Below are 55762 nucleotides of genomic sequence, written 5' to 3'. Positions count from 1 at the left end.
GTCGATGACGCCGTCGCCCATCACCGCGCTGTTGGCCGTTTTGGCCGCGGTGATGAGCGCGTTGCAACCGTTGTCGCTCGCGGTGATCAGGCCGCAGCTTGCCGTGCCTTTGGTCTTGTCGTACTGACGCGGGTCGCGCGAGGCGTACAGCGTGACGCCGCTGTCAATCCAGAGCGTGACGCCGCTCGGCAGGTTGAGCGGGCCTGAGAGAAACGCGTTCGCGCCGCCGGGGCCCGCGACCAGATGCACGGCCTTGTTGGTGGCGATGCCCGTGCTGGCGGCGTTGGTGCAACTGGTGAGCGCGGCCTGGAGGCGCGACGTGTCGGGCGCGGTGTCGGCGGCGTCGGCGCTGTCGGGCAGCAGGCCGTTGGGCTGGGCGGTGAGGTTGGCGTTCAGCGTTGCGCAGACCTGGCTGGCGGCGGGCAGTGTGGGTTCGGGCGGCAGTGCGCTGTCCGCGGTCGTCGTGCCGACCTGGAAGCCGGCGGCAGTGGGCGTCGCTGGCGTGGTGCTACCCGTTGCGTCGCTGGCGGGCGTGGCGGGCGTACCGGATGCAGGCGTTGCAGCCGCGTCGCTTGCAGCGGGCGAACTATCCGCGCTCTGGCTCGCCGATGCGGCCACGGACGCTGACGTGCTGTTTTCGACGTTGCCGTTGCTGCCGTTACTGGACGCTGATGGCCCCGCGCCGCCGCACGCGGTAAGCGCGAGCGCCGCGCTCATGGCGCACATCACGCCAGGCAGCGTCGATGCGATTCGCGGGCGCGGCGCATCGGCGCGTTCAGGAAAACCAGGGGCGTTGCCGGAGGAGGGGATTGCCATGTGTGATCTCGTCGGAGAGCGTGGGGAGTGCGGGGAAGCGCGGAGATCGGCAAGCCACTCATCTGACAATGCGCTTGCTGCCGCCAGGTTGTCTTACAACGGTGCGTAGTGTAAGGATCCGACGAAGCGACATCACACCTGGTAGATGCCCTGAGATTTTTTCAGGATGACTGAGGAAAAATTGCGCCGTTATGCGCGATGGCAATGCTGGGTGCTCGCAATCGATGAGGCGATCAGGCGGTATGGCTTGCCTGGCATCAATGCATGCGTGCGTTGATGACGGGATATTCTGCTGCACTCATGACTCAGCGCAACGTGAATTGAATCTGGCGCAAATGCTGGCAGCGATGCGGGACAGCGTTTAGCGCGACAGCGCCAATAACGAATTCGCCCAGATCAACTCGACGCCGCATCGCGTCTTTCTTTGATCGAGCACAAACCCCGAAAAACGGCCCGTCGCGCTGGAGGGGCGCGCGACGGGCCAAACCGGCGCCGTACAGGGGCGGCGCCGTCCGAGGGAAGGGAACGCCCAAGCGCTCAGAGGTGGCAGACGCCGTCCACATAGGCCTTGCGCCAGCGGACGATGCTCACGCGCTCGAACAGGTCGGCGTGCGAGAACGGGTCTTGGGCGATGAACGCTTCGGCGGCTTCGCGCGTCTCGACATCGACGATATAGATGCCGCCGCCCGCACTCGATCCATCGTCGTTGAGCTTGGCGCCGCAGGCGAGCAGCAGCGTCTTGTGCTGCGCGAGAAAGTCCAGATGCAGGTCGCGTTCGCGCGCGCGCACGTGAGCATGATCGGGCTTGTCGAATGTCTCGATGAGAAACGGCATCGTGTGGTTCCGGCTAATCGTTCGGGCTTCGGTTCGGCTTTTTTTCGGCGTTTTTTCGGCGTTCAGTTCGGTGCGATCGCCGAAGGATGCTGTGCAAGCGGCGTCACGCTGATCTTCATGAACGGAAACAGCGGCAGCGCGGACAGCAGCGTGTGCAGCTCGTCATTCGATTCCACGTCGAACACGCTGTAATTGGCGTATTCGCCCGCGACGCGCCACAGATGACGCCATTTGCCTTCGTGCTGAAGCCGCTGCGAGAAGGCCTTTTCTTCGGCCTTGAGTTTGTCGGCGTACGCGGCGTCGGTGCCGTGCGGAATCTGCACCTGCATGTGCACGAGATACAGCATGGTTAATCTCCGATGAATAAGAATGTCAGAAAGCGCGCAGGCCGCGCTGCTTTAGCCCCAAACGAGAATCGCGACCGAATAGACAATGCCGATCCAGAACATCATGATGACCGTATAGCCCATGATGTCCTTGAGTTTGAGCTTCGAAAGCGCGAGCGCGGGCAGGATCCAGAACGGCTGGACGAGATCGTTCCACGCATTGCCCAGCATCACGGCCGTCGACGTATGGCCCACCGATGCGCCAATCGTTTTCGCCGCCTCGATCATGAACGGCCCCTGAATGACCCAATGGCCGCCGCCCGAAGGCGCGAAGAAGTTGATGACGAACGAGCTGATCAAGCCCCAGAACGGCAGCGTGGCGGGCGTGGCGACTTTCACGAATGCTTCGGATAGCGTATTGACCAGACCCGACGATGCCATGATCGCCATGATGCCCGCGTAGAACGGGTACTGAAGAATGATGCCGCTGATCGTGCGAATGCCTTCGTTGAGCTTCTCCACATAACGGATCGGCGTGCCGAGCAGCAGGATGCCGAGAAACAGAATAAAGAAGTTGATGAGGTTCAGGTCGATCGAGCCGCCCTGCACGAAATGCAGCGCCACATAGCCCATGCCGATTGCGCCGATCACGTAGCTCAACACGCGGCTGTTGTTCAGGCGGTTGGCGAGCGTCTTGCCTTCGTCGATATCGAGCGCGGGCACGGCCTTGGGCGCTTCTTCCAGCGCGCGGTCGATTTCCTTCACGGACTGGCCCGCCTTCGGATGCAGCCACGCATTGAGCAGCGGCAGCGTCACGATGGTCACGAGGCTCGTCATCAGCATGGTGGGCGAGAAAATCGTTTCGGAGAGCGGAATGACGCCCATCTGGGCTTCGAGCGGATGGCCCTTGGTCGAGATCAGCACTGGGATGCTGGCGGACAGGCCCAGCCCGTACAGCGTAAAGCCGCTATAGGCCGACGCAATGATGAGCGGGTAGTGCACGCCCTTGACGCGCAGCGCGAGCTTGCGCGCGACGATCCCGCCCACCACGAGGCCGAAGCCCCAGTTCAGGTAGCTGCCGATGCCGCCCACCAACGTCGCGACGATGATGGCCATGCGCGGCGAGTCGACGTGCGAGACAAGGCGGTTGAGGAAGCGGTCGGTGAGCGGCGCGGTGGCGAGCACATAGCCCATCGCGAGAATCACCGCCATCTGCGTCGTGAACGCGAGCAGCGCCCAGAAGCCCTTGCCCCAGCTCGTGGTGAGCGCGGTGACGGTCTGGCCTTGCACGATGACGGCGAGCGCCATCGTGAGCAGGGTGAGGCCGATCGCGAAGACGAAGGGATCGGGCAGATACCGGCGCATCAGCTCGGTAAAGAAGGCAGTGACTCGCTGCATGGTTGTGTCTCTTTCAGGTATTAATAGTTCTTGGGTCTCTCTCGCATCGCGGCGAGCGGGCTAGTTCTTGTGTGATTCAGTCATCTGTTTTCAAGCTGCTTTTGCGGTGCCGTGCGAGCTGCATCAGTTGCCGGTCGCGCCACGCGACGCGCGCGTCCCAGTGTTCGATTGGCAGGGCCGCGCGCCGTGCGGCTTCCACCTGGGCGACGAGGTCGGGCGTCCACGGGTCGTGCTGGCCGCGCTCGGCGCCCATGCGTTCGTAAGATGGCCCCATCTTCTGTGCATGCGAGGCAATGCCGCCGCGCGTGTTCAGGTCGACGGTCTCGAATGGCCCGATTACCGACCAGCGCGGCGCGAGGCCTTCGCGCATGACGGTGTCGATATCGTCCACGGACGCCACGCCGTCGCGCACGAGGCAATACGCTTCGCGCAGCACCGCGCCTTGCAGGCGGTTGAAAATGAAGCCGGCCACTTCCTTCTTCACGCGCACGGGCATGAGCCCCGCTTCGCCGTAGAGCGCGATGGCGCGCGTGGTCGCGGCAGCGGACGTGAAGGGCGCGGGCACGATCTCGACCACGGGCACCAGATAGGGCGGATTGCCCGGGTGCGCAACGATGCAGCGCGCGTGGCCCGGCAGGCTTGCATCGACGAATTCCGTTACCGCGAGAAACGACGATGCGCTCGCGAGGATCGCCTGCGGCGGAGTACATTTATCCAGTTGCACGAACAGTTCGCGCTTGAGTTCGACGCGCTCGGGCGCGCACTCCTGCACGAGATCGGCGTCTTGCGCGGCGGCTTCGAGCGTCTCGACGATCTCCACGCGCGCGGCGATCTGTGCGGCGCTTTCGTCGATCAGCGCGAAGCGCGTGAGATCGGCCAGACGCAGCGCGATCTCATCGGGCGCGGCCGCGCGACGTTGCGCATCGGGATCGAACAGGCGCACGCGCCAGCCAGCGCGCGCGAATACGATCGCAAAGGCCACGCCGATGCTGCCCGCTCCGACGATGCCCGCACGCCGCCATGCAGTGTCCGCCATCGTCAGACTCCCGCGACGCCGACCGTCATGCCGCCGCACACATACAGCACCTGGCCGGTGACAAAGCCGCTACGGGCGTCGAGCAGATACGCAGCCGCGTGCGCAATATCGTCGGGCGTGCCCACGCGCTTGACCGGCACGGCGTCGATGATCGCCTGGGTGCGTGGCGCACCGGGCGGATTGGCGCGATCGAACAGTTCCGTACGGATCGGGCCGGGGCCGATGGCGTTCGCGGTGATGCCGTGGACGCCCAGCTCCAGCGCCCACACGCGCGTCATGCCGATCAGCGCGGCCTTGGTCGCCGCATACGCGGTGCGCAGTTCCTTGCCGAGCGCCGCGCGCGACGACATGTTGACGATGCGCCCGAAGCCCGCCGCCTTCATGCCCGGCAGCAGCGCCTGCATGCACTGCTGCGCACAGCGCACGTTGAGCGACCACGCGAGTTCGAGTTCTTCTAGCGTCTGATGCTCTGCATCGTTGGGCACGACGATGCCCACGTTGTTGATGAGGCGCGTGATCGGGCCGCCTTCGAGTGCACGTTCGAGCGCGGCTGCGGTGGCCTGCGTATCGGTGAGATCGGCGAGTAGGCCGTTGCCCACACGGTCGATCACGACCGCCTCGTAGCCATCCGCCTCGCAGCGTGCCGCGCACGCCGCGCCTATGCCGGCAGCGCCGCCGGTGATCAAAACTCGTTCTTTAGCCATGTCGTGGACGCGATAAGTTGCTTGATCTAGTGCCGAAAAGGAAGGATTGCTTATTGAATTGGCGCCATATCGGGATCGAACGGACGACGACCTCAGGCGGAAATCAAATCAAACTGTCGCAACCGGCGTGACCGGCGAGCCCATTGCGCCCGGCAGCCGCAGCGGCGGCGCGGTGAGCATGAAGCGCGAGCGCCCATGCTCGCGCAGCCAGATCGCCAGATCGTGCAGATACCAAAGCTCGCCCAGTGGCAGGCCCAGCTTGAACAGACAGTGATGATGCAGCGGCATCAACGGATGCTCGCCCGCTGTCGCGGGTTGGCGTGCGGGATATCGTTCGACCGCGTAGTTGTCGGCGGCCAGCGCGGCAATGCCCGAGTCGCTGATCCATTGCAGCAGGCGGTCGTCGCGGCCATCGAGCGCGCCGCAATGGCTCGCGAGCACCGCCTCGTCCGGCTGCTTGTTCATCTCCAGCACCATCTCGGCGAAACCGGTGCGTATCACCAGCATGTCGCCGCGCTCGACGTCCACGCTGTCCGCGTCCATCACGCGCATCAGGTCGTCATAGCCGATGGTGCGGAACTCGCGCCCAAAATGCGCCGCGAAATCGATCAGTACGCCGCGGCCCTGCATGCCCTTGACGGCCAGGTTCTCGATGCCGAGCACGTCCGCGTGGCTGTGCTCGCCGCCGCATGCATGGGGTGCGAAGCCGTTTTCCGCGCGATATTCCATCGGGCCGACGATGTCCCGGTGCGCGCGATAGCCGTTGTAATAGACGCTTTCCGCCTGGCCGTCGCCATCGGCGTCGAAACGTGCGCCGACGTGCGCCAGCGCATCCCATTGCGTCGAATACTGGAGCGAGAGCAGCACCTGGTCGTCGCTCACGACGTCGGTCGCCGAAGGCTCGTTGCGCGCGAACGGAAAGTTCACATAGGGCAGGCCGTCGCGAAAGGTCGGCCGCAGCACGGGAGGATGGCGGCGCACGTTGAGCTTGCTCTCGCCGGGGAAGTCGAGCGGCAGCGAGAGCGTGAAGCTCAGCCCCGCACGGATCTCCTGGGCGCCCTTGAGCACCTGCTCCGCGCCAATCAGGTTCGGGCGGCCCAACTGATCGTCGGGGCCGAAGTCGCCCCAGTTCGAGCCATCCGGCCGGTTCTTCCAACGCATGCTGTCTTCCTCCACATCTTGTTGCGGCGCTGTTTTTACGCGCGTCCTGCAATGCTTATCGCTTTCGATCGCTTCGCTCGCATCAAGTCGCGAGCAGCGACGGCGGTATCTGCGCGTACACGTCGAGCAGCGCCTGCACGGCTTGCGGCTCGTTTCTCAGCAGACGCGCCTTGGGCGCGCCGATGACGAGCGCGAACGCTTCGCCGTGAATCAGGAAACCGCGCGACAGACCGGCAACATCCTCGACGCTTTCGCCGGTCGAACGATGCCAGCCGTCGACCACGCCTTGCTCGATCTCGCGTTCGAACCTGGCGCGGTCGAGCACCGAGCCATCGGCCGCAAGCGGCAACGGCTGGTTGCTGTCGAGAAACTTGCGACGTCCCTCGGCACCCAGCGCGCCCAGCAGCGCCTTGCCCGCGGCGCTCGCGATCGACATGAAGCCGCCCGGTTCGTCGCTGTAGCGGATCTTCTGGCGCGACTGCACCACGTCGAGATAGACCACGCGATTGCCCGCGAGCGTTGCCAGCCCGGCTGTCTCGCCGGTCGCGTCGCGCAGTGCATGGAGCAGCGGCTGGAACATCAGCGTGAGCGGATCCTCGCTGCAAATGTCGCGCGCGACGTGCAGCAGGCGCTGCGTGGGGTAATAGCCCGCCTTCACGCCCGGTGCGTACAGGTAGCCCTTGGCCACCATCGTTTGCAGAAGGGCATGACAGCTCGAAAGCGGGATCTCGGTTCGACGCGCAATTTCGCTGTAGATCATCGGTTGCCGCACTTCGGCAAAGAGGTTGATCACATCGAAGACGCGGACAGCAGTTTTCACATCCATGACAGCATTATCGGCATGCCGATAGTGTTCTGACAATATGCTTACGGGTAAACACCTAAAATGCGTCAGGAGGGCTGCTAGCGGTGGCGTCGTCACCCGGGCCTGGCGAAGCCGCTGATCCGGGTCTCGTCGCTCGCAACGTCGTGCCCGCGAGCGACGCAGATCTCGACGAGCCTGCGACTAGCGATCTGAAGGCAGAGTCGCCGGTCAAGCGATATCGAGTTCCTTTGCATAGGAATCCAGATGATCGGCCACATGTGCCTTCAAGATCTCGACGAAGCGCTTGATTTTTGCATCGACGAACTGGCGGGACGGGTAGACCGCGTAGACGTTGCGCACGTGCGTGTGGTACTGCGGCAATACGCGAACAAGCGCACCGCTGCGCAGGTGCTCCATGGCGGAGAAGGCCGCGAGAAGGCCGATTCCCGCCCCATCGCGAAGCGCCTGTGACATGGCGTCCATGTCGTTGACACTGAAGTGCGGCCCGGTCGGACGGAAGGTCGCGTTGCCCGCGGGACTTTCGAGGTGCCACTCGTCCGGCGCGTAATCGACCGTACCCAGAAGCACGCATCGATGGTCGATGAGATCTTCCGGGCATGCGGGCGCCGGGTGAGCGGCCAGGTACGCAGGCGAGGCGGCGAGAATGCAATGGCTGGTGCCGATGTTCTGGCTGACATACGCGGAATCAGGCAGCGTCCGTGTGATGACGACGCCGATATCGAGCTGCTCTTCGAGCAGGTTCGGCATCCGTTGCGACAGCAGCAGCTCCACCGAGACATCCGGATACGCCTCGCGATAGGCCAGCACGGCGCGCGTCACGAGATTGCGCCCGAGTCCGGGAACCGAGTGCACGCGCAGCCTGCCGCGCGGTTCGAGCAGGGCGTCCCGCGCCTCGGCCTCCGCGTGCTCCACGTCGGTCAGGATGGCAACGCAGCGGTCGTAGAACCTCCGGCCCGCGTCGGTGATCACGAGGCGACGCGTAGAACGCTGCATGAGCCGCGTGTCGAGAGATTCCTCAAGCACCGACACCGCACGCGAAATGTTGCCCACCGTTGTGTCGAGGTGGTTCGCAACGGCGGTGAAGCTCCCCATTTCGACGACTTTTGCAAAAACCGACATGTTATATAACTTGTCCATCCCACCTGTCCCTTTCGTCTGACTTCATCGTGTCCGCCCCGCGCTGCGGGCCTCTGCCACGGCCATCATAGGCGAGCGCCCGTTTGCATGTCGGTAAGCCTAATCGCCAGGCGGGGCGGGATTTTCCCTTTGGCGACAAGAATCATTCCTTCTGGTCTGGCTAAAAGCGCACGGCCATCCCGCCTAGACTGTGTTCCGCAGACAAGGCATTCACTGCCAGGCACAAGCCGAAGCCAGCCTCCCGTCATGAATCGCTGAATCGGGATTGCGGTATCGACTGGCGCGCTACGAGATTATTTAATTCGAATTGCTAACGATTTAGAGGATTGAAAAAATGGACGCTCACTACGACTCGCTTAATCTTTTCATCAACGGCAAATGGATCGCAGCCAGCGAACGCGCTACCGCGCCGGTCGTCAATCCCGCTACGTTGCAGGAACTGGGCCGCGTGCCGCTTGCAACGGCGGCCGACCTCGACGAGGCGTTGCAGGCGGCAAAGCGCGCGTTCGACCAGTGGCGCGTTACGGTGCCGGCAGAGCGCGCCCGTATTCTGAAGAACGGCGCGCAGCTGATTCGCGAGCGCGTGGAGCACATCGCCGCCTTGCTGACGCTGGAAGAGGGCAAGCCGCTTGCCGAAAGCCGCGATGAAGTGCTGCGCGCTGCCGACTACTTCGAATGGTTCGCGGAAGAGGCGCGCCGCATCGATGGCCGCGTGGTGCCGTCCAATCGTCCCGGCGTGCAGCAACTGGTGAAGAAGCAGGCCATCGGGCCGGTCGCCGCGTTCACGCCCTGGAATTTCCCGGCCATCACGCCGGCTCGCAAGCTGTCTGCGGCGCTGGCCGCTGGCTGTAGCGTCATCATCAAGCCAGGCGAGGAAAGCCCGGCGACGGCGCTCGCGCTCGCCCGTGCACTCGACGACGCAGGCCTGCCCAAAGGCGTGCTTCAGGTGGTCTTCGGCGTGCCCGACGAGGTGTCGAAAACGCTGATTGCATCGCCGGTTATTCGCAAGGTGACGTTCACGGGTTCCGTTCCGGTCGGCCGCCTGCTTGCCGCGCGCGCCGCCGAAGGCGTAAAGCCGATTACGCTTGAGCTTGGCGGCCATGGGCCCGTGCTCGTATTCAAGGATGCGGATGTTGAACGCGCAGCCGTCGAAGGCGCGGCGAACCGCTTCCGTGGCACCGGCCAGGTCTGCATCTCATCGACGCGCTTCCTGATCCAGCGTGAGGTCTACGACGAATTCGTCGGGCACTTCGTATCGGCGACCCAGGCGCTCAAGGTAGGTGACGGCATGCAGCCCGGCACGCAGGTCGGCCCGCTCGCGAATCCGCGCCAGGTTGCCAAGATGGAAGAACTCATCGCCGATGCGGTCGAGCGTGGCGCGAAGGTGCTCACGGGCGGCAAGCGCATTGCAGGCGAGGGCTACTTCTTCGAGCCCACCGTGCTGGCCGACGTGCCGATGGACGCTCGCGTGATGCACGAAGAGCCGTTCGGCCCGATTGCGGTGCTGATGCGTTTCGACCAGCTGGAAGACGGGCTCGCCGAAGCGAACCGCCTGCCGTATGGTCTCTCGGCCTATGCGTTCACGAACGACGCGCGCACGGCCCTCGACGTGGGCGACGGGCTGGAGGCCGGGATGATCGGCATTAACCAGTACCGCATCGTCGCCACCGAACTGCCCTTCGGCGGCCTCAAGGAGAGCGGAATCGGCTCCGAAGGCGGCGCAGAAGGCATCGAGTTCTATCTCACCAACAAATTCATCAGCCAGGTCTAAGGAGCGCCCAATCATGTCAAAAGCCAATTTCGACAGCCCGCGCGAAGCCGCGCGCGCCTTCACGCCGAAGCTCGCCGCGCTTGTCGACGATGTGCTGTTTCCGCAGGTGTGGGCCGACGCGGCGTTGTCGCCGCGTGACAGAAGTCTCGTGACCGTCGCCGCCCTCGTTGTGGGCGGCCACCACGACGAACTTCCCGCGCATCTGCGTCGCGCCGTGAGCAACGGCGTCACGCGTGAAGAACTCGCCGCGACCATTACCCACCTGGCGTTTTACGCCGGTTTTCCCGCCGCTATCTCGGCTTCTGCCGCTGCGCAAGCGACGCTCGGCGATGTGCGGACTCAACAGGATACCTAATCATGAAAGCCATCACCTTCGATGAATTCGGCGACGCCGACGTGCTCAAGCTCGCCGATGTTCCCGACCCGGAACTGCGCCCCGACGATCTGCTGGTGCGTGTACACGCGGCAGGCGTCAACCGCGCCGACCTCACGCATCGACGCGGCGGCTACGGCCGGCCGAATTTCGGCGACTCGACCATTATGGGTCTGGAAATAGCGGGTGAAGTGCTGGAAGTCGGCGCATCGGTAGAAGGGTATCGCGTCGGTGACCGTGTGATGGGCGTGGTCGGCGGCGGTGCATACGCCGAACTCGCGCGCATCGACTGGCGCATGGCGATGCCGGTTCCGGAGCAACTCGACTATGTGCACGCCGCTGCTGTCCCCGAAGTGTTCGTGACGGCGCATGAAGCGATGATGCATCTCGGGCGCCTCAAGCAGGGGGATTCGGTGCTCATTCACGCTGCAGCGGGGGGCGTCGGTTCCGCTGCGGTTCAACTGGCGTATGCGAGCGGCGCGACCGTGTTCGCGACCGCCGAGGCATCGAAGCTTGAGCGCATCGTGCAACTGGGCGCCGACCATGTCATCGACTACCGCACGCAGGATTTTGCTGCGGTCGTGGCGCAGAAGACCGAAGGCCGGGGTGTCGATGTCGTGATTGATTTCGTGGGCGAACCGTATTTCGCGCGCAATATCGCTTCACTGGCGAATGGCGGGCGTCTCGTGCAGGTGGGCATCCTGGGTGGGGGCGGGCAGGTGAAGCTCGAACTGGAGACCATTCTGTATCGCCATATCCAGATTATCGGCACGGTGATGAAGTCGCGCGCCCAGGCAGAAAAGCACGCGATGGTACGACGGTTCCGCGAACACTGGCTCGCGCGGTTCTCGGGCGGCCGTGGGCTGGAACCGGTTGTCGATAGCACGTTTGCGCTTGCGCAGGCGTCGGAAGCCCATCGACGCATGGAATCGTCGGCGAATGTCGGGAAAATTATTCTGACGATGGGATAAGTGGCGGCGGGCAGGGTCTGGCCACATGCGTTGTAGCGAGGCGCCAGACTATCCCTCGCCGTAGTCGGGGGAGTCGTTCAGCATCGCTGCTGGGAAGTCTGACCGAAATGGGGCGGATTCAACCGGTGCACTGCACCCCGATGACTGTCACATGCAGAACGACATCATGTGGTACGGTAGGCGTAGAGAGCTATGCAGGACATTTCAGTTGACCACCTCAAGGACGCTGATGGAATTCAACAATGGTGCTGTACTTGAAGCTCTTCGTCTTGCTGCCCATCGACAAATACCGTGGCACAAGCGACCGCCAATCTTCACCTCGCTGCGCGCGCAGGGCCTCTTAAAGATCGTCGATCAAAAACTGCCTCCCAGTACGAAATTCCTGTTTCCAGTCCAGATTGCGGCGCTTACCGATAAAGGCCAAAGCGAAATACATCGCCTTGAGTCATCGAAGAGCCGTCGTGGTTGGCTGGACGACGACTACATCGCAACGTTCCTTGAGCAGATTGCGTTCAGTTGATTCGGGCAGAGCTATCGAAATGAACGCGTGCTTGTCCGGAAAGCTTGCGTAACTGACATTGGCGGCGCGCCGTGCCCGGTAAAGAATGGGACTTTCGAGGAGCGCTGACGATCATGCCCTACCTGCAACTTGACGTGAATGAGCACTATTCGGTGGACGACAAGCGGCGCCTGGCGCAGCGGATGAGCGAGACGTATGCGCAGATGATGGCCGTAGACATCAGGCGAATTAGCGTCGCGATTCGGGAACTGGGCGACGGAGGTGTCTGGCGAATTGCCGAAACCGGCGAAGCGCCAACACCGGTCGCCGTCATGATGCTGGATATCAGAAAAGGGCGCTCGCCCGAGTTGCGCATGGACGTGGCGAAAGCGCTTTGCGCGCATTGCATCGAGATTCTCGGCCTGCGCGAAGACAGGCTCAACGTCGAATTCACGCAGCATTCCGGCGACGAGATGTATCACCCGGCGCTGGGCGGCTACAGCCCGGAATGGACGCCGGGCGAGCAATAAGGCCGCTACGCTAAAGCGCAAGGGGCGTGACGGCCGACGCCCGCTGTATGGTTTGCGGCGGCTGCCCGAATGCGCGCAGGAACGCTTGCCGCATCCGCTCGCGGTCGCCAAAACCGGTTTCTCTCGCGACGACCTCGATGGGATGACGCGTCGTTTCCATCATCAGACGAGCGGCTTCAACGCGAAGCCGCTCGACAGCCTTGGCGGGCGACTGGCCCGTTTCCTCACGAAATACACGGCTGAACTGCCGTGGACTCAGACTTGCCGCCTCGGCCAGTCGTTCGACTGACAAATCGCTCGCGAGATTTTCACTGGCGAATGTGAGCGCCATCTGGACGCGATCCGAGCGTGCGCTCATTTCAAGCAACGCCGAAAACTGCGACTGCCCACCCCCGCGACGCTGATAAAGCACGAGCTTGCGCGCGACCTGGCGTGAGGTGTCCAGCCCAAGGTCGCTTTCTACGATCGCGAGCGCGAGATCGACGCCAGCGCTCATGCCCGCGGACGTCCATATCTGCCCATCGACGACGAAGATGCGGTCTTCTTCGAGCTGGATGCCCGGATACCGCTTCGCGAAATCACGCGCGTGATACCAGTGGGTCGTTGCCCGCTTGCCTTCCAGCAGGCCCGCTGCGGCCAGCACAAACGCCCCTGTGCAGATCGACGCGACACGGCGCGAGCGCAGCGGAGCACGGCGAACGTAGTCGACCAGCGCTGTCGATGGCAGCCGGCATTCATTGTCGCCCGCGACGATGAGCGTGTCGTATCCATCGTCGGCAAGCGGTTCGCTGTGAACCGAAAAACCCTGCGAAGACGCAACCGGCCCACCATGCTCAGACACGATGCGGAACTGATAGGCCGCTTCGCTGTGGAGCAGGTTCGCGTATTCAAAGACGCTCGCCACCGCGAGCGCGAGCGACTGGAAGCCTGGATAAACGACGAGTGCGACGGTGTGCATGGTGTCTTTGAGGTCGATGGCTTGATTCATTGAAGGTAGCACAAAGCAGACAGACTTGCGGCGGACTTGATGGCATAAATCATTGCATCTATGACATTGAGGTCGCGTTCGGCGGCGGTCAGAATGCATTCCATGGATCGACACCCGGTTGGTTCAACCTACGCAAAGGACAGGACATGACTTCTCAGACCAAAGGTTTCGCGCTGATCACGGGCGCATCGGCAGGCATTGGCGCGATCTACGCTGACCGCCTCGCCAGGCGCGGCTATGACCTCATTCTGGTGGCGCGTAACCAGAGCCGACTCGACGCGCTTGCCGATCGCCTCACGAAGGAGACGGGACGCGCGATCGAGACCGTAGCGACCGATCTCACCGACAAGACCGGGCTGGCGAAAATCGAAAAGCTGCTCCGTGAGGATGCGCGTATCACGATGCTGGTCAACAACGCGGGCGTCGGCTCGGTGGCATCGATTCTCGACGGCCAGGTCGACTCAATGGAATCGATGATCGACTTGAACATTACGGCGCTGACGCGCCTGACTTATGCCGTTGCGCCTGCGTTTGTCGCACGAGGCGCAGGCACGATCGTCAACATCAGTTCGGTGGTCGGCATTGCGGTGGAAATGCTCAATGGCGTGTACAGCGCGTCGAAATCGTATGTGCTGAGCTTCGGCCATGCGCTGCAACGCGACCTCGCTGGCAAGGGCGTGCGTGTGCAAACCGTGCTGCCGGCCGCGACGGCGACCGAGTTCTGGGACGTGGCGGGCTACGCGAAGCAGAAGGAAGCGCCGAGCACCATGACCGCAGAAGACCTGGTGGATGCCGCGCTCGTTGGGCTCGATCAAGGCGAACTCGTCACGATCCCGACGCTGCACGATGGCGACGGCTGGACGCAATGGGAAGCCGACCGGCGCGCGCTGGCTCCCGGTTTCGCTAACGCCAAGGCCGCTCCGCGCTATGCGTCAAGTGTCGTGACGGGGCGGTAGTCCAGGCAGGCGACGGCGAGCGGCAGCAGTCACATCGATTCATGATGGCAGTGCGCGCATTACGGCTTGCGCGCACTCTTCAGGCGTGTGGACTTAGAATCGCGTCTCTCACTTCAATAGTGCGCCTGATGCTTACAGCTCGCCCACTCAGCAGCGAATCTGATAGCGATCGCGCGAATGTATTGCGCGTCTTTATCGAAGCTCCTTCATACACTGAGCTGGTCGAGGGACGGTCGCCATCCGCAGAGGACGTCGACGATTTTTTCTACGGCAAGCCAACGGGTAAAGCGCAAGGGGACAAGCGGGTCTTCGGGTTCTATGTTGGGCCAGATATGCCTGGCTGTGCCGACGTGATCCGTGCATATCCGACCGACGACTGCATATGGATCGGACTGCTGTTATTTTCCGATCCGCACCAGGGGCAAGGTTACGGAAAGGCCGCGTTAGCGTTGCTCGACAATATGGCGCGTGAGTGGGGCTTTCGCAGATCGCAACTCGCGGTCGTTTCAACGAATCCACGCGCGCTCGCATTCTGGCAGCGCGAGGGTTTCAAGGAAATTCGGCGAGCGACCAATCAGAGATTTCCTGGCGAGTTGATCGTAATGGAGCGACCGATTCCGTAAAGCTGTCGTGCTGCCTCTCCGATGCAACTATCGTTCGATCGAAACGCTGTCGACCGTCGTATCACTGTCGCCAAAGTCCCTGGATTTTTCGCGTGTGGTGAGAAGATAGCCAAGTGTCTCGATGTAGTATGCCTTGAACGAATCGCTATTGGGCCTCGTGCATGTTAGCGGCCATGCCTGTCCGGCTAGCCCCTCATTCACGATGCTTGCGTCGACGCGTTGCCCGATCTGGCATTTCATTCCGAACTCTTGAGGCTTGCCTTCCCCAGGGACATTAACGCCCTCGGTTAAAAACGAGACTTCGCCGCCTTCTTTCCAGATATTCGCGTTGACTGTTAGCGCTTGAGTGACATACACGCTTCTGTTTTCCGACCTTGCGGAATTCATCTTTGACTTGATCTGGACGAGACCAAGCATGTCGCGATCGACAAAGAAGTCGGGGCTGTAGATTTCCCTTGCCCGCATTACACCTTCCGTCGATGGCTGGATAATGACCTCGATGTGGCTCGTGCGCGTACCGGTGGTCATCGTTTCAACGATCCGTGCCGACTTGAACGATGAGCGCGCCGGCAGGATGGCAGACAATTCCCGGGCCTTTGTCACGACTGCGTTCGGAGCAGGGACATCATCGATATCGACATTGGCGGGGAGCGGCGTTTTTGCGCGCTGCGTCTCGCCGCCGATACCGACGTAGGTTTGAGGGTCGACGGGCTTGCCGCACGCCACCGTCTTTAGCGCGACTTCGTAGTCATCGGACGAATCGAGAGGCGTCTCGGCGTCGTCACGGGCAATCATGTTGTCGGTCATCGTGCCATCGGCTGTAAAGTCATAGCCGACCAGGATCCGATAGCGGTTTGTCTCGCAGTTTACTGTGACGAATTCGCGCTTCGAATCGAAGGGTGCGTCGTAGGGCGGGTCGAACTGCAATTGCGGATAGTCGTACCTTGTCCAGAGCGACGTGAATTTCCCCGAGCGGCTGATGCTGTGCGAATCCACCTGAGTCAGTTTGTTGTCACCGGAACGCGCAACGTTGACCAGGCGTTCCGGCTGGTTCGGCAGATGACATGCCCATTGGAGCAGCGCCTCACCATAACGCGAAGCAGATGCAGAAACAAATTGCGTTGGCGCATAGTGTGCGACCGTCTTGCCATAGAAGCGCACAGGCGGCTTGCCCATCGTCGATAAGTCCGCCCACGCCATTCGAAATGCATGCTGTGGACAATCGAACTCAATGGGCGTTTCGTATTTTGCTGAGCCCTGAGGTGTGTTCATCGTGCCGCGCACGACCAGGTACACATGGGTTTCAATCCTGTGCACGGAATCCGCGAGATAGTCGAGATCGGCTTTCGCCGGAACCGGCTGCCAGTCTTCCGCAGCGGCAGGAGCGCTTGCAAGCGCAATGCAAACCGCAAATGTACCAAGGGTCAGTGGGGAGCGCATCGAACTGGATAAGATCAGGGATACAGGTTTAACGGCATCCGCGACGTTTATCTTTAATCCAGTTGCGAAACGCGTTCAATCGGCTTGGGACAGGAGTGCTCTAAACAGCACGATAACCAGGCATAGCGTGAGCAGTATCGCTGGGCTATCGAGCATTGCATACGTAGTCACGATCCCATAGAAATCACTGGGTGCAGTAGCATGAAACACATCCCGCCACGGATGGCCACGCTTGTTACTCCCAAAGACTACCCCGAAGATCGCGGCTCGGGCTAATTGATAAGTAAAGAAGCTGAAAACTCCATTGGCGAGCGCCACCACTAAAATACTTGCCCCTATATCAGGTTTTTTGCCACTGTTATTCACGACGACCATAAGATGCTCCCCGGATATTTTTGATCGCGTTCTCCGCTGGAGGGCGCGCTTTCTTTTTTTACAAAATCCCTTCGACGGCCTCCCGGCTTTTTCACTTGGCCGTGCCACCAGTCACTGGCACCGTTAGATCTAACGATAGCTTCGGCAATCTTGGGCGTCGCGTCAATCGAACGATCATCGCAAACTACGTTGCCATGCGTGTTGGGGCAGTCGGCGTCACTCAATCACGTGGAGGTAATTTTCCCAACGATCGCGAATGATGCTTACTGGCCCGCCTCGGAAGCCCACCGCGAGAGTCGGTTCGACCCGGTTTGCCAGGATCGATGAAAGAGTAATTCGCTACGTATCTTATGTTCCCCTGTTAGTGGTTGGCATCCTGGCGTCCGTTACAGCTTTCATCGAACAGGAAGTCCCAGGCGCACGAGAAAGTCCGATACCACGGGCTCCCAGACTTCGTTACCGTGCGCAAACAGCATGTGCCCATTGTTCTCAAACGGCGGAAGCAGCCGGTAGTCGGCGTTGCCACCCGCGCGAACGAATGCATCGTGCCAGGCGCTGCTATACGACGGTGCGAAGTACTGATCGTTTTCGGTGTAGATCCAGAGCATCGGGACACGCGCCGTCTTTCCGAATTGCGAATACATGGCTTCCACGCGTTCGCCCTGACATGGCACGCCAGGATGCTCGACCGGATCACCGCCGTCACCACCCGCGAAGTTGATTGCCCCGATCACACCGTCCGGATTGTCAGCCGCCATGGCCGTCGTGACAAAGCCGCCGACTGACTGGCCAACAATGACGATCCGGCTCGGGTCGACGTGGGGTTGCCGCTTCGCGTAGCCCAGCACGGCAAGCTCTTCGGTGCGGGCTGCATCGATCATCGGCGCATAGTCCTTCTGACGACATTTGCCGCTATATTCCGGATCGAATTGCGTGCCGTACTGGCCGTAGCCGATGCGCGTAGGCTCGAATACGGCGAATCCTTGCTTCACGAAAAAGGCCGCTTGTCGGGTGTAGCGAAAGCGCGGCGGCGTGCTGCGATCTGTTGGGCTGCGACCATGGTTGAGAAGCAGGATAGGAAAGGGGCCATCGCCATCAGGAAGGAATTGCGTGATTGCCACGGTGCCCGTTCGTGCCGTCCCGTAGAAGTCCTTAACCGTCACGTCGATTGTCGAGACAGACTCATGCAGGTCTGGCCTGATTGGTTCCGCACGAACGCTGGAGATTACGAGCGCGAGGCAAATCGACAGCAGGCGTACAGGAGTTGTCATTGTGATGTACAGGTCAAGGATTGGTGGATTCTTGAGCGCGGCCTGAGCCCATGCGGGGCGCTGCTCGATTGGACGATCCTCGCAGTCTCCAGCATGCCTGAGGCCCAGACGGCCGATGGTAGCGAGTTCGCGTTACGGCGGGCTTTCAGGCTATAGTTGACGCGCTGTTACCCTGGGTCGCGAGTTGTTAGCCACCTACGCGAACGCGTGCGTCGCGCGAAAAATCGTGTGCTCGCAGGGTCGGGCGTATGGCCCTCATCAGCCGTTCAGTATCAGTGCTCCTCATGTAGATTGAGGCCTGATGCCTGTCGAGTGTCACTTCATCTCCATCGAGCTCACCGGAATTGGTTTGCTTCGCTATGGCGTCCAACTCATCTTCAAGCTGGTGTAGTCGCGTCAAGTCAGGACTGCCGTAGTCCACAACGATGACAACTTGGTCGCTCTTTATATTGTCCGCCCATGCCAGCTCTGAAAAAGCAGATGCCGAGAATGGTAGAAAACTCAGGATAAGAAAGAAACGTTTCATCGAATTTTGGTAATTAAACGCGCTTTATATCGTAGGCCAGCGCATAGTCGATTGTCCGTTCCTGGCGGATCACGACCCCACGCCCCAGTGCAATAATTTCCCGGATTACGTCATGCAATGCAAGAGGTATGGGCGACCGCGAACTGCCCGTTTCGGCCGTCCCAAGGTGGCGCCATAGGCGTCAAGACGACGCTCTTTACTAGATTGAGCCTGGCGATCAATATTGTGCTCTTCCTCGGTTGGCCGCCAATCGCATACGAAAGAACCCTATGATTTCGCCAATATGTGCTGTCCTTGTGTATGTACCTGACGTACCCGCCGCTTTGGACTGGTATCAATCGGTTTTTCAGGGTGCTGAGAGACGTTTCCTTGACGCGTTTAATCTGACGTACCTTGAGTACAAAGGCATTAGACTCGAAATTGTCCCCGCCGATTCGAAACTATCGGCAGGGGCCGCAGGCACTGTTGTCTACTGGGATGTCAGCGACTTTGACAAAGCACTGAAGCATTTCCTGGACGCGGGGGCCACGCTTTATCGGGGGCCCGGCCAGGTGGAGGCTGGCAAGCAAATGTGCATGTTGCGTGACCCTTGGGGAAATTGCATCGGGCTTTACGGCTAAGGCCAGAAGCCGAAGGTTCAGCTCAAGCCTGATCGCCTGCTTCCTGTAGCAGGCGTGTACGCCGAAAAATCCGGGCGCTGGCAGAGCGAGTGGCCTCATCTTTGCGTCGGACCGTGGCAGGACGGCAATCCGCAATAGATGAACCGGGCTCGGTTAGCAGCAACTGCGGCCAGCCTGAGCCGCAGGTCGAGTGACCGTTCATAGCCAACCGCAATCTCATGCCATTTGCATAAAGCGCGCTCACCGCCCACCCCCTCCCGGTACAGTGCTAAAAACAGTACCTTGCATAGAACAATACTGCCTGCTACATTGCTGTCCATGCACTCTCGGGAACGAGTTGTCCGCTGCATACGTGTATTGCAAGGTACCGGGTTATGCACACTATCGAAGACAGATTGGAATGAAGACCCAGCTAAAAAAGGGAACGCTCGACATGTGCGTGCTGGCGGTGCTGGCGCGCGGTGACAGCTACGCCTACGAACTCGTCTCGACGCTATCGCAGACCATGGAAATCAGCGAAGGCACGATCTATCCGCTGATGCGCCGCCTCCAGGCGGAAGCCTGGGTGTCGACGTATTTCGTCGAGTCGAGTTCCGGGCCGCCGCGCAAGTACTACTCGCTGACGGCGGCGGGGCGCAGCAGCCTCGCGAGCATGGAAGAGGAATGGCGCAGTTTCGTCGATGAAGTCAACGGTGTGCTCGGTTTGCCGGGCGCGCCTCTCGGAACAGGGGACAAGCAATGACGCAGGATGCATTCATCCAGCAATTGCGGCATGAACTGCGAAGTTTGCCGAAGCATGTCGTCGACGACATCGTCGCCGACTATCGCGAGTACATCGGCGACGCGCTGGCAGCCGGACGAAGCGAGGCCGAGGTGATCGCGGCGCTGGGCGATCCCGTGAAGCTGGCGCGCGAGCTGCGCGCGCAGGCCAGCTTCCGGCAATGGGAAACGCGCCGCTCGTTCGGCAACCTGCTGCGCGTGGTCGTGTCGATCGCGGGCCTCGGGCTCGTGCAACTCTTCCTGCTGGTGCCGTTCATCTTCTACCTGACGCTGCTCACCTGCGGTTACGTGATCTCGTCGGCGATGTTCGTCGCGGGACTCGCCACGGTGGTGCTGCTCGGCAGCCATCACGCGTTCGGCTGGCCGTCGGTGGACAGGATTCCATTTAGCTTTCAGGGCAGCAGCCAGGGCGGGGACAGCGAGGACAGCGACAGCGCGCCGAACCATCGCGAGGGCGGCGACGCATCGATGCTCAAGAACGTGAATGTCCCGGACTTTCGTGTCGACGGCGATCGCTTTGTGCTGCGACCGCAAGCGGGCACGCACGTGTCGGTCGTGACCACTGGGGGCACCGTCGATTTGCGCAACGAAGGCGGCAAGCTGCGCGCGACGTCGACCGGCGCAGCGCCCGCCCAGTTCGACGTCAAGGGCGACGTGTGGACGATCCACCGTGCCGACGTCGTCGCACTCGACGTGCGCACCGCGGGCGGCGACACGCTGTCGGCGGCGCGCATGGGCGGCGGCTCGGGCGACATGGCGTGGGACGTCAAGAGCGACAAGGATCACGTGTCGTTCGTCGAAGGCGGCAAGGACGGCCCCATGCTCGCCGTGCACAGCGAGGGCGACTCGGTGGTGATCGACAAGAATCACGTCGCCATCGACAGCGACGGCGATCACGTGCTCATCGTCGGCCCGCATGGATCGAGCATCGGCGCGCTGCTATACGGCGTCGCGATGCTGGTGGGCGGCGCGCTCGGCTTGTGGCTGTGCTTGTGGCTCACGCGGCTAACGTGGCGTGGCCTCGTGCGCTATGTGCGACATCACGCCGAACGCATCGCCGAACGTCTTGAACACAGCGCGCCCTGATACGCGCGCTCGCAGTGACCATCGACAACGTAGTCTTTTGCTCCGTGCAGCTCCCAAAAGGACATCGTCATGAACCTGCATTTTCTCTCCAGCACCGCGCCGCTCGCGCGCGCCCAGGACACCTGTGTTCGCCGCGTGAATGCCGCGCGCTGGCTCGGCTGGCTCGCTCATGGTTTCGCCGTCGCGCGCCAGCGGCCCGTGGCGTGGCTCCTTGCGCTGCTTGTCTGCGCCGATCTCGCCACGCTGTTCGAACTCGCGCCGCGACTGAGCGTGCTTGCGCCGCTCGTCGCGCCGCTGGCGGTGGCGCTGGTCGTGCTGATGCAGGAGCGGGCCAGCAACGCGCGCCCTTGGACGTTCGGTGAAGCGTGGAGCGCGGTCTACGATCATCGCGATGCGTTGCTCGCCGTGGGCGTCGCTGCGGCGGCGATTGCGGGCATGGGCTATCTCGCGGCGGCGCTGCTGGCGCAGACGCACGTGCTGCATGCGTGGGCATGGCTGCTCGCGTTGCCGTTTTACGCCGTTGCGCTCGCGTCGTTCTGGCTGGCGCCCGCACTCGTCGTGCTGCGCAACCGGACGCCGCTCGATGCGATGGCGACGAGTGCGCGCATCGTCGCGCGCAACTGGCGCGTCGCGCTGATCTACGCCGCGCTCATCGGCGCCGCAGCTTTTGCGACGCAGGCGATGCCGATGTTGTTAGTCGGCCTCGTCGTCATGCCGGTGGCGGCCGCGCTGATCTTGCTGGGCGCGTATGCGAGCTATCGCGATCTGCTGGGCGAGCGCTGAGGCCTGTCTGCATGGAACGCGCGCCTCACACCGCCAGTGCGAGTCCGTCGCTGCGCGGATCGTGAGCGCCACATGCTGTACCGTCGGCATCCAGACGAATCACGCCGGCCTGCCCGGCGAGCGGACTGAGCGGCGGCAGGTCGACGATTTCGTGCCCCCACGCGGCAAGCGTGCCGGATATCGCGTGGCCCGCATGCGATTCGAGCTTGAGATTGTCGCGGCTGTCGGAGAAGGTGCGTCCGAGCAGAAAGCGTGGCTGTGCGAGTGCCGCAAGGGGATCCATCCCGTAATCGATGAGCCGCGTGAGCAGCGCCGCGAGCGTCTGCGGCTGGCCGTCCGCGCCCTGCGTGCCGTACAGCAGGCGCGCGCGGCCATCGACGAGATACATGCCGGGATTGAGCGTATGGAATGGCCGCTTGCCCGGCGCGATGGTGTTGGGATGCGCATTCGGATGCAGCCCGCCGCCGCTCGCGCGGAAGGCCGCGCCGCGGTTGTGCCAGAGGATGCCGGTGTCGCCCGCCATCACGCCGCTGCCCCAGTCGTGGAAGATCGTCTGCAGCACGCTCACGGCGCGACCCTGGGCGTCGGTGGCGGCGAGATAAACCGTGTCCCCTTCGCGAAAGCGCTGCGGCCAGGGTAACGCGCGCCCAGGCGCAATGCGTGCCGCACAGGCCGCGAGATGAGCGTCGCCGAGCAGCGTGTCGACGGGCACGTCGTGCCAGTCGGGATCGGCGAGATGGCGGTCGCGGTCGATGAAGGCCTGCTTCACCGCCTCCACGAGCCGGTGGTAGTAGTCGGCGCTGCCGTGGGCGCAATCGCGCAGCCCGAGCTTCGCGAGGATGCCCATGATCTGCAGCGTCGTCACGCCCTGGGTGGGAGGCGGCAGGGTGGCGAGCACGCCGTCGCCGTAGCGCAGCGTGAGCGGCGGTTCGCTGCGCACGCGCGTGGCCGCAAGGTCGTCGGCGTCCAGCGGCGAGCCTGCTTCGCGCAGGCCGCGCGCAATACGCTGCGCCAGTGCGCCTTCGTAGAAGTCGCGCGGGCCGTTCGCGGCGAGCGTGCGCAGCGTGGCCGCGAGCGCGGGCTGGCGGAACGTTGCGCCAATCGCAGGAATCGCGCCGCCCGGCAGGAAGGTTTGCGCGAAGCCGCGCCAGACCTGATCGTCGCCGTATTCGTCGGCGCGGAACATCGACCAGAAGTGCTGCGAGCGCGACAGCGCAAAGCCTTCGTCTGCAAGCGCGATGGCGGGCGCGAGCAGCGTCTCCCACGCGAGCGTGCCGCCCCAGTGTTCGCGGCTCGTGCGATACGCGGCCTCCCACGCGGCGACCGTGGCGGCGCTTGTGAGTGCGGATGCGGGCCCGCGCACGGGAATCGCGTCATCGAAGGCGGGCAGGTCGCGCGCCGCCTGGCCGATGCCGGAGATCGATTCGACCGGCTGGCCGGGAGCGGCGATCAGCCAGAAGCCGTCGCCGCCCAGGCCGGTGAAATGCGGCATGGTCACGCACAGCGCCGCCGCCATGGCGATCGCCGCCTCGATCGCGTTGCCGCCGCGCGCGAGCACATCGCGGCCTGCTTCGCTCGCGAGCGCGTGCGGGCTCGTGACAAGGCCGGCGCGGCCACGCGCGTTGACGTTCGCGGTCTGCTCCCGGGTGTGCGTCGTATTCATCGTGATCGTCATGCGGGCACTGCGGCGTCGGCGTGACCGCCCAGGTAGGCGGCGGACAGTTGCGGGTCGGCGGCCAGTTGCGCCGCCGTGCCGCTCGCACTCACGCGGCCTTCTTCGAGCACATAGCCGCGGTCGGCGATGGCCAGCGCCATCGCCGCCATCTGGTCGACCAGCAGCATTGAAAGCGATTCGCGGCGCAGGTCGTCGAGCGAGGCAAACAGTTCGGCGATGACCTTCGGTGCGAGGCCGAGCGAAGGCTCGTCGAGCAGCAGCACGCGCGGTTTCGACATCAACGCGCGCGCGATGGCCAGCATCTGCTGCTCGCCGCCCGATAGCAGCCCCGCACGGCGATGCTGGCGCTCGCGCAGACGCGGATAGCGCGCGAACATCGACTCGATGCGCGCTTCGAGTTCGCTGCGCGGCAAGCGGCCCGAGGCAAATGCGCCGAGCTTGAGGTTATCGAGCACCGACAGCTCGGGGAAGACCTGGCGGCCTTCGGGCACGAGCACGACGCCGAGCGCGGCGATACGCGCGGCGTCGAGGCGCGCAAGGTCGCGGCCGTCGAAGGTCACGCCGCCAGTGAGCGGGCGGTGCAGGCCGGCGAGCGCGCGCATCAGCGTCGATTTGCCCGCGCCGTTCGCACCGAGCAGCGCAACCAGTTCGCCTTCGCGCACTTGCACGCTCACGTCGTGCAGAACCGGGGCAGCGCCATAGCCTGCCGTCACGTTGCCCACGCCGAGCACCTCGCGCGCGGGTGCGTCTTGCGGCGGCAAGGCGCGCGACGGGCGCAGCGCATGCAGCGCCGCGTCGTTCGACGCGCCCAGATAGGCCTCGCGCACCGCCGCATTGGCGCGGATCGCCGCGGGTTCGCCTTGTGCGAGAAAGCGGCCCGCGTCGATCACGACGATGTGATCCGAGACGCCCATCACGAGCGACATGTCGTGCTCGACGAGCCCGACGGTCACGCCCGCATCGGCGATGCGGCGCAGCAGGGCGCCCAGGCGCACCTTGTCCTCGCTGGAGAGTCCCGCAGCGGGTTCGTCGAGCAGCAGCACGTCGGGACGCGTGGCGAGCGCACGTGCGATCTCGACGAGACGGCGATCGACGTGCGCGAGGCTGGCGGCTTCGATGCTCGCGTCGCCGTGATAGCCGCAGGCGCGCAGCAGCGCGAGCGCCTGGGCGCGCGGCGCATCGCCCTGCATGCGCCGGGTGCCGAACAACGCGCCCAGACGCCCGCGCGCGAGCGCGAGCGTCACGTTGTCGAGCACAGAGAGGCTGCCGAACAACTGCGACGTCTGGTACGTGCGCGCCACGCCCGCGCGGGCGCTTTCGAACGCGTTGCCTGCAGCAAGTTGCGCCGGGCCCAGCTTGCGCGTGCCGGTCTGGGGGCGATAGAAGCCCGAGAGCATGTTCAGCACCGTCGATTTACCTGCGCCGTTCGGGCCGATGAGGCTCGTGACGCGCGCGGCCGGCAACTCGAACGACAGGTCGCTGACGGCTTTCACGCCGTCGAACGTCATCGACAGTCCTTGCGCCGCGAGCGAGCGGCGCGCATCGGCGGCAAGCGGCTCGAATGCTGCATGGCCCGACGTGTCCTGATCCTGATCGTGCGTCGACGCGCTCGGCTGCGCGCGCGCAGGCGAAACCAGCCGCCGCATCAGCGCAGACGCCATGCCGGTGACGCCATTGGGCGCGCACCACAGCACCACGAGCAGCAGCACGCCGAAGCACAGCAGACGCAGGTTCTCAAGCCCGGCGAGCAACTCGGGCAGCAGGCCGACCACCGCCGCGCCAGCCAGCGGCCCCGCCAGCGACCCTGCGCCGCCGATCATGACGACGAGCACGAAGAGAATCGATTGCGAGAACGAGAACATGCCGGGCGTCACCATGCCTTGCAGCGGCGCGAACAGCCCGCCCGCGAATCCCGCAAGCGCAGCCGAGAACGCGAACGCCACGGTTTTCACCGCGAGCGCGTTCACGCCGATCGAGGCTGCCGCCGTTTCGCTGTCGCGCACCGCGCGCATGGCCGCGCCCCATGCGCCGCGTGCGACGAGCGCATAGAGCGCGAGCGCGACGGCGAGCAGCGCGAGGGCGATGAGCGCAACGGCGCGCTCGCCGTCGGCGAAGCTGCCCAGCGCCGGGCCGAACACGTTCATGATGCCGTTCTGGCCGCCGGTGAGATCGCCGCCTTCCACCGCGCTTTGCTCGATGACGAAGGCGAACGCGATCGTCACCATCGCGAGTCCCGGGCCGCGCACACGCAGCGCCGCGAGCGCCAGCAGCGCGCCCGCTACGGCGGCGACGCCCGCGCCGAGCGCCCACGCGCTCCAGAAGCTCCAGCCGAACTGCGTGGTGAGGATGGCGACGGCATAGGCGCCAATCGCAAAGAACGCGGCATGACCAAACGACACCTGGCCTGTGAGTCCGAGCAGGAGGTTCAGGCCGACGCCGCAAATGGCGAGCAGCGCCACGCCCGCTAGCACGACGACGAAATAGCCGTTGACGCTGCATGCGACCAGCGCGGCGGCAAGCAGCACCACAGCCAGCGCCACGCCTTGCCAGCGTCCGCGTGACCGGACTTCGCCTGTACGCGGCGCAGCCGCTGAAAAGCGTGCGGAAAGAGAAAGTCGCGAATCGCTCATACCTTGCGCACCTCCGCACGCCCGAAGAGGCCATTGGGCCAGAGCGCCAGCACAACGATCAGTAGCCCGAACGTAATGATCTGCGTATAGCTGGAACCGAGCGTGGCCGTAATCATCGCCTCGGCCGCGCCGAACAGCAGCCCCGCGATCATCACGCCCCACGCGCTGGAAAGCCCGCCCAGGATCGCCACCGCGAAGGCCTTGAGCCCGAACACGGTGCCCATGTCGGACTGCACGTTGAAAAGCGGTGCGATCAGCACGCCGGCAATGCCCGCAAGCAGCGCGGACACCGCGAACGCCGCCGCAATCGTGCGCTGGATCGGAATGCCCATGAGGCGCGCCGCGTCGCGGTTCTGCACCACGGCGAGCATCGCCACGCCCCAGCGCGAGCGGCGCAGCACGTAATGGAGGACGGCGGCGAGCATCAGGCCGACCACGGGAATCACAAGTTGCAACGGATACACGCCGAGCCCCGCGCCGCCGATGTGCAGCGACGACTGCGCGAGCGGCGAGGGCAGGCTGCGCGGCTCGGTGCCGAAGGTCAGCATGACGACGTTGTCGAGCACGATGCCCAGCGCCACGGTCGCCATGAGCCACGCGTTCGAGCCGCGTCGCGCGAAGGGCCGCACGGCGAGCCGCTCGACTACGAGCCCGTAGAGCGCGCACGCGGCCAGCGCCACCGCGATGGCAAGCGGCATGGGCCAGCCGAGCGTCTGCGCGAAGGTGTAGGCGAGCACCGCGCCCAGCATCATTGAGCTGCCCTGTGCGAAGTTCACGGTCGCGCTGACCGCGAACGTCAGATGAAAGCCGAGCGCCATGAGCCCGTACATGCTGCCGAGGCCAAGGCCCGCGACCAGCGCCGATATCCATTGCATGAGTGAATCTCCGGGTGCCTGTGCTTTACTTCGACGCCATCTGGCCGCTGGCGGCGCTCACGGGCACGATGCGGTTATCGATGAACTGGGCCCAGACGTAGTCGCTGGCGGTGAGCGCGTCGGGTTGCTGCTCGCTGAACGGATGCACGTAGGTCTTGATCAGGCCGTCGTAACGGTCGATTGCATAGTATCCCTTACGGATTGCATCGCCGTCGGTGGAGCCTGCCTTGTCGATGGCCAGCGCGCTCAGGTGCATCGCATCGTAGGCGTTGGCCACGCCCACTGCGGGCGTGATGTCGTCGGCGCTCTTGATGTCGGGGTACTTCGCCTTGAGTTCCGCCACCACGCGTGTGCTCACGGGCGTGGCGGCGCCGAAGAAGCTATACGTCTGCACGAAATGCACGTTCTTCGCGTTCGGGCCCGCGAGTTCCGTGAAACGTCCGCCCGCCGGGCCCCAGTGCGAAACGATCGGCACCTTCCAGCCCATGCGGTCGAGCGACTTCACCACTTGCGCCGAAGGCCCGACGTTGCCGACCATCAGCAAGGTATCGGCGCCCGCAGCCTTCAGGCGGCCGAGTTGCGGCGTGACGTCCACGTCGGTGGCCTCGATCTTTTCGATGCCCGCCGGTTTCATGCCTTTCGCGGCGAGCGCCGCGACGATGCCTTTCTCGTTCGACTGCCCCCACGGATTGTTGACGAGCACGAGGCCCAGCTTCTTCGCGCCAAACGCCTGCTGCGCGTGCGCGACCATCGCCACATCCACGAGCTCGTCGACGGCGGAGACGCGCAACACGTAGTTCGGCTTCGCGCCGTTGTGCGTGATCTGCGTGCCGGCGGCCCAGGGATCCATGAACGGCACTTTCTCGTGATTGGCCAGCGGCACGATCGCCATGGAAACCGGCGTGTCGAGGCCGCCGAACAGCACCGCCACCTTGTCCTTGTAGATCAGTTCGCGCGCGGCCAGCACGCCTTTGGCGGGATTGCCTTCGTCGTCGCGGCGCACGAGTTCGAGCTTGCGCCCGCCGAGCACGCCGCCGCTTGCGTTGATCTCGTCGATGGCGATGGTCATGCCGCGCGTGATCGCTTCGCCCGCGCGCGCCGACTGGCCCGAGAGCGCAGTGACGAGGCCGATCTTGATGGTGTCGGCGGCGTGCGCGACGCCGCACGACAGCGCGGCCGCGGTGAGCGCAAGGGCGACAGCGCGGGCCGTGAACCACTGGCGTCGCGGCGAGGAGGCGGGGCGGGCGGCCCTGAGGGCGACGTGTCGTAGCGGCATGAGGCGGTTCTCCAGTGAGTTTGACGGACGCGGGACAAAGCCGCGGATGCGTCGCTTCACGCAAGACCTATGCCATTTCGTTCACGATCCGCCGATATCGTCCGTGACGCCAGCAACGGCAATGTGCGAACGATATGGAACGCCAATTGCATACGATCTGATGACAGGATGGTTAACCATTCGCGTTGCGCCAAATCGGTTCGCGCTCGCACAACAGCGGTGCGAAACGCGCAACTTAAAGCAGCACAGCAGGCAGCACAGCAGGCAGCACGGCAGGCAGCGCGTTATGGCGCAAAGCGGTGCGCCCAGCCGCGAGCCTGCAATTGCACACACTGGCAAGGACACAATGACGACAACCTTCATGGCCGCCGCGCAGATCGATGCGAGCGCAACCATGCGCGACGATCCGCGCTTCGGCACGCTGCCCACGCATGGGCGCTTCGACTATCAGCCGATCGTCGCGCGCGACACCTATTGCTGGCCCAACGGCGCGCGCCTGGCGGTCTATCTCGGCTTCAATCTGGAGCACTTCGCATTCGGCGAAGGGCTGGGCGCGAATCTCGGCCCGCTGTCGCCGCAGCCGGACGTGCTCAACTACAGCTGGCGCGAATACGGCAACCGCGTGGGTGCGTGGCGCTGTCTCGACCTGTTCGACGATCTCGCGCTGCCGGCGGGCATCGTGATGAACACGGCGCTGCTCGATCATTCCCCGGAGCTGATCGCCGCCTGCGTGAAGCGCGGCGACGAACTGATCGCGCACGGCCACACCAACGCGCACCGGCAAAGCGACTTCGAGCTGGCCCACGAACGCGACCTGATCGTGCATTGCCGGGAGCGGATCGCAACGCTCACGGGGCGCACGCCGGCTGGCTGGCTGTCGCCGTGGATATCGGAAACGCTCGACACGCCCGAGCTGCTCGCGCAGGCGGGCTATCGCTATACGCTCAACTGGTGCCACGACGACCGCCCCGTGCGCATGCGCACCGGGCATGGGCCGCTGTGGTCGATCCCGTATCCGCAGGAGGTGAACGACATTCCGATGATCGTCGGGCGGCAGCTCGACGGCGCGGCGTTCGCCGACATGATCGTCGATCAGTTCGACGAAATGCTCACGCAGGCTGCGCATCCCACGCGCGGGCAGCCGCTGGTGATGGGCATTGCGCTGCATCCGTACCTGGTGGGACAGCCGTACCGTCTGCGTCATCTGCGGCGCGCGCTTGCCCACATCGCGCAGGCGGCGCGCGCGGGCGCGATCTGGATGACGACGCCCGGCGCGATCAGTGCGCACATGGACGCGGTAGAAGCCGCTGCCGCTGCTGGAAGCGCGGCAACGATCCGCTAAACTGGCGCACGAACCTTGTCACCCCTGTCTGCGCCGCCCGCCCTGTCCATCATGTCCACTAGCCGACCGACTCGACCGACTGCCGTGAAGAAAGCCGCCGTGAAAAAGCCCGCCGTGAAAGCCGACGCCGCGCACGAAAAGCACAGCGCGCGCACGGAGCAAACGGAGCAAACGGAGCAAGCAGAGCAAACGGAAACCGAAACCGGCATCGAAACCCGGATGTACCGCTCGATTGTCGACGGCGTGCTTGCGCATCGGCTCACGCCGGGCACCAAGTTGCCGGAGCCGGAGTTGTGCCAGCTGTTCGACGTGGGCCGCGCGAGTGTGCGGCGGGTGCTCGAAAAGCTCGCACACGATGGCATCGTGACGCTGCGGCCCAACAAGGGCGCGGTGATCGCAGAGCCCACACCCGAGGAAACACGCACGATTTTCGAGGCGCGCCGCGCGCTCGAACGCGCGCTGGTCGAACTGGCCGTTGCGCGCGTGACCGACGCCGACCTCGCGCAACTGCGCAAGCAGCTCGACGACGAGCACGCGGCCATGCACCGCTTCGATCAGCCATCGTGGGCGCGCCTGGCGAGCGACTTTCATCTGCGCGTGGCGGCGCTCGCGGGCAACGCCGTGCTGCAACGCTACCTGGTCGAACTGGTGTCGCGCTGCTCGCTGATCGTCGGCCTGTACGAGCCGCCGGGCTACGCGCCGTGCGAGCACGACGAGCACGCGGCCATCGTCGAGTGCATCGCGCAGCGCGACGCCGAAGGCGCGATTGCCCGCATGCAGGCGCATCTCGTCGACCTCGAACAGCGCATCGAAACGACCCGCATGCGCGGAGAAAAGAGCCTGGCCTCGCTGCTCGGACTGGGCGAACCGAAAGCGCCCGGCGCGCGCAACTGACGCGTGGCGGGGCGCGCCGCAATCCACACGGACGCACATCGAAGCTATGGAAATCGACTTCAACGAACTCACGGCCTACGAGCGTTACAAGCTGATGGCCGGGCTCATCGTGCCGCGGCCGATCGCACTGGTGACGACCCTGAACCCCGGCGGCGTGATCAACGCGGCGCCGTTCTCGATGTTCAACATGCTCGGCGAGGAGCCGCCGATCGTGATGCTGTCCGTGAACCGCCGCGACGACGACTCGCTCAAGGACACCGCCGCCAACATCCTGCGCGAGCGCGAGTTCGTGGTGCACCTGACCGACGAACCGATTGCCGCAAAGATGCATGCCTGCGGCGAGCGCCTGCCCACGTCGGAGAGCGAGCTGGTGCATGCGGGGCTCACGCCGGTGCCGTCGACGCGCGGCGGCCCGCCGCGTATCGCAGAGGCGCCGGTCGCGTTCGAATGCACGCTATGGGAGACGCTTGAGACACCGAGCCGCCATATCTTCATCGGTCGCGTGGAACGCCTGCATGCGCGCGACGAACTGATCGACCGCGAGCGCTGCCGCGTACGTTTGCAGCACTACTATCCGGTAGGGCGATTTGGTGCGAGCTTTTATGTCGATACGCGCAACCGATTTTCGCTGAATGTCGAGGATGGGGTGGCGGCTGCCCAGACGTCGGTGGATGAGATGTAGGGCGGGTCGCCGCGCCGCGTTTTGCAACCGGGCACGTCAGACACGAGCCTTAACCCGGCAGCTCGACGATCACAACGTCCGTATCGCCATGCGCCAGCAGATCCAGCTGCGTCTCTTCCCGCACGGCTACGCCGTCGCGCGGCGCGAGCCGGATCGCTCCCACGTCGAGCTGTCCATGATCCGCAACCAGATACGCCGAGCCGGACGTCGGCAACATGTGCTTGAGTGTCGTGCCTTCGCGCAGGGTGGCGACACGCACGCGTGCATCGGCATTGATGGGCAGCGCGCCTTCGCGCACATCTTGCGGATCGCCGCTCGCCAGCGTGACGAAGCGGCCTTCGCGGCCTTCGCGCGAACAGACGCGCGTTGACCAGCGCGGCGCACCGCCTGCCGTGCGTGGATGCAGCCAGACCTGGAACAGCCGCGCAGGCACATCTTCGTCATTGCGCTCGGCGTGATGGATCGTTGCGCCCGCACTCATCGCCTGCACGGAATCGGCGACCAGGCGCGCGCGATTGCCCGCATCGTCTTCGTGCGTGATCGCGCCCGAGCGCACCCAGGTGACGATCTCGACGTTGCGGTGAGCATGCAGGCCAAAACCCGAACGCGGCGCGAATACATCGTCGTTCCACACGTAAAGCGGGCCAAGCGGCGCATGTTCCGCGCGCCCGGTCTCGCCGACGCGAAAATGCAGCCGCGCGTCGAGCCAGTCGTTCCTGATTGCGCCAAGCGCAAGAAAAGGGCGATGTTCAATCACGATGAAACTCCGTTCGGGCGCACGGACGTGAAAGTCCCATCCGTGCGCTCATGCCACCTTCAGATCTGCTGCTGGCCGCCATCGACGAACAGTTCGATGCCGTTGACGAAGCTCGCATCGGCCGAGGCGAGGAACAGCGCGGCGCTGGCGATTTCGTTCGGTTCGCCCAGACGGCCCATCGGGATCTGCGCGGCCAGGTAGTCGGCCAGACCCTGGCGCTGGGCGGCGTCGTCACCGGCCAGGTCGAGCAGGCCGGGCGTGCGGGTCGCGCCGGGGCTGATCGTGTTCACGCGGATCTGGCGATCCTTGAGGTCGAGAATCCAGTTGCGTGCAAACGAGCGCACCGCAGCCTTGGACGCCGAGTACACGCTGAACGCCGCCGTGCCCGCGCTGCCTGCGGTCGAACCCGTGAGAATCACCGACGCGCCCTTCGCCAGCAGCGGCAGCGCCTTTTGCACCGTGAACAGCACGCCCTTCACGTTGCGGCTGAAGGTGTCGTCGAAGTGTTCTTCGGTGATGTTGCCGAACGGCAGCATCGATCCGCCGCCTGCGTTGGCGAACAGCACGTCGAGGCGTCCCTGTTCTTCCTTGATCTGCGCATACAGCGCGTCGAGTTCGTTCAGCTTCGTGGAATCGACGCGTACGCCGGTCGCCTGGCCGCCTGCTTCGCGGATGCTTTGCACAGCGGCGTCGAGTTCGGCCTGACGGCGGCCCGTGAGGTAGACGTGCGCGCCTTCTTCGGCGAAGCGCTGGGCAGTAGCGAGGCCGATGCCGCTGGTTGCGCCGGTGACGAGTGCGATCTTGTTGTCGAGTTTGCGTGCCATGGTCGTGCTCCTTTCGTTTCGTTCAGTCGTTCAGTAGAAGTGGGTACTGGCTGGTTCGGTGTTGCGTGCTGCGATGTGTGAAGAATATCGACGGCCCGATCTTTTCGAAATAGAATTGATTGCAATCTAACGTTGCATAAATGAAATGATGAGGAGAAATGGCGAGACTGCCTGATTTCGAAGGACTCGCGATGTTCGCGAAGGTCGCCGAGGAGGGATCGTTCGCGGCGGCGGCGCGTGCAATGGGCGTGTCGGTGGCGACGGTTTCGCGCGGCGTGGCCCGCCTGGAAGACCGGCTGGGCGCGCGGCTCTTTAACCGCACGTCGCGCCAGCTGTCGCTGACCGAGTTCGGCCGCACGATCTGCGAGAAGGCGGGCGAGATCTATCGCCAGGCCGAGGAAGCGGAAAGCGCGGCGCGCGAAATGTCGGTGCAGCCGCGCGGCCTGGTGCGGCTGGCCGTGCCGATGTCGTTCGGGCTGCGCTGGGTCGCGCCGCTGCTGCCGGGGTTCTTCCGCGCGTATCCGGAGGTGTCGATCGACCTGCATCTATCGGATGCGTCGGTCGACCTGGTCGCCGATGGCTTCGACGCGGCACTGCGTATTGCCGCGTTGCCCGATTCGTCGCTGGTGGCGCGTCGGCTGTGCGCGGTGACGCAGTACGTGGTGGCATCGCCGGACTATCTGGAGCGCGAAGGGCGGCCCGCGCATCCGCGGGAACTGGTGGATCGGCCCTGCCTCTCATACGCGTATCGCGCGCGTAGCGATGTCTGGCGCTTCACGAACGAGGCGGGCGAAGAAGAGCCGGTGATGCCGAGCGGCCCGCTGCGCGTGACGAATTCCGATGCGCTGTTGCCCACGTTGCTGGATGGCCTGGCGATCGCGGAGTTGCCCGAATTCATCGCGGGTGAGTATCTGGCCGATGGCCGACTGGAAGCGATTCTCACGGACTGGTCGCTGACCAAGGGCGGCCTGTACTTCGTCACGCCGTCAGCGCGTGCGCGGCCGGCGAAAGTGGCGGCGCTCTCCGATTACTTCGCCGAGCATCTTTCCGATCCCGCGTGGCGATGGCCGAAGCAATGAAGCGCCGACCTATCATTGCATTTTTGCAATGATAGGTTTCAAACACTTCTATTTCGCAAATATCGCCCGATCCGTATTCTCCTTTCCATCGGCTGCACGACAACACGTCGCAAGCCGCTCAACCACGGATAAGGAGAATCACGATGACCACGCAAGCCCACCCGCAGACGCCCAACACGCCCGACACCGCAACCGTTGCCTTCCTCGGCGCGCTCAACAGCGGCACCGGCCCGGCCATCGAAACGCTCACGCCTGGCGAAGCACGCGAAGTCCTGGCCGGCGCGCAGCGTAGCGTCGAAGTGGACATCTCGGGCATCGACGTTACGCGCCGCACGATCGAGCAGGACGGGCTGAGCGTGCCGCTCGTTGTCGTCAAGCCGCAGGGCGCGAGCGGCGTGTTGCCCGTGTTCATGTTCTTCCATGGCGGCGGCTGGATTCTCGGCGACTACCCGACGCATGAGCGTCTCGTGCGAGACCTCGTGGTGCAGTCGGGCGCGGCGGCCGTGTTCGTCGAATACACCCCTTCGCCCGAAGCGCGCTATCCGGTCGCGATCAACGAGGCCTACGCCGCCACGAAGTGGGTTGCCGCGCACGGCGAGGAAATCGGCGTCGATGGCGCGCGGCTCGCGGTCGTGGGCAACAGCGTGGGCGGCAACATGGCCGCCGTCGTCAGCCAGATGGCAAAGGATCGGCATGGCCCGGCCATCCGCTTCCAGGGCCTCATGTGGCCGGTGACCGACCACGCATTCGACAACGCTTCCTACGACGCTTTCGAAAGCGGCTACTTCCTGAGCCGCGACATGATGAAGTGGTTCTGGAACGCCTACATCACCGACGCGACCGACGCAGGCGAGCGCAACCAGCGCTACGCATCGCCGCTGCGCGCCACGCTCGACGAGTTAAAGGGCTTGCCGCCCGCGCTGATCCAGACGGCGCAGTTCGACGTGCTGCGCGACGAAGGCGAAGCCTACGGGCATCGGCTCGACCAGGCGGGCAACGAGGTGACGACAACGCAGTACAAAGGCACGATCCACGACTTCGGCCTGCTCAACGTCCTCGCCGCCGACGCCCCGACACGCGCCGCCATGCAGCAGATGGCGACGGCATTGAAGACGCGCCTGCAATAACTCGCATCCCCACACACTGATATCGAGAGCCCATCATGAACAACGCTAAACAACTGCTTGCCGCCTATATCCAATCGATTCGCGACCCGCGCGCGGCTGCCGCCTTATTCGCCGAAGATGGCGTGCTGGAACTGCCGTACCTGAAGACGCTCGGCATCGATGGTCGTGCGCAGGGGCCACAGGCAATCGAAGGTTTTATCGCCTCGCTGCTGGCGAAAGTGCCGGATTTCGCCTTCAAAAACGTGCGCTATCTGATCGAGACGCCGGAGCAGGTGTTTGGCGAATATGAAGTCGAAGCGCTCGTGCCGTCGACGGGGAAAATCTATCGGCAGATGTACGCCGGACGGCTCGTGGCGCGCGACGGCAAGATCGCGCTGTTGCGCGAGTCGCTGGATACGGTCGCCGCGGCGGACGCGTTCGCGATGGGCGCGAGATGAGTTCGCGATGAGTTCGCAGCAATGATCCGTGCAGATGGCGTAATATATCAACAAACATAACGAGGGCGGAGCCTCGCGAGCGGGTCGTGGGTTCGATTGGCAAGACGCGTCGACTCCCGATGGATGTCGTGGGCGGGACGACGGCACGTGCGCCAGCATTGCTTCAGGTGCAGCGTGCCGCCCTCCGATCTGGAGACAAGCCATGTTCATCCGTCAGCTCAACTACCTCGTGACGTTGGCAAAAGAGCAGCATTTCGCGCGCGCCGCGGAGCTTTGCAACGTCACGCAGCCGGCGCTTTCGTCGGCGATACGCAGTCTTGAGAACGAACTGGGCCTCGTGATCGTCAGGCGCGGGCGGCGCTTTCTTGGCCTCACCGAGGAAGGCGAGCGGGTGCTGGGCTGGGCACGCCAGACCATTGCGGCGCTCGATCACATGAAGCAGGACGTGTCGGCTTCGAATCTGCTTTCGGGCACGGTCAGGATCGGCGTGATTCCCACCACTATGCCAGTCGTGAGCATGCTGATCGCCACATGCCGCACGGCGCATCCCATGCTGAGTTTCGCGGTTCGCTCGCTGAGTTCGGACGCGATCCTGAGACAGCTCGACGATTACGAACTCGATATCGGTTTCACCTATCTCGACGATCGCACGCAAGCCGGTTTTGAAGTGCTGTCGCTCTATCGCGAACGCTACGTGCTGGTTTCTCCGTCGACGGCGGGCAAGAGCGCGTGCTCCGGTGCAGGAAGGTGGGATGCGCTGGGCGACCTGCCTTTCGGTCTTCTGGACTCCTCAATGCAGAACCGCCAGGTGATCAACGCCGCGTTCCGTCGCGCGGGTGTCCAGCCAAAAGTGGTGCTGGAGGCCGATTCCTTGCTCACGCTGATGTCGAACGTGCAGCATGTGGGGCTGCACACGGTCTTGCCGCATAGCGTGCTGAGCGTGATGGACACGACCCGGCGCGATGCAGTGACGCCGCTCGAACCGGAACTCACGCGCGAGATCGGCCTCATCGCCCGCGAGGTTGCGTCCCGTCCTCCGCTGGTGGCAGCGGTGTGGAAGGCTGCGAAAAACCTCGATATGCAGGCCAGTTTCGATGCGTTTCTCGATGCGCCCCGCGAGCGCGCCGAAGTGCCGACTGCCGTTTCATGAGTCGATCATGAATCGTTCATAGGCCGTTCATAAGTCGCGCTTATCAGGTGATACGTCGAAACGATTGGATTGGTTTTGCGCTTTTCGTCGACACTCTGTTCGTCGATCGGTCGCATGCAGCGCGACCGGACAGCCGGTGATGCCAGATGGCCGCCGGTTCCTCGCCCAACAGAGTGGAGAAGATATCGTGGCAAAAATTGTGTGTGTGCTCTATGACGATCCGGTCAACGGTATGCCGAAGCAGTACGCCCGTGACACGCTTCCCGACATCACGCGCTATCCCGACGGCCAGACCACGCCGACGCCCAGGGCCATCGACTTCACGCCGGGCCATCTGCTGGGCTGCGTCTCGGGCGAACTGGGCCTGCGCAAATATCTGGAATCGAACGATCACCAGCTGGTTGTGACGTCGAGCAAGGACGGCGCCGACAGCGTGCTCGACCGTGAGCTGCACGACGCCGAAATCGTGATCTCGCAGCCGTTCTGGCCGGCCTATATGACCGCCGAACGCATCGCGAAGGCGCCGAAGCTCAAGATGATCGTCACGGCCGGGATCGGCTCGGATCACACCGATCTGCAGGCGGCGATGGATCGCGGCATCACCGTGGCCGAAGTGACGTACTGCAACAGCAATAGCGTCGCCGAGCATGTCGTGATGACCACCCTCGCGCTTGTGCGTAACTATATTCCTTCGCACAACATAGCGAATAAGGGCGGCTGGAACATCGCGGACTGCGTCGAGCGATCCTATGACGTCGAAGGCATGCACGTGGGCACGGTCGCTGCCGGACGCATCGGTTTGCGCGTGCTGCGCCTGCTCAAGCCCTTCGACATGAAGCTGCATTACCTCGATCGCCACCGCCTGCCGGAATCAGTGGAAAAGGAACTCAACCTGACGTATCACTCAAGCCTCGAAAGCCTCACGAAGGTGTGCGACGTCGTCACGCTGAATTGCCCGCTGCATCCCGAAACCGAGCACATGATCAATGCGTCGACCTTGAAGAACTTCAAGCGCGGCGCGTACCTGATCAACACCGCGCGCGGCAAGCTGTGCGATCGCGATGCGATTGTCGAGGCGCTCAAGAGCGGCCAGCTGGCGGGCTACGGCGGCGACGTCTGGTTCCCGCAGCCTGCACCGGCGGATCATCCGTGGCGCAGCATGCCGCACCAGGGGATGACGCCGCACATCTCCGGCACGAGCCTCTCCGCACAGGCCCGCTACGCCGCCGGAACGCGCGAAATCCTGGAGTGCTATTTCGAAGGGCGTCCGATCCGCGATGAGTACCTGATCGTGCAGGGCGGCAAGCTCGCCGGTGTCGGCGCGCACTCGTACAGTGCGGGCAATGCGACGAAGGGTTCGGAAGAAGCGGCCCGCTTCAAGGTGGCCTGACGCCCATGACGACCTCGTCCGCCGCTTCCGCCGGCGCTAACGGGGGCTCGACGTGGCGTGCCCAGGCCGGCGGCATCCTGCTCGCCGGCCTGGGCGCATTCGCTGCGTTGGCGCTCGTGGGCATGCTGGCACAAGAGACCTCGGCACCGTGGATTCTCGGTTCGTTCGGGGCCACCTGCGTGCTGCTGTTCGGCTTTCCGTCGAGCCCGTTTTCGCAGCCGCGCAACATCATCGGAGGGCATGTTCTGACTTCGCTGACGGGTTTGCTCTGCCTGCATCTGTTCGGGCCGGGCTATCTGGCCATGGCAATCGCCGCATCGGCCGCCCTGATGCTGATGATGCTGACGCGCACGGTGCATCCGCCTGCGGGCAGCAATCCGGTCATCATTTTCGCCGCGCAGCCGGGTTGGTCTTTCCTGGTACTCCCAACGATGGCCGGAGCGGTTGCGCTGGTGGTGATCGGCTGGATTTACTGGTCTGTCGTGAGGCGCGGTGCGTGGCCGCATCGCGCGTCCCGGTGAACCTGGAGCATCTATGGCGTCGTACCCGCCATCGCCTGATACAGGACAGGTCGGGGCCGATAGAGCGAGGGGTACAGGCTCTTCAGCGCCTCGACCTTCGGCATGTCGTTGATCGCGATATACGGGTAGTCGGGATGCAGGGCGAGAAAGTTCTGGTGGTAAGCCTCGGCGGGATAGAAGCCCTTGAAGGTCTCGACACGCGTCACGATCGGACTCGAAAAAACGTGCCCGCCCTGTAGCTGCGCGATATAGGCTTGCGCCACCGTGCGCTGCTGGGCATTCATCGGGAAAATCGCCGAGCGGTACTGGGTGCCGTGGTCGGGGCCCTGATAGTCGAGTTCGGTCGGGTTGTGCGCAACGGAAAAGAACACCTGGAGAATCTTGCCGTAGCTGATCACGGTCGGGTCGAAGGTAATCCGCACCGATTCTGCATGGCCGGTATCGCCGTCGCTCACGCGCTCGTATTGGGCGGTATCGGCCGCGCCACCCGTGTAGCCGGACGCGACCTGCGTGACTCCGCGCAGATGTTCGAACACGCCCTGGACGCCCCAGAAGCAGCCGCCCGACAGGACAGCGGTTTCCGAATGGACACCGCCCGCAGGCTCATCCTGAAGCGGTGCTGGAACCGCGACCGCGCGTTCGTCGGAATGGGCGCTGCGTTGCCAGAGCGCCACTGCGGCTACCACGATAGCCAGGGCGCCGAAACGCGCGATCTTGCTGGATTTCATTAATAGCGGATTCACGATGCCGTCCTTGCCGGGCGAAGGCCGCCCGGCGCCAGTGAGAGTTAACCGAAAGTAAAGGCAAAGGCTTGCACGCCCGGATCGAGAAACTGGATCGCGAAGGTGTGTTCCGCCACGTCGCCGGGCTGTCGCACGAGTTGATAGAGACGCTGTGCCGTGACCACACCGGTGCCGTCCGGCGCTACGTCGCTGCCGTGTGCGTCCTGCGGTGCATTGCCGTCCACCGTCACGCGAAACCGCACGGGCTTGCCGTCCCTCCCGGGGCCTAAGACCAGGTGCAGGTCGCGTGCATGGAAGCGGTAGACGATTTCGCCGCCGGGCTTTGCCAGCGTGGCGTGCTCGGCGCCGACGCTCCATGCGCCAGCCAGCCCCCAATGGTTGAGGCCAGGATCGGAGGGCGCGCGATAGTCGTGAACGCGATCCTGTGCGACGCCGCCTGGCGACGCGAAGCCCTCGGCGCGCTCGAAGCCGATATAGGTTTCGGGCGAACGCATGTCTGCGCCGTCGGCCTGCATCTGGACGCCGTGCTGCGTCGCGCCATCGAGGCCGAGCGGAACATTCGCCGCATCCGGGTGGCCCGCTTCCACGAGCAGTTGCTGGATGACGCGCTCGGACTGGTCATATTCCCCTTCGCCGAAATGCTCATAGCGAATCTGTCCTTTGGCATCGGCAAAATAGTGCGCAGGCCAGTACTGGTTGTTGAAGGCGCGCCAGATCGCGTAGTCGTTGTCGATCGCCACCGGATAGTCGACGCCGAGGTCGTGAACGGCCTTGCGCACGTTGTCGGCGTTGCGTTCGAAGGCAAATTCGGGCGCATGCACGCCGATCACGACGAGTCCCTTGTCGCGATACTTGCTGGCCCACGCCTTGACGTAGGGGAGCGAGCGCAGGCAGTTGATGCACGAGTAAGTCCAGAAGTCGACGATCACGACCTTGCCGCGCAGCGCCTGGGCGTCAAGCGGCGGCGAATTCAGCCATTGCACGGCGCCCTGGAGCGGCGGCAACTGGCCGAGCACGGGTAGTGCGGACGGCGCCGACGGTGCAGCCCGCATGCTGTTGGAAGCGCGCATCATCGCGCCGCCGCTGGCCGACATCGTGTTTGCGGTATCCGCGCCTTCGCTGGGCGCATTCGACAAGGCCGGCGGCCTGGCGGAACCGGTCATCGCCATCGTGGTCTGCTTCGGCGCAGCGAAGGTATCGACGAGATGCTGCTCCAGGCCGCCTGTCGCGACCGTCGAAATGCGCGTGAGGATGCCCGTGTCCAGCCCGAGCGCAACGGCGGCGACACCGGCGAGCATCGCCACGCCAATGGCGCGACGGATCCATTCGCCCGCGCCCAGCGAGCGTTTCATGGCCGCGAAGACCCGTCCGCCCAGCAGCAGCGCGACGGCCAGCGAAGTCGCCGCGCCCGCCGCATAGGCCACCAGCAGCAAGGTCGTGCCGATGCTTGCGCCTTGCAGCGCCGCGCCGGTCAGGATCAGGCCGAGAATCGGGCCCGCGCACGGCGCCCACAGCAGCCCCGTCGCAATGCCCAGGAGAAATGAAGCGCCGATGCCCGGCGCGCGATCATGCTGTGTGGTCTCGGACAGCCGGTTGCCGACGTTCACGAGCGGTTGCATGATGCGCTCGGCCAGGCGGGGAAGCAGGAGCGTGAGGCCGAAGACGGCGAGCAGGACAATCGCGAACCAGCGGCCATACTGATTGGCCTGTGCGACCCAGCCGCCGCCGACTGCGGCGAGTGTCGCGACCGCCGCGAAGGTGGCGGCCATCCCGCCGAGCAGCGGCAGGCCGGAGCGCACGAAGGGCTGGTCGGCGCGCGCGAACACGAAGGGCAGCACGGGCAGGATGCAGGGGCTCAGGATCGTGAGCACGCCGCCGAGATAGGCCAGGACGATGAGTAACATGGTGGAGTCGGAAGGAGTTCTACCGGTTCTGCGGGTTCGATCGGTTCGATCGGGGCGCTCAGGCTGCGCGTGGCGTGAAGGTCATGGCGACGCCGTTCATGCAGTAGCGCAGGCCGGTCGGCTTCGGCCCGTCGTCGAAAACGTGGCCAAGGTGGCCGCCGCAGCGGCTGCACAGCACTTCGGTGCGAACCATGCCGTACGAGAGATCCTCGCGCTCGATCACGGCATGCGGCAGCGGCGCATAGAAGCTCGGCCATCCCGTGCCACTGTCGAATTTCGTGGTCGACGCAAAGAGCCTGGCCGCGCAGCCCGCGCAGGCAAAGGTGCCGTCGCGGTGTTCGTTGTTGAGCGCACTGGTGAAGGCGCGCTCCGTCCCCGCATTGCGCAGCACTTCGTACTGGGCGGGCGTGAGGAGCTTGCGCCATTCGGCGTCGGTGTGCACGACCGCGAAATGCCCAGCAGGCGTGGATGCCGCGCCCATGGCCATCGCGCCGCTGGCGGGCTGGGCCGCCTTCGCGCGCCATTGGCCGAGCGCGGCCATGACGGCGAGCGCACTGCCGCCGGATAGCAGAAGCCGTCTACGAGTGTTCATCGTGTTCTCCGTGTACGGTGCGGCGCTGCACGGGAGCCAGCCGGGCCTCAGAACAGCGCGCAACCTTTACACGAAGCATAGGCAGCCGCCGATATCGAAGTCCTCACGAAAAGTAAAATTAATTGTGATAACTCCGGCCCGGCATTTTCTGCACAATGGGCATTTCAATCCGGATCTTTTACCGGGGCGCACCGCGCCGATACCTGAAGAACCTATGGATCAGACCAAACGCGTACTCATCGTCGAGGACGACGCGGATATCGCCAACGTGCTCATGCTGCACCTGCGCGACGAGCACTACGAGGTTGTCCACAGCGCCGACGGCACCGAAGGGCTGCGGCTGCTGGAGCAGGGCGGCTGGGACGCCTTGATCCTCGACCTGATGTTGCCCGGCGTCGATGGTCTGGAGATCTGCCGTCGCGCGCGGGCGATGACGCGCTACACGCCGATCATCATTACGAGCGCGCGTTCAAGCGAGGTTCACCGCATCCTGGGACTCGAACTCGGCGCCGACGATTACCTCGCGAAACCCTTTTCGGTGCTCGAACTCGTCGCGCGCGTGAAGGCGCTGCTGCGGCGCGTCGAGGCGATGGCGAAGGACTTGCGGCTCGAAGGCGGCACGCTGATGCTCGGCGGCTTCTCGATCGATCCCGTCACGCGCGAAGCGCAGGTCGATGGCCGCCGCATCGAACTGACTCCGCGTGAATTCGACCTGCTGTATCACTTCGCGCGCCATCCAGGCAAGGTGTTCTCGCGCATGGAGCTTTTGAACGCCGTCTGGGGCTACCAGCACGAAGGCTACGAGCACACGGTCAACACGCACATCAACCGCCTGCGCACCAAGATCGAAGTCGACCCCGCGCAACCGGTGCGCATCCTGACCGTCTGGGGACGCGGCTACAAATTCGACCCGCTCGCAACATCGGCACCCGGCGGCGCGGCGCCCCGCGACAGCGGGCAAGGAGGGGCGTCGTGAGACTGTCATTGACGCAGCGGATCTCCATCGTGTTCTCGGTCTTGCTGCTCGCGTGCTGCGGAGCATCGGCGTGGCTGCAGATACGGGCCTCGGATCTGCACGACCAGGAGGTCATCCAGGCGCTATCGCACGATCTTGCATCCCACATTGCCCACAACTCGGCGCTCATGGGCGCGGACGGGCCCAAGGCGGGCGCATTGCGCACATTGTTCGGACAACTGATGGCGGTCAATCCGAGTGTCGAGGTGTACCTGCTCGACAGCAATGGCCGCATCACGGGCGACGACGCACCGCCGGGGCATATACGGCGTGCGCGCGTCGACCTGCAACCGGTGCAGCGCTTCCTGGCCAACGACCCGCTGCCGATTCTCGGCGACGATCCGCGCAGCGTGGACGCCAGCAAGGTCTTCAGCGCGGCCGTCGTGCCAGGGGCAGACGGGCGACCGGCAGGTTACATCTACGTCGTGCTGATCGGCGAGGCGCGCGATGCGCTGGCAACGCGGCTTGGGCAAAGCACGGTGCTGCGCACCACGCTCGGCTTGATGGCGGTGGTCGCGTCGCTCGGACTGATTGCCGGGTTGATCGCGTTTGGCCTCATCACGCGCCCTTTGCGGCGACTGACCGAGAGCGTGAGCCGCTTCGACGCGTCGATCCGCTCAGGTGCGGCGCCCGTGCCGCTTGTGCCCGGCCCCCCGGCGGCGCACGCGGGAACGCGCGACGAGATCGCCATTCTCGAACACACGTTTGCCCAGTTGGTCGAGCGCATCGGGCTGCAGTGGCACGAACTCAAGCGCCAGGATCAGGAGCGGCGCGAACTCTTCGCGAATATCTCGCACGATCTGCGCACGCCGCTGACGTCGCTGCACGGTTACCTGGAAACGCTGTCCTTGAAGGACGACACGCTGGAAGGCGCCGAGCGCCGTCGCTATCTGGCGATTGCGCTTGCCCAGAGCGCGAAGGTCGGGCGGCTGGCGCAGTCGCTGTTCGAACTGGCGCGCCTGGAGCAGGAAAACGTCCAGCTCACGCTTGAGACGTTTCCTCTCGCAGATGTCGTGCAGGACGTGTTCCAGAAGTTCGAGCTTGCGGCGCAGGCCCGCCAGATTCGCTTGCATGCCGATATTGCGCCACGCCTGCCGGCCGTGTGCGCAGACCTCGGCATGATCGAACGCGTGCTGACCAACCTGCTCGACAACGCGATTCGCCATACGCCCGCAGGCGGCGAAGTCAGCGTCGAACTCGCCGGGGAGGACGACAAGGTGGGCGTCGTGGTCAGCGACACTGGGCCAGGCATCGCACCCGAGCTTCGCGCGAACCTGTTCCGGCGTGCTTTCAGCTCAGGCGACGTGCGTCGCCAGGGAGGCCTGGGATTGTTGATCGTGCAACGGATGCTCCAGTTGCATGGCAGCGTCATCGAGCTCGCCGAGCGCGATCGACGCGGCGCGACGTTCAGTTTCAAGCTCGACGCCGCGACGTCGCGAGCGCCGCTCAAGACGTAGAGCGCTCGCGGTAGCCGGTTTGCGTCATCGATCGTCAGTAGGCAGCAGCGAGCGGCAGGATGCGGATTGTGCTGCCGATGGCAGACGACGCGCTTGCGCGATCGACAACATAGAGCGCATGCCTCGCCTCGTCGATTGCGATGCCGCGCGCATTCTGGAAGTCGTTGGCGACGGACGTAACGGTTCCGTCCGGGGCGATGCGGCACAGTCCGGTTGCGCCGCATTTCGTATAGAGCGCACCGGTCTTGTCGATCGCGAGGAGATCCGGATGCTCGACCCGTGCGAAGACTGTGCCCTGGTCGCCTGGAACGGGTGCCGGCGCGGCAAGCAGGGCCGCCAGGCCGAATCGCAGAACCACGTTGCCGTCCTGATCGGCGACGAACAGGGCATCGCCGCGAACGGCAACGCCAACGGGTTTGGCGAGTCCCGCGACCAGATCTCGTTCGCTTGCGGTATGCGTTGCCGGGTCGTAGCTCACGAGGCTGATGCCTGCCTTCGAAGGGACGCCCTTTGCTTTCACGAACCAGCTTGATAGTACGCGTCCCGCGCCGATCGACGCCAGGCCCAGTCTGCGGCGCTCGGGCGCGAGACCGGCGAGCGGTTGCGCATCGCCTGACGATGTTGAAATGAATAGCGCGCCCGCTTCGCCAAAACCGAATCGGGCGACCAGCAACGCTCCGGACGGCGTAACGGCAATCGCGCCGAGACTGTTGGGCTGGCCAGCAACCTCGCGCACGTCCGCATACCGCGCGAACGTCGCGTGATCGTGTGACCCCAGGATGACGTTACGTCTATCGTCGGTGACGAAGAGCGCATCGTCGCTTGCCCTGATCGCAACACCGTTCGGCTGTGCATCGATTGAGATGCGATTCGCTGCGGGAGGGGGCACGTTCTGGCATCCCGCCATGCCGATCGCCAGCGCACCAGCGATGAGGGCGCGGAGGAGGTGTGAACGCGGTGCATATGTAGTCATGGACAGGCTGGCGGGTGGCATGGGTAGCGGCTACTGAGGGGGATTTTATCGGCAACTCACGACCATGAGCGGCCTCTTGAGTTTCTTCAGAGCGGACATTCAGAATCTTCCCACCACGGTTCCGCCTCGTCGAGATAATGTTTCTAATGAAAGACGAGTGCACCGTTGTCCGCGCACATCTTAAAGGCCTTCATCCAGTCACCATAAGAATCGTAAAAGTAAGCATCAGGTACTTGTGCTGCTTGACTCCGGTACTGAACGAAATCTTGGTAGACCTTTCTGCACACTTCTGGTCCGATAACGCCTTCTGCGTCAGAGAAATCGATCAGCTCCCAAAATGGGCCGTGGTCGAGTTTCCATACTGTCTCGTCGTATCTCATTTCGACCACATTGTTCCGAATGGACGGGCTTGGCTGATATCCGGCAAGCTTTGCCAGCTCATTTCGCCATATGTTGTAGCCGAGGTAGGAGCCAGCTCTGAAGTCGAAAGACGATTTGAACTGGTATACCTTTCCACTCTCAAGCCCATGAAAACGCTCCGGGAAATCCACTGGAGACAGGATGACTTGATTCTTTCCTTGGGGCATGCTGTCGGATGACAAAACAGGCGATTCGACATTCGTCAATCCACTGTATGCAGTGACGTCCAGTCCAGCGTGCGCTATTGAGGCAAACAAAAACAGAATCGTGGGGAGAAGAACTCGCTTCATGACTTAACCGATATATCCAAGATCAGGCACCTGCCCTCTCAGATGTTATCGGCACCGTGGTGCAAACTCCTGAGCTAAGTGATCCAGATTGTCAATGATTCGTGGGTACGCGTCGAACGCCGGCTCATGGCCGCCAATTGCCTACGGCCCTGTGTTGGTGCCCGTCGCGTCTACGGTGATACAGAAATGTAGTCGGTCCGTCGTTTCTGGATACGTTTCTGTCCACTCCAACGCGGCAGCACCGATTGTCCGACGGCAGATGTCGGCGGCATCCTGTAACGAAAGTCCCTCTAAGCTCGCTGTTCCTTGCGGTGCATTGCCGTGACCGACCCGCCCATCCGCAGACTGCATCCATCCTTCCCAGCCTAGGATGGGAATCTGGTTAATCACACACCAATCAACTACAGCAAGAGCCGCTTCGAGCGGAAGGACGATCTCCTTGCGCGAAATAGAGCGCCGCGCGAGATCGGGCGGCAATATTTGCAACTGCTGCATTTGACATACCCAACGAGGTCAACAATTGCAGGATTGTCAGCATTCTTGCCTCGAATGTCGAGCGTCCGTCTCTGGCCGACTACCGACAAAGGCGAGGGGGGGCATGCGAAACTGAAAGATATCCCCGTGGGCCGACTCAGATTCTCCGATTTTCTGCCGAGTCTCCATTGCGCGCACAGTGGCATACCGTCGAGGAATTCAGGGGTGGGCTATAGGCATAGCGGAGTATGCCGACATTAAGCTCATCCGCCTGAAATCGATTGCTGCAGGCTGATCAGATTCAGCGGCACGACACGGATGAGATCTGCGCAGTCAATTGAGTTTGTGGTGGCCGCAGCTCAGAATCGTGCTGGGGGGCCTTCAAGGCTAAGGCTGCGGCCCGTCTGCCGGTGATGAATGTGAGCAGGTCCGCATCCATTCACGGATTAACGGAGATGGACTTGCGCACACCTGTGCAGTTTCGGGTCTTCATTGTTTGACGTTCCAATCCACAACAGTGTTGCCTCGGTTTGAGCAGTGTTCTGCAAGATGTGTGGTGTTTTTGTCTTATATTGGATGAAATCATCTGCACCCAGAAGAAGCTTCTCACTATCCAGGGTGAGTGTAATTTCTCCTTCCAGAACGTAAATCAGTTGTTCAGCCGATGTCGCTGACCGCTCGACACATCGCTCTCCTGACGGTGTCCGGATCAAAACTGCTTCAATCTGACAATTTCCATCAGTTCCCGTTAAATGCGAGAAGCAGCTTGCGGATTCTGGATTGCCGAGAAATGTTCGCGATACAGCATACGAAATTGAAAGAGCATTGACCGACTGGTTAAAGAAATAATCTATCGTAACGCCGCACGCAGTCGCTATGTCGGTAAGCGATGACAGAGATGGCGAGGCTTGTCCACGTTCGACTTGGGATATGTACCCCTTCGAGAGTCCTGAAGCAGTTGCCACGTCTTGAATAGTCTTGTTTAGACGCTTGCGGAGGGTTCGAATCTTGCACCCGAGGCGAACGTTGTCAGGTGCTGTGGGTCTGTTCTTGGGCATGATTGGGAAGAGGATTCATCCGACATGGATAGGCCACGCCTGGTTGCCCGGTTCTCTGTCGACTCGATCGCGTTCGATGGATTCGTTTCTTGGTCAACATTAAACAGATTTTCTCGCTTCTATCAGAAGCGTTATGGCGACGTCGATGTTTCGGATTTCGCTGAATCGATGTGATTTGGCTGGCCAACGGCCGATCAAGCGCTTTCCATTTGAGCGCCATCTAGTTACGGTCAGCCGATGGCTCGATATGACGCATGGGAGCAGCTCGTGCGCCCAAAGGGTGGACACTTAGTGAGCGCTCGCCCATGTCCAGAAACAATTGTCCATGGCCCGGACATTGGCGAATTCATAGCGGGGGACGTTTTAGCGCGATCCAGCGCTGAACAGACGGTCTTTGCCACTGATGCGTCGCATATTCGACTAGCCTTTCTGGTACAGGGTCACCGTTCAGAACAAGCCGGTTTAGCATAAGGGCAAGATCAACGTCCGCGATACACCATTCGCCAAACAGGTTTGGCGAATGGTCATCAAGCAGCGCCGAAGCAGCAGAAAACAGTTTTCCTGCAGCCATACTGGCTGCTTCCGATAAGGATGCCGTGTGAGCGCCGTAGAACACCACGTTGGTGGAGCGTTCTTGACGAATAGGCATAAGGTCGCTTCTTAGCCACGCCTGAATTTGACGTGCCCGGGCACGTCCGATCGCATCCTTTGGATACAACAGCGAACCTGAAAACACTTCCTCGATGTACTCGGTTATTGCCGATGACTCCGACAGGGAGAAATCGTTGTGAACCAGCGTAGGCACGCGCTGAGTTAGTGAACGTGCAGCGAAATCAACTTCACGATTCCCGTTGTTGTCCAGATCGATGGTTACAAGCTCAAATGGCAAGCCCTTTTCGTGAAGAGCGACGAAAACCGACATTGCGTATGGACTTGTGAATTGGGCGTCGGCATAGAGGCGAAGATTCGATGCTGGCAAATTAGACTCCTGGTCACTCATGTATTGAAACCGATTGTTCGGTACTGGGACATTGACGTCGCGTCTGACTGCTATCGCAGGGCGAGAAATAAGACCAAAGCAAGGGCTGGTAAGCCATATTGTGGAGGCCAGGCACTCTGATAAGCTAGCTCACAGTTCAACAGCGAGGTGTGAATTTGAAACACATCCCAAAAGCGCGGCCACCGCTTGCCAATCTGGAAACTGTCTGTCTGGTAGCTCACGCGGGATCTTTCAGTGCGGCTGCGGCCGCTAGTGGCATCACACATGGCGCCATTAGTCGTCGGATTGCTGCTGTCGAAAACTGGCTCGGCGTCCCGATTTTCGAGCGACACGGGCGCGGGGTCATGCTTACCATGGATGGACAGCGCTTCGTAGGACAGGTAGAGCATGCCTTCGATATCATCGACGTCGCTGCCGACCAATGGCGTACGCGCACAGGCGCAAGACTGGTGCGATTGAGTGTCGGCTCGTCATTCGCTCAGCTCGCGCTTTTTGAACGACTCGCCAGCCTCGAAGCGGGCCCATCTCCGCTCAAGATCCAACTTGATGTCAGGGCGCGTAATGCCGACATTGCCGGTGGCGAGGCGGATGTAGCGATCCGTTATGGTCGCGGACATTGGCCAGGGCTTCTCGCTGAATTGCTCCTACCGGAAACACTCTGCCCGGTGGCTCACCCGAATATCGCTGCAAAACTGAAAGGGGATGCCCCCGAGCGGATACTGGCTTACCCACTTTTGCACGACTCGGACCTGACGGGATGGCGCGCCTGGTTTGAGGATAGTGGTATCTCACTCAAGGGACGCGCGCACGATCGCCGATTCGAAGATTACACGCTGGTACTGTCCGCAGCCGAATCAGGGTTGGGAATCGCATTGGCCCGCCTGCCCCTGGCGACAGCCTGGCTCAAACAGAGCAAGCTCGTTCTGTTGGACCGGCGTGCGGTCGCCAGCCCCCTCGCCAATTACATGGTCACGGCGAAACAGGAACGACGGCCAGAGGTACTTGATTTGATTCAACGCTTGAGAGACAGCATTGGAGGAGGCGTGCAACAGTTACAGCGCAGCCGCCGGACGTGATGCCCGGACTCTGTTTTCCATCGGCCTAAGGCACTTTTGTTTCTCCGCGCGTTTGTCTGACCAATCTCTTCGACCGTCTGCGACCCCTTGCCGTCATTCGCGGTGCGTCGAAAAAAACGGCCGCATCCAAAGTCCAACGGCCATTCCCTCAACCGGTTAAGCTACATCATTTCTCGTTCAAGACTTGGGGTTGGCAGTTGCTCAATCAAACTTTGAAGCGACTCGCGCTAGAGACGCTAGTCAGGAGCAGCGTAGACCCGATAAAGGAGGCATGTTGAGCGGACATTGGAGCAACCTGTACACGCAGTACTTTGTGACGGATAACGCATTGTGCCTGCCGGTTCTGCGCCAAGAGCAATTTGCCGAAATTTTTCGGCGCACACAGCAGATCGCCGAGTCGATGGAGGGCGAAGGTTCCACGCCCAAGGTGTCGTTGGACATGGAGCACCTTCAAGTTGCTGATTACGCCACCTTTCCACCGATCACACAGCAGCAGCAAGAGGCGATTCGCAGGTTGCAGGCGGCTCAGCCGATCCGCACTGACGAGATGGCCTATCTGGCACTACGTTCGTTGATCGGCCTGTTTTGGGAAGAGCCGCAGTCTGAAGACGATCTTCGCCGCGCAGCGGCCTACGATATTGCACTGGAGATGGTGCTTACGGAAGTCAGCCCATCAGTCGCTCAAGCCCTTGCACAGCATGACGCGCCTCTGCCGTACTGGGGGCGCTTGGGATTCCTGCGTGTGATGGGGACTATCCCCGATGAACAGATCGAGGCACTTCGTCTGGACCGGTTCGCCTGCGTCCTACTGAAAGATCCGGCGTTCAACGCGCGTTCGTTCCAGTATGAAGACCACGGACTGGTCGGCCTCAACTTTGCGCTGGAGCCCATCCTTAAAAACCTGAACCGAATGCTGTTGCACTTTTTCCATACCCAGGAAATGGCCGGTCCTCGTCGGCTAGAGCGCGCTTGGGCAAGTTTGGCCCCCGTTGTCGCTTACTTCTGGGCACGCGGGGCCGTTGCTACTAATCGTCTGTCACCCATCCACGTATTGTTCGACGAGTCCATGGCGAGTCACGCCCATGCAATCACAGCCAGTCAGGTCGATTTCATTATCCGCCACGAGCTAGGCCACCTGGCATTAGATCATGCCAAACGACTGCGCGAGGTGAAGGACGACACGGAAGCCAAGGTGGCACTGCGACATGAATTCGAGTTCGCGGCGGATGCGTTCGCGCAAGGTAGTCTACGCTCCGCGCTGTACAGCCAGTTGCGTGTGAATTTGCAGTGGATACAGGAGCCAACCAGCGCAGTTGAGGCTGATCGGAAGGGACTAGAAGCGTTGCATGAGCACCAGCGTGAGGTCAGCGGCGTACGACTGCTGTTTATCTACATGGACACGGTCGACCAAATGGGACAGTTGCTCAAGCGGCGGATCGGAGACGCTATTCGATTTCGCGCTCAGTTGGATTCGCATCCGTCCCCTCGCGAGCGGCTCACTCGTTTGGACGTATTTCACGTGGGCGAGTACGCGCCAACCTCAGAGCTCTTGCGGTATGCAGAAGGCTTCTTCGCTGATGTCTTGGACTATGCGAACAAATTGGACGAGGCAGCTTTGGTAGCTCCACTGCGAGACCTGTATTGAACGCTTCTATTGCACCGCAATTTGTGTGAGCGGCTCTATTGGCAAGTTTCGCAGTACATCTGCCGCTCCATTGACTGCTACAAGGAAGCGCCCAATGCCCGCTCATGGCCGGTTATTGCCTCATGCGACCAGCATATCGCGACCTGACTCGACCTCCCAATTCGACGAAAACACGAGCAAGCACTCAAGGTCACGCTTTACGATACCGATATACCGTCTTGGGTCAAGCTCAACAACAGAGGATCGTATGCCCAGGGGAAAGACAGCGCAAGTCGCAAAGAATATGTGGGGTGACCAAGAGTATCAGCAACGTGCACAGCGCGCGTTGCCCATCTTGGTGAGGCAGGCTTTATCCGGCAAGTCCATCTTCTATCAACAACTTGCGGACGAACTCGGGATGTCTAATCCTCGTACACTCAATTTCCCACTGGGAAGCGTCGGACAAACTTTGATCGAACTCGGGCGAAAGTGGGATGAAGAACTACCCCCAATCCAATGCCTGGTCGTTAATCAGTCAAACGCGACCCCCGGACAAGGGTTCGGATGGTTCCTGCCAAACCCGGAAGAGTGGAATGACATGAGTCCTGCTCAGCGGCGCAGGATGACCGAACAGGTAATGCAACAGATCTACGCCTATCCCAAGTGGCTGCAGGTGCTGAAAGAGTTGAATCTTTCTCCAGTCCAAGCCAATTTTGACGATCTTCTCGCGGCCGCCTCCAACATGCAAGGAGGCGGCGAAGGCGAGGCCCACAAGCTACTGAAAGAATACGTCCGGAGTCGCCCGGAAGTCGTCGGAGTCGCTGTTCGCAATACGCTAGGTCGCGCAGAAGAGCCTCTTCCGTCAGGCGACAGAGTCGATGTGTTCTTCGATGCCGGCAAAGAATGGGTCGCGGTCGAAGTGAAGAGTCGACTGTCGGACGAGACTGACCTGACGCGCGGCCTCTACCAGTGTGTTAAGTACACAGCTGTTCTGCGCGGCGTTGTAGCTGCACGTCAATTGGATTTCGACGTCCGCTCACTGCTTGCGATTGAGGGGCGGCTTACTGACAGGTTGCGTGTGTTAGCAACCGTCCTCGGCGTACAAGTAGTCGAATCGATCCAAGTTTCATAGACGCTGTGCATCTGGCTGGCAAGTCGGCTCCGGAAGTTAGTATCCAGTTCGCCGGTAGCTTCGAACGACCGCTCACTGGGAGCGGAGCCGACGGCTGATTGACCGACCGAAGTCGCGGACGAAGGTCGCTTCATGGCCGACTACCGCCTGATGTGCTTCGCATGCACGAAGGCGGCATCGAAGTAGGGCGACCGCTCAAGTCCTACCCGTTGCGGTCGTCCAGGGCAGTGCCACTGAAAGTCCCATAACGGACGCCAGCCCACTGCAACCCTTTTCGTCGTCACAATGGCCGCCGTCTTGCCCAATTCAATAAGGCGTTCCCAACCTCGCTGCATCAGACGTTGCCGCCTTTCCTCAACCGCATGGCGCTAAAGACACAGCCGAGCAGCGCGCAGGCGCCGCCCAGCGCCACCGCCATGCGCGGCCCCGAGGCCGGCCACCAATGAAAGCATTGAGCGACCAGCCCAGCCCCAAGGGTCTGCCCCATCAGGCGCGAGATGGCGACAATGGCGCTTGCGCCGCCGCTGCGCGCGGCCGTCGCGCCACTCATGATTTCGCGCATGTTCGGCGACTGGAACATGCCGAACCCGATCCCGCATATGCCAAGACGGGCGGCGATGCCCCAGCTCGACACGTCGGTGCCCATCGTCGCGAGCAAAGCCATCCCAAGCGTCAACAGAACAAGTCCCACACTGCAGAGCAAGCCGGAAGGGTATCGATCGCTTAGCGGGGCGATGACTATCGCCATGACGGCCACAAGAAGAGGCCACGCGGCGATCACAAAGCCCGTTCGGGTGACCGGCATGCCAAACGCGCCTTGAAGGAGAAACGGCAGCGAAACCAGCGCAAGCGATTGCGTCGCGAAAGCGCAAATCGAAGTCAGCGACGACAGTCTCACGGTTCGAATCGCCATGAGATCGACCGCGAGCATGGGTGCGGGATGTCCGCGTTGCTTTCGCATCAGTGCTGCGGCACAAACCAGCGATGCGAACATGCAGACGATCGCAGCGACACTGCCGCCGCCATTTTCCAGCATGCAGATTCCGAACATCAAAAGCCCAAAAAACGCGGTGCACAATCCCGCGGACGCTGACTCGAATCGATGCCTTCCTCCCGCAACATCGGGAAGATAAAGCGCAGCAAGCACGATTGCAGCGGCAGCGACTGGCACGTTGACGCGAAACAGCCAATGCCAGCTCGCGAACGCGAGGATCGTCGAAGCGGCGACCGGGCCAAGCGTGAAGCCAATCGCGACGACCAGGGCATTCGTACTCAGGCCTCGCCCCAGCATCGTCGGTGGATGGATGTGTCGAATGAATGCGGCAATGACACTCATGATCGCGGCTGCGCCCACACCTTGCAGTGCGCGCCCGACGACGAGCAGGGCGAGCGTCGATGAACTGCCGCAGATCGCCGACGCGATGCCGAAAAGCGCCAGCCCGCCGATAAACACGCGTCGATAACCCGTCGATTCACCCAGCGCTGCAAATGGCAAGAGTGCCGCGATCATCGCAATCTGATAGGCGTTGGTCACCCAGATAATCGTTGCCCCGGTCGAATGCAGATCCACGGCGATTTCGGGTAGCGCCGTGTTGGCAATGGTCGTGTCCAGCGCGGCGAGAATGGCGGCCGTCATCAACGCCGCCATGCATAAACGGCGGCGCGCGGCCGAGACCGTTCCGTCTTGCGCGATGGTCTCAGCCCGGGCCGCACGCGTAGTCGTGCGCGCCTGATTTTCCAGAACGTTGCTCGTATTCATTTCGACACTCAAATCATGACGCTGAGGGCGTTCCGGACTGGCGACTCGTTGGCCCCAGTCCGGAACGCCGCGCGGGGCACAGCATGAGCGCTATGCTCCGCTCCTGGTCATCACGCGTCCAATATCGTTTTGTCGGTGATTGATACATAATCGATATCATGGATCTCCGCAGACTCAGATACTTCGTGGTTCTGGCCGAAACCCTGCATTTCGGCCGGGCGGCTTTGCGCCTGAATATCGCGCAGCCGCCTCTCAGCCATCAGATCCGCGTGCTGGAGGACGAACTCGGCGCGCGCCTGTTCGATCGGAGCAATCGTCACGTTGAACTGACGGCGGCGGGCGCGGCGCTGCTGCCAGAAGCGCGCGCGTTGTTGGCGCAAGCGGAAAAAGCCAGCACCATTGCCGCGCGTGTCGAACGCGGCGAGCTGGGCGAACTGCGGATTGGCTTCACCAGCGCGGCGGCGCTGACGCATGTGATCCCGCGCCTGATACTCGCTTATCGGCGTGACTGGCCGGGCGTACGCCTGAGCATTCACGAACTGACGACGCAGGGGCAGTTGACGGCGATGCTTGAACGACGCCTCGATTTCGCGTTCGTGCGCGGCACCGTTGCCCCTGATTTGCCATCGGCGTTTGGTTCGGTACGGTTGTTCGAGGACGCTTTTGTCGCTGCGCTCCCGCCCGGCCACCCATGCACCGATGGCGCAACGCCGCTTTCCGTTAAAGCGCTGGCCACTGAGCAGTTTGTCATGTATCCCGCAGACAGCGGGACGGGGGCGTATGAACAGGTCATGTCGATGTGCCGGCATGCGGGCTTCGCTCCCGAGGTGGTTCAGGAGGCGCTATCTGCCGCCACGATGGTCGGATTGGTGGCGGCTGGGCTGGGCGTAGCGCTGGTGCCCGAATCATTCCAGCGCATTGAAGCGACCGGCGTGGTGTTTCGTCCGTTGCGCGATAGCCAGGCCAGGTCGGCGATGTGGCTGGTCTTTCGTGCTGACGAAATATCCATGCGCGAAGCCGCGTTTCTGGAGCTTGCCGGCGTCCCCAGAAAACGCAGGCGTTCACCCGCGGGGGCTTAGGTCACATCCGTCCGCTATGTTGACCAAGTCAGTCAAGCGTCGAAGGCATTGACCGGGCCAATAAAGTCCATTTTCCCGACGTCGACTCCGTTTGTGCGCAAGATCGCGTAAGCCATTGCCACGTGGAAGTAGATATTCGGAATCACGATTTGCAGCAGATAGTTTTCGCCAGTCAGCTTACCCGGCACCCAGGAGACCTTGACGACCTGGCGGGCGGCGTCGTCGTACCGGTTAGCTGCTACGCCCTGCGCAAATTCAATCGTCTTGCGGATGCGTGCACGCGCATCTTCAAGCGTCTGCTCATTATCTTCATGTCGCGGTGGCTGCTGTCCTGAAAGCCACGCTGCGCCGCCTTTCAAATAATCGCAGGCGCTTTGTATCTGATAGAGCAACGCGCCCATGTCGGGCGCGAGACGTGTCGACAATAAAACGGCGGCATCGAATTTCTTCGCTCGGGCGTAGTGTTCCGCCTTGTCGAGATACGTTTCCATGGTTCGTACTGCTTGCACACATTGTGCAATTGCCTGTGCATACATCGCGATCTCCCGTAAGACGAAATTCCATCGAATGACGTGCCAGCACGCCGCTGCGAAAGCAGCGCGAGCCGCCACGCCAACTTTAAGTTCCCCTACAATAACGCGATCCCATTCCACGTGAGAAAACGCGTTGGACAGACT

At 62.7% G+C, this 55762-nt stretch carries 56 protein-coding genes (1 of these 56 cut by a window edge); 26 read left to right on the top strand and 30 right to left on the bottom strand.

The window, feature by feature from the left end; all coding sequences use genetic code 11:
• From BBA01S_RS42890 to BBA01S_RS26225, 9 genes are all read right to left on the bottom strand, one after another.
• Window positions 1-816 carry the 5' portion of a glycoside hydrolase family 28 protein gene (locus BBA01S_RS42890; RefSeq protein WP_084162559.1) on the bottom strand. It extends 1230 nt beyond the left edge of the window, so 816 of the gene's 2046 nt are visible here — the first part of the coding sequence; its start codon is at window positions 814-816; the stop codon falls past the left edge of the window.
• A gap of 537 nt (window positions 817-1353) precedes the next feature.
• Window positions 1354-1650, bottom strand: coding sequence for a YciI family protein (locus BBA01S_RS26260; protein WP_027819041.1), 297 nt, complete (start codon window positions 1648-1650; stop codon window positions 1354-1356).
• 62 nt (window positions 1651-1712) lie between these two features.
• Entirely contained in the window at window positions 1713-1997 is a 285-nt protein-coding gene (catC, locus tag BBA01S_RS26255; protein WP_027819040.1) for a muconolactone Delta-isomerase, read from the bottom strand.
• A gap of 51 nt (window positions 1998-2048) precedes the next feature.
• Window positions 2049-3374 carry a short-chain fatty acid transporter gene (locus tag BBA01S_RS26250; protein WP_027819039.1) on the bottom strand — a complete coding sequence of 442 codons (1326 nt, stop codon included), beginning with the start codon at window positions 3372-3374 and terminating at the stop codon, window positions 2049-2051.
• Window positions 3375-3450: 76 nt separating this feature from the next.
• On the bottom strand, window positions 3451-4410 hold the full coding sequence (locus BBA01S_RS42885) for a 3-hydroxyacyl-CoA dehydrogenase (RefSeq protein WP_042297934.1): 960 nt from the start codon (window positions 4408-4410) through the stop codon (window positions 3451-3453).
• 2 nt (window positions 4411-4412) lie between these two features.
• Window positions 4413-5114, bottom strand: a complete 702-nt coding sequence (locus BBA01S_RS26240; RefSeq protein ID WP_027819038.1) for an SDR family oxidoreductase — start codon at window positions 5112-5114, stop codon at window positions 4413-4415.
• Between the two features lie 108 nt (window positions 5115-5222).
• Complete coding sequence (locus BBA01S_RS26235; protein ID WP_027819037.1) at window positions 5223-6275, bottom strand: cyclase family protein; 1053 nt, start codon at window positions 6273-6275, stop codon at window positions 5223-5225.
• An 82-nt stretch (window positions 6276-6357) separates the two neighbouring features.
• Complete coding sequence (locus BBA01S_RS26230; protein WP_027819036.1) at window positions 6358-7101, bottom strand: IclR family transcriptional regulator; 744 nt, start codon at window positions 7099-7101, stop codon at window positions 6358-6360.
• Between the two features lie 207 nt (window positions 7102-7308).
• A complete protein-coding gene (locus tag BBA01S_RS26225) occupies window positions 7309-8238 on the bottom strand; it encodes a LysR family transcriptional regulator (protein ID WP_027819035.1) in 930 nt (309 codons plus the stop codon).
• A 334-nt stretch (window positions 8239-8572) separates the two neighbouring features.
• On the opposite strand from BBA01S_RS26225, the gene BBA01S_RS26220 reads away from it, so the two are divergent.
• The 5 genes from BBA01S_RS26220 (at window position 8573) to BBA01S_RS26200 (ending at window position 12382) form a co-directional block, all read left to right on the top strand.
• Window positions 8573-10009: an NAD-dependent succinate-semialdehyde dehydrogenase gene (locus tag BBA01S_RS26220; RefSeq protein WP_027819034.1), complete on the top strand. Its 1437-nt coding sequence runs from the start codon at window positions 8573-8575 to the stop codon at window positions 10007-10009.
• 13 nt (window positions 10010-10022) lie between these two features.
• On the top strand, window positions 10023-10364 hold the full coding sequence (locus BBA01S_RS26215) for a carboxymuconolactone decarboxylase family protein (RefSeq protein ID WP_027819033.1): 342 nt from the start codon (window positions 10023-10025) through the stop codon (window positions 10362-10364).
• Between the two features lie 2 nt (window positions 10365-10366).
• Entirely contained in the window at window positions 10367-11353 is a 987-nt protein-coding gene (locus BBA01S_RS26210; protein ID WP_027819032.1) for an NAD(P)H-quinone oxidoreductase, read from the top strand.
• A gap of 229 nt (window positions 11354-11582) precedes the next feature.
• A complete protein-coding gene (locus BBA01S_RS26205; RefSeq protein WP_042297951.1) occupies window positions 11583-11873 on the top strand; it encodes a hypothetical protein in 291 nt (96 codons plus the stop codon).
• Window positions 11874-11986: 113 nt separating this feature from the next.
• Entirely contained in the window at window positions 11987-12382 is a 396-nt protein-coding gene (locus BBA01S_RS26200) for a tautomerase family protein (RefSeq protein WP_027819030.1), read from the top strand.
• 10 nt (window positions 12383-12392) lie between these two features.
• Here BBA01S_RS26200 and BBA01S_RS26195 read toward each other — a convergent pair whose 3' ends face one another.
• A complete protein-coding gene (locus tag BBA01S_RS26195; RefSeq protein WP_027819029.1) occupies window positions 12393-13340 on the bottom strand; it encodes a GlxA family transcriptional regulator in 948 nt (315 codons plus the stop codon).
• Window positions 13341-13516: 176 nt separating this feature from the next.
• Between BBA01S_RS26195 and BBA01S_RS26185 the strand changes: the two genes are divergently transcribed.
• Both BBA01S_RS26185 and BBA01S_RS42880 read left to right on the top strand, forming a co-directional pair.
• Complete coding sequence (locus tag BBA01S_RS26185) at window positions 13517-14326, top strand: SDR family NAD(P)-dependent oxidoreductase (RefSeq protein WP_027819028.1); 810 nt, start codon at window positions 13517-13519, stop codon at window positions 14324-14326.
• Window positions 14327-14454: 128 nt separating this feature from the next.
• Window positions 14455-14949: a GNAT family N-acetyltransferase gene (locus tag BBA01S_RS42880; protein WP_167336044.1), complete on the top strand. Its 495-nt coding sequence runs from the start codon at window positions 14455-14457 to the stop codon at window positions 14947-14949.
• 27 nt (window positions 14950-14976) lie between these two features.
• On the opposite strand, the gene BBA01S_RS42875 is transcribed toward BBA01S_RS42880, so the two are convergent.
• From BBA01S_RS42875 to BBA01S_RS47040, 4 genes are all read right to left on the bottom strand, one after another.
• A complete protein-coding gene (locus BBA01S_RS42875) occupies window positions 14977-16389 on the bottom strand; it encodes a surface-adhesin E family protein (protein ID WP_156966089.1) in 1413 nt (470 codons plus the stop codon).
• A gap of 75 nt (window positions 16390-16464) precedes the next feature.
• Entirely contained in the window at window positions 16465-16764 is a 300-nt protein-coding gene (locus tag BBA01S_RS47045; RefSeq protein ID WP_027819027.1) for a hypothetical protein, read from the bottom strand.
• A gap of 395 nt (window positions 16765-17159) precedes the next feature.
• Window positions 17160-18035, bottom strand: a complete 876-nt coding sequence (locus tag BBA01S_RS26165; RefSeq protein WP_027819026.1) for an alpha/beta hydrolase family protein — start codon at window positions 18033-18035, stop codon at window positions 17160-17162.
• Window positions 18036-18222: 187 nt separating this feature from the next.
• The gene (locus BBA01S_RS47040) at window positions 18223-18561 is read right to left on the bottom strand and encodes a hypothetical protein (RefSeq protein WP_027819025.1); all 339 of its coding nucleotides are present in this window, start codon (window positions 18559-18561) and stop codon (window positions 18223-18225) included.
• Window positions 18562-18830: 269 nt separating this feature from the next.
• On the opposite strand from BBA01S_RS47040, the gene BBA01S_RS26155 reads away from it, so the two are divergent.
• The 4 genes from BBA01S_RS26155 (at window position 18831) to BBA01S_RS26140 (ending at window position 21830) form a co-directional block, all read left to right on the top strand.
• Window positions 18831-19181 (top strand): VOC family protein, encoded by a 351-nt coding sequence (locus BBA01S_RS26155; RefSeq protein WP_027819024.1) that lies wholly within the window; start codon window positions 18831-18833, stop codon window positions 19179-19181.
• Window positions 19182-19581: 400 nt separating this feature from the next.
• On the top strand, window positions 19582-19923 hold the full coding sequence (locus tag BBA01S_RS26150; protein ID WP_027819023.1) for a PadR family transcriptional regulator: 342 nt from the start codon (window positions 19582-19584) through the stop codon (window positions 19921-19923).
• Entirely contained in the window at window positions 19920-21047 is a 1128-nt protein-coding gene (locus BBA01S_RS48170) for a DUF1700 domain-containing protein (RefSeq protein WP_027819022.1), read from the top strand. Before BBA01S_RS26150 ends, BBA01S_RS48170 begins: the two co-directional genes overlap by 4 nt.
• A 69-nt stretch (window positions 21048-21116) precedes the next feature.
• Window positions 21117-21830: a hypothetical protein gene (locus tag BBA01S_RS26140; protein WP_027819021.1), complete on the top strand. Its 714-nt coding sequence runs from the start codon at window positions 21117-21119 to the stop codon at window positions 21828-21830.
• A gap of 25 nt (window positions 21831-21855) precedes the next feature.
• On the opposite strand, the gene BBA01S_RS26135 is transcribed toward BBA01S_RS26140, so the two are convergent.
• The 4 genes from BBA01S_RS26135 to BBA01S_RS42870 are packed head-to-tail and all read right to left on the bottom strand — an operon-like array spanning window position 21856 to window position 28286.
• Window positions 21856-23505, bottom strand: coding sequence for a gamma-glutamyltransferase family protein (locus tag BBA01S_RS26135; protein WP_245641597.1), 1650 nt, complete (start codon window positions 23503-23505; stop codon window positions 21856-21858).
• Window positions 23502-26135, bottom strand: coding sequence for a branched-chain amino acid ABC transporter ATP-binding protein/permease (locus BBA01S_RS26130; protein WP_084162557.1), 2634 nt, complete (start codon window positions 26133-26135; stop codon window positions 23502-23504). The genes BBA01S_RS26135 and BBA01S_RS26130 overlap by 4 nt, the downstream gene beginning before the upstream one ends.
• Window positions 26132-27010, bottom strand: coding sequence for a branched-chain amino acid ABC transporter permease (locus BBA01S_RS26125; RefSeq protein ID WP_027819018.1), 879 nt, complete (start codon window positions 27008-27010; stop codon window positions 26132-26134). Before BBA01S_RS26125 ends, BBA01S_RS26130 begins: the two co-directional genes overlap by 4 nt.
• A 25-nt stretch (window positions 27011-27035) precedes the next feature.
• Entirely contained in the window at window positions 27036-28286 is a 1251-nt protein-coding gene (locus tag BBA01S_RS42870) for an ABC transporter substrate-binding protein (RefSeq protein WP_084162556.1), read from the bottom strand.
• Between the two features lie 394 nt (window positions 28287-28680).
• Here BBA01S_RS42870 and BBA01S_RS42865 point away from each other — a divergent pair, with 394 nt between their 5' ends.
• The 3 genes from BBA01S_RS42865 to BBA01S_RS26100 all read left to right on the top strand — a co-directional run bounded on the left by BBA01S_RS42865 (window position 28681) and on the right by BBA01S_RS26100 (window position 31204).
• Entirely contained in the window at window positions 28681-29628 is a 948-nt protein-coding gene (locus tag BBA01S_RS42865) for a polysaccharide deacetylase family protein (protein WP_042297948.1), read from the top strand.
• 219 nt (window positions 29629-29847) lie between these two features.
• A complete protein-coding gene (locus BBA01S_RS42860) occupies window positions 29848-30522 on the top strand; it encodes a GntR family transcriptional regulator (protein WP_084162567.1) in 675 nt (224 codons plus the stop codon).
• A gap of 46 nt (window positions 30523-30568) precedes the next feature.
• On the top strand, window positions 30569-31204 hold the full coding sequence (locus tag BBA01S_RS26100) for a flavin reductase family protein (protein WP_027819017.1): 636 nt from the start codon (window positions 30569-30571) through the stop codon (window positions 31202-31204).
• Window positions 31205-31253: 49 nt separating this feature from the next.
• On the opposite strand, the gene BBA01S_RS26095 is transcribed toward BBA01S_RS26100, so the two are convergent.
• Window positions 31254-31961: a pirin family protein gene (locus BBA01S_RS26095; RefSeq protein ID WP_027819016.1), complete on the bottom strand. Its 708-nt coding sequence runs from the start codon at window positions 31959-31961 to the stop codon at window positions 31254-31256.
• A gap of 59 nt (window positions 31962-32020) precedes the next feature.
• Complete coding sequence (locus tag BBA01S_RS26090) at window positions 32021-32785, bottom strand: SDR family NAD(P)-dependent oxidoreductase (protein WP_027819015.1); 765 nt, start codon at window positions 32783-32785, stop codon at window positions 32021-32023.
• A 158-nt stretch (window positions 32786-32943) separates the two neighbouring features.
• Between BBA01S_RS26090 and BBA01S_RS26085 the strand changes: the two genes are divergently transcribed.
• The 6 genes from BBA01S_RS26085 (at window position 32944) to BBA01S_RS42855 (ending at window position 38489) form a co-directional block, all read left to right on the top strand.
• Window positions 32944-33864, top strand: coding sequence for a LysR family transcriptional regulator (locus BBA01S_RS26085; protein ID WP_027819014.1), 921 nt, complete (start codon window positions 32944-32946; stop codon window positions 33862-33864).
• A gap of 143 nt (window positions 33865-34007) precedes the next feature.
• Window positions 34008-34991 carry an alpha/beta hydrolase gene (locus tag BBA01S_RS26080; RefSeq protein ID WP_027819013.1) on the top strand — a complete coding sequence of 328 codons (984 nt, stop codon included), beginning with the start codon at window positions 34008-34010 and terminating at the stop codon, window positions 34989-34991.
• 35 nt (window positions 34992-35026) lie between these two features.
• Window positions 35027-35428 carry a nuclear transport factor 2 family protein gene (locus BBA01S_RS26075; protein WP_027819012.1) on the top strand — a complete coding sequence of 134 codons (402 nt, stop codon included), beginning with the start codon at window positions 35027-35029 and terminating at the stop codon, window positions 35426-35428.
• Between the two features lie 202 nt (window positions 35429-35630).
• A complete protein-coding gene (locus tag BBA01S_RS26070; protein WP_027819011.1) occupies window positions 35631-36578 on the top strand; it encodes a LysR family transcriptional regulator in 948 nt (315 codons plus the stop codon).
• 187 nt (window positions 36579-36765) lie between these two features.
• Window positions 36766-37968 (top strand): NAD-dependent formate dehydrogenase, encoded by a 1203-nt coding sequence (locus BBA01S_RS26065; protein ID WP_027819010.1) that lies wholly within the window; start codon window positions 36766-36768, stop codon window positions 37966-37968.
• 5 nt (window positions 37969-37973) lie between these two features.
• Window positions 37974-38489, top strand: a complete 516-nt coding sequence (locus BBA01S_RS42855; RefSeq protein ID WP_042297931.1) for an HPP family protein — start codon at window positions 37974-37976, stop codon at window positions 38487-38489.
• Between the two features lie 11 nt (window positions 38490-38500).
• Here the strand turns inward: BBA01S_RS42855 and msrA are convergent, their stop codons facing one another.
• Genes msrA through msrB form a run of 3 tightly spaced genes read right to left on the bottom strand, consistent with a single transcriptional unit; the run spans window position 38501 to window position 41728 of the window.
• Window positions 38501-39217: a peptide-methionine (S)-S-oxide reductase MsrA gene (gene msrA / locus BBA01S_RS26055; RefSeq protein WP_027819009.1), complete on the bottom strand. Its 717-nt coding sequence runs from the start codon at window positions 39215-39217 to the stop codon at window positions 38501-38503.
• Window positions 39218-39276: 59 nt separating this feature from the next.
• The gene (locus BBA01S_RS26050; RefSeq protein WP_027819008.1) at window positions 39277-41136 is read right to left on the bottom strand and encodes a cytochrome c biogenesis protein DipZ; all 1860 of its coding nucleotides are present in this window, start codon (window positions 41134-41136) and stop codon (window positions 39277-39279) included.
• Window positions 41137-41194: 58 nt separating this feature from the next.
• Complete coding sequence (gene msrB / locus BBA01S_RS26045) at window positions 41195-41728, bottom strand: peptide-methionine (R)-S-oxide reductase MsrB (RefSeq protein ID WP_027819007.1); 534 nt, start codon at window positions 41726-41728, stop codon at window positions 41195-41197.
• Window positions 41729-41942: 214 nt separating this feature from the next.
• On the opposite strand from msrB, the gene BBA01S_RS26040 reads away from it, so the two are divergent.
• Together BBA01S_RS26040 and BBA01S_RS26035 are read left to right on the top strand one after the other, a co-directional pair.
• Window positions 41943-42704, top strand: coding sequence for a response regulator transcription factor (locus BBA01S_RS26040; protein WP_027819006.1), 762 nt, complete (start codon window positions 41943-41945; stop codon window positions 42702-42704).
• On the top strand, window positions 42701-44200 hold the full coding sequence (locus BBA01S_RS26035; RefSeq protein WP_027819005.1) for a sensor histidine kinase: 1500 nt from the start codon (window positions 42701-42703) through the stop codon (window positions 44198-44200). Before BBA01S_RS26040 ends, BBA01S_RS26035 begins: the two co-directional genes overlap by 4 nt.
• Window positions 44201-44234: 34 nt before the next feature.
• Here the strand turns inward: BBA01S_RS26035 and BBA01S_RS26030 are convergent, their stop codons facing one another.
• The 5 genes from BBA01S_RS26030 to yfcF all read right to left on the bottom strand — a co-directional run bounded on the left by BBA01S_RS26030 (window position 44235) and on the right by yfcF (window position 48415).
• Entirely contained in the window at window positions 44235-45089 is an 855-nt protein-coding gene (locus tag BBA01S_RS26030; protein ID WP_245641595.1) for an NHL repeat-containing protein, read from the bottom strand.
• A gap of 227 nt (window positions 45090-45316) precedes the next feature.
• Entirely contained in the window at window positions 45317-45883 is a 567-nt protein-coding gene (locus tag BBA01S_RS42850; protein WP_156966088.1) for a hypothetical protein, read from the bottom strand.
• A gap of 141 nt (window positions 45884-46024) precedes the next feature.
• On the bottom strand, window positions 46025-46378 hold the full coding sequence (locus tag BBA01S_RS47035; protein ID WP_156966087.1) for a hypothetical protein: 354 nt from the start codon (window positions 46376-46378) through the stop codon (window positions 46025-46027).
• Window positions 46379-46803: 425 nt separating this feature from the next.
• The gene (locus BBA01S_RS48665; protein ID WP_084162555.1) at window positions 46804-47415 is read right to left on the bottom strand and encodes a helix-turn-helix domain-containing protein; all 612 of its coding nucleotides are present in this window, start codon (window positions 47413-47415) and stop codon (window positions 46804-46806) included.
• Between the two features lie 346 nt (window positions 47416-47761).
• Window positions 47762-48415 (bottom strand): glutathione transferase, encoded by a 654-nt coding sequence (gene yfcF, locus BBA01S_RS46115; protein WP_084162554.1) that lies wholly within the window; start codon window positions 48413-48415, stop codon window positions 47762-47764.
• A 149-nt stretch (window positions 48416-48564) separates the two neighbouring features.
• Here yfcF and BBA01S_RS42845 point away from each other — a divergent pair, with 149 nt between their 5' ends.
• The 3 genes from BBA01S_RS42845 (at window position 48565) to BBA01S_RS26010 (ending at window position 52247) form a co-directional block, all read left to right on the top strand.
• Window positions 48565-49491: a LysR substrate-binding domain-containing protein gene (locus BBA01S_RS42845; RefSeq protein WP_156966086.1), complete on the top strand. Its 927-nt coding sequence runs from the start codon at window positions 48565-48567 to the stop codon at window positions 49489-49491.
• A 271-nt stretch (window positions 49492-49762) separates the two neighbouring features.
• Complete coding sequence (locus BBA01S_RS26015) at window positions 49763-51136, top strand: M48 family metalloprotease (protein WP_027819003.1); 1374 nt, start codon at window positions 49763-49765, stop codon at window positions 51134-51136.
• 283 nt (window positions 51137-51419) lie between these two features.
• Window positions 51420-52247 (top strand): hypothetical protein, encoded by an 828-nt coding sequence (locus BBA01S_RS26010; RefSeq protein WP_052391897.1) that lies wholly within the window; start codon window positions 51420-51422, stop codon window positions 52245-52247.
• A 334-nt stretch (window positions 52248-52581) separates the two neighbouring features.
• Here the strand turns inward: BBA01S_RS26010 and BBA01S_RS26005 are convergent, their stop codons facing one another.
• A complete protein-coding gene (locus tag BBA01S_RS26005; protein WP_245641598.1) occupies window positions 52582-53883 on the bottom strand; it encodes an MFS transporter in 1302 nt (433 codons plus the stop codon).
• Between the two features lie 281 nt (window positions 53884-54164).
• Between BBA01S_RS26005 and BBA01S_RS42840 the strand changes: the two genes are divergently transcribed.
• A complete protein-coding gene (locus tag BBA01S_RS42840) occupies window positions 54165-55085 on the top strand; it encodes a LysR substrate-binding domain-containing protein (protein WP_042297930.1) in 921 nt (306 codons plus the stop codon).
• A gap of 32 nt (window positions 55086-55117) precedes the next feature.
• Here the strand turns inward: BBA01S_RS42840 and BBA01S_RS25995 are convergent.
• Window positions 55118-55762, bottom strand: a 645-nt coding sequence (locus BBA01S_RS25995; RefSeq protein ID WP_245641594.1) for a DUF1993 domain-containing protein, incomplete at its 5' end; no start/stop codon positions are given.

This window comes from Paraburkholderia bannensis NBRC 103871 (assembly GCF_000685015.1).
GTDB classification, from domain to species: Bacteria; Pseudomonadota; Gammaproteobacteria; order Burkholderiales; family Burkholderiaceae; genus Paraburkholderia; species Paraburkholderia bannensis.
Note: the sequence above shows the minus strand (reverse complement) of the source record. Positions and strands in the feature narration are given on the sequence as shown.

What these genes read in the sequence shown, in the direction of transcription:
- BBA01S_RS26260 (WP_027819041.1), bottom strand. Translation starts at nt 1,650, where the DNA reads ATGCCGTTTCTCATCGAGACATTCGACAAGCCCGATCATGCTCACGTG.
- catC (WP_027819040.1), bottom strand. Translation starts at nt 1,997, where the DNA reads ATGCTGTATCTCGTGCACATGCAGGTGCAGATTCCGCACGGCACCGAC.
- BBA01S_RS26250 (WP_027819039.1), bottom strand. Translation starts at nt 3,374, where the DNA reads ATGCAGCGAGTCACTGCCTTCTTTACCGAGCTGATGCGCCGGTATCTG.
- BBA01S_RS42885 (WP_042297934.1), bottom strand. Translation starts at nt 4,410, where the DNA reads ATGGCGGACACTGCATGGCGGCGTGCGGGCATCGTCGGAGCGGGCAGC.
- BBA01S_RS26240 (WP_027819038.1), bottom strand. Translation starts at nt 5,114, where the DNA reads ATGGCTAAAGAACGAGTTTTGATCACCGGCGGCGCTGCCGGCATAGGC.
- BBA01S_RS26235 (WP_027819037.1), bottom strand. Translation starts at nt 6,275, where the DNA reads ATGCGTTGGAAGAACCGGCCGGATGGCTCGAACTGGGGCGACTTCGGC.
- BBA01S_RS26230 (WP_027819036.1), bottom strand. Translation starts at nt 7,101, where the DNA reads ATGGATGTGAAAACTGCTGTCCGCGTCTTCGATGTGATCAACCTCTTT.
- BBA01S_RS26225 (WP_027819035.1), bottom strand. Translation starts at nt 8,238, where the DNA reads ATGGACAAGTTATATAACATGTCGGTTTTTGCAAAAGTCGTCGAAATG.
- BBA01S_RS26220 (WP_027819034.1), top strand. Translation starts at nt 8,573, where the DNA reads ATGGACGCTCACTACGACTCGCTTAATCTTTTCATCAACGGCAAATGG.
- BBA01S_RS26215 (WP_027819033.1), top strand. Translation starts at nt 10,023, where the DNA reads ATGTCAAAAGCCAATTTCGACAGCCCGCGCGAAGCCGCGCGCGCCTTC.
- BBA01S_RS26210 (WP_027819032.1), top strand. Translation starts at nt 10,367, where the DNA reads ATGAAAGCCATCACCTTCGATGAATTCGGCGACGCCGACGTGCTCAAG.
- BBA01S_RS26205 (WP_042297951.1), top strand. Translation starts at nt 11,583, where the DNA reads ATGGAATTCAACAATGGTGCTGTACTTGAAGCTCTTCGTCTTGCTGCC.
- BBA01S_RS26200 (WP_027819030.1), top strand. Translation starts at nt 11,987, where the DNA reads ATGCCCTACCTGCAACTTGACGTGAATGAGCACTATTCGGTGGACGAC.
- BBA01S_RS26195 (WP_027819029.1), bottom strand. Translation starts at nt 13,340, where the DNA reads ATGCACACCGTCGCACTCGTCGTTTATCCAGGCTTCCAGTCGCTCGCG.
- BBA01S_RS26185 (WP_027819028.1), top strand. Translation starts at nt 13,517, where the DNA reads ATGACTTCTCAGACCAAAGGTTTCGCGCTGATCACGGGCGCATCGGCA.
- BBA01S_RS42880 (WP_167336044.1), top strand. Translation starts at nt 14,455, where the DNA reads ATGCTTACAGCTCGCCCACTCAGCAGCGAATCTGATAGCGATCGCGCG.
- BBA01S_RS42875 (WP_156966089.1), bottom strand. Translation starts at nt 16,389, where the DNA reads ATGCGCTCCCCACTGACCCTTGGTACATTTGCGGTTTGCATTGCGCTT.
- BBA01S_RS47045 (WP_027819027.1), bottom strand. Translation starts at nt 16,764, where the DNA reads ATGGTCGTCGTGAATAACAGTGGCAAAAAACCTGATATAGGGGCAAGT.
- BBA01S_RS26165 (WP_027819026.1), bottom strand. Translation starts at nt 18,035, where the DNA reads ATGACAACTCCTGTACGCCTGCTGTCGATTTGCCTCGCGCTCGTAATC.
- BBA01S_RS47040 (WP_027819025.1), bottom strand. Translation starts at nt 18,561, where the DNA reads ATGAAACGTTTCTTTCTTATCCTGAGTTTTCTACCATTCTCGGCATCT.
- BBA01S_RS26155 (WP_027819024.1), top strand. Translation starts at nt 18,831, where the DNA reads ATGATTTCGCCAATATGTGCTGTCCTTGTGTATGTACCTGACGTACCC.
- BBA01S_RS26150 (WP_027819023.1), top strand. Translation starts at nt 19,582, where the DNA reads ATGAAGACCCAGCTAAAAAAGGGAACGCTCGACATGTGCGTGCTGGCG.
- BBA01S_RS48170 (WP_027819022.1), top strand. Translation starts at nt 19,920, where the DNA reads ATGACGCAGGATGCATTCATCCAGCAATTGCGGCATGAACTGCGAAGT.
- BBA01S_RS26140 (WP_027819021.1), top strand. Translation starts at nt 21,117, where the DNA reads ATGAACCTGCATTTTCTCTCCAGCACCGCGCCGCTCGCGCGCGCCCAG.
- BBA01S_RS26135 (WP_245641597.1), bottom strand. Translation starts at nt 23,505, where the DNA reads ATGACGATCACGATGAATACGACGCACACCCGGGAGCAGACCGCGAAC.
- BBA01S_RS26130 (WP_084162557.1), bottom strand. Translation starts at nt 26,135, where the DNA reads ATGAGCGATTCGCGACTTTCTCTTTCCGCACGCTTTTCAGCGGCTGCG.
- BBA01S_RS26125 (WP_027819018.1), bottom strand. Translation starts at nt 27,010, where the DNA reads ATGCAATGGATATCGGCGCTGGTCGCGGGCCTTGGCCTCGGCAGCATG.
- BBA01S_RS42870 (WP_084162556.1), bottom strand. Translation starts at nt 28,286, where the DNA reads ATGCCGCTACGACACGTCGCCCTCAGGGCCGCCCGCCCCGCCTCCTCG.
- BBA01S_RS42865 (WP_042297948.1), top strand. Translation starts at nt 28,681, where the DNA reads ATGCGCGACGATCCGCGCTTCGGCACGCTGCCCACGCATGGGCGCTTC.
- BBA01S_RS42860 (WP_084162567.1), top strand. Translation starts at nt 29,848, where the DNA reads ATGTACCGCTCGATTGTCGACGGCGTGCTTGCGCATCGGCTCACGCCG.
- BBA01S_RS26100 (WP_027819017.1), top strand. Translation starts at nt 30,569, where the DNA reads ATGGAAATCGACTTCAACGAACTCACGGCCTACGAGCGTTACAAGCTG.
- BBA01S_RS26090 (WP_027819015.1), bottom strand. Translation starts at nt 32,785, where the DNA reads ATGGCACGCAAACTCGACAACAAGATCGCACTCGTCACCGGCGCAACC.
- BBA01S_RS26085 (WP_027819014.1), top strand. Translation starts at nt 32,944, where the DNA reads ATGGCGAGACTGCCTGATTTCGAAGGACTCGCGATGTTCGCGAAGGTC.
- BBA01S_RS26080 (WP_027819013.1), top strand. Translation starts at nt 34,008, where the DNA reads ATGACCACGCAAGCCCACCCGCAGACGCCCAACACGCCCGACACCGCA.
- BBA01S_RS26075 (WP_027819012.1), top strand. Translation starts at nt 35,027, where the DNA reads ATGAACAACGCTAAACAACTGCTTGCCGCCTATATCCAATCGATTCGC.
- BBA01S_RS26070 (WP_027819011.1), top strand. Translation starts at nt 35,631, where the DNA reads ATGTTCATCCGTCAGCTCAACTACCTCGTGACGTTGGCAAAAGAGCAG.
- BBA01S_RS42855 (WP_042297931.1), top strand. Translation starts at nt 37,974, where the DNA reads ATGACGACCTCGTCCGCCGCTTCCGCCGGCGCTAACGGGGGCTCGACG.
- msrA (WP_027819009.1), bottom strand. Translation starts at nt 39,217, where the DNA reads ATGAAATCCAGCAAGATCGCGCGTTTCGGCGCCCTGGCTATCGTGGTA.
- BBA01S_RS26050 (WP_027819008.1), bottom strand. Translation starts at nt 41,136, where the DNA reads ATGTTACTCATCGTCCTGGCCTATCTCGGCGGCGTGCTCACGATCCTG.
- msrB (WP_027819007.1), bottom strand. Translation starts at nt 41,728, where the DNA reads ATGAACACTCGTAGACGGCTTCTGCTATCCGGCGGCAGTGCGCTCGCC.
- BBA01S_RS26040 (WP_027819006.1), top strand. Translation starts at nt 41,943, where the DNA reads ATGGATCAGACCAAACGCGTACTCATCGTCGAGGACGACGCGGATATC.
- BBA01S_RS42850 (WP_156966088.1), bottom strand. Translation starts at nt 45,883, where the DNA reads ATGAAGCGAGTTCTTCTCCCCACGATTCTGTTTTTGTTTGCCTCAATA.
- BBA01S_RS47035 (WP_156966087.1), bottom strand. Translation starts at nt 46,378, where the DNA reads ATGCAGCAGTTGCAAATATTGCCGCCCGATCTCGCGCGGCGCTCTATT.
- BBA01S_RS48665 (WP_084162555.1), bottom strand. Translation starts at nt 47,415, where the DNA reads ATGCCCAAGAACAGACCCACAGCACCTGACAACGTTCGCCTCGGGTGC.
- yfcF (WP_084162554.1), bottom strand. Translation starts at nt 48,415, where the DNA reads ATGAGTGACCAGGAGTCTAATTTGCCAGCATCGAATCTTCGCCTCTAT.
- BBA01S_RS26015 (WP_027819003.1), top strand. Translation starts at nt 49,763, where the DNA reads ATGTTGAGCGGACATTGGAGCAACCTGTACACGCAGTACTTTGTGACG.
- BBA01S_RS26010 (WP_052391897.1), top strand. Translation starts at nt 51,420, where the DNA reads ATGTGGGGTGACCAAGAGTATCAGCAACGTGCACAGCGCGCGTTGCCC.
- BBA01S_RS26005 (WP_245641598.1), bottom strand. Translation starts at nt 53,883, where the DNA reads ATGACGGCCGCCATTCTCGCCGCGCTGGACACGACCATTGCCAACACG.
- BBA01S_RS42840 (WP_042297930.1), top strand. Translation starts at nt 54,165, where the DNA reads ATGGATCTCCGCAGACTCAGATACTTCGTGGTTCTGGCCGAAACCCTG.